We start from the raw sequence: 48725 nt of genomic DNA, 5'->3' as shown, positions 1-48725 counted from the left end.
AATTGTTTCTGACCCACCAGTTGTTCCAATTCCCGGATCTTAGCCTTCAAGTCCTGAATTTTACGGGTATCACTCATAAGTTCTACAACTTGTTTTACACCTCTTTTGCGATTACGGGAGTATTTGTCCAGCCATTTATAAACTGCCGTTGTAGACACTTCATACTCTTTGCTAACCTCTGAAACTGTGGTGAGGTTCCTTTCAATTTCCCGAACTTTTTTACGCTTAAAGCTATCACTAAAATAACGATTTACTCGTTGTGACGCTTCTTTAGAAAAATCTTGTGGTTTTGCCATAATACTGAGTTGTTTTAAACTCCGTAAAACGGTCAACCTATTTCAGTACCCGACAATCTCGACAGAGCTGCTTTGATCGAAAGGGAAAAGCAGGGACGAGAGATCTCCGGTTATTGCACAGGAATGTCAGACTGAGCTCCGACTGAGGGAGGATGGTCGGAGTCTTTTCGGAGGTCACGAAATTCCAAATTCCAATATTTCCCGCAGATTCCGCAGATCTTCGCTGAGCTAATATTACTTCGATCTGAATTTCTGCTCCAAAGCGACTTCGACCGTGTCCTTCGGGCAGCTCAGTCTGACAATCCCGTCAAACAGCATATGAAAACAATTCCCATCTCAAATTAACCAATCCCCAATTAACCGATCCCCAGTCTTAATTCCCCTTCCGTTTAAAAAAAAATCTGTTTCTTTACTACAATGAAGCAGTTCTTCTTAGTAATATTTTTGCTCTTTTTCAGCATTTCTTCTGCCCAGTTCTCTGATCGCAAGGAGATAGAAGGCAATATTAAGGTTCCCGCAGGTGCTGAGCCGGAAGGGATCACCGTTTACAATAAGAATTCCGGACACGGTACAGTTTCTTCTCAAAAAGGCGATTTCAAACTAAAAATAAAAGCAGGGGATTCCATCTATTTTTCCGCGGTACAATATGGCGAACTTCTGGTAGTGATCGATGAGGAGATAGTAAAAGCGGGGCAGCTTAATGTAGAGATCAGCGAAGGAGTGAATGAACTGCCCGAAGTGGTGGTAAGGCCGCACGATCTTACCGGGAACCTGGAAACCGATGCCGAAAACATCGAGGTGGTGGAAATTGAGCTCCCGCCCATGAACTTTAACTTTAACGACTATGAAATGCGGCCCGATATGCAAACGGGGGTGGAAAATGCAGCCGTGGGAGGGAAAAAAATGCGGTATGGAGTGAACATTTTCGGGCTCCTGGAAAAGGTGGTGAACCTGGTTGTACCCAGAAAGAAGGAAAAACCTCGTGAGCCACCTGTATTAACCAGGATAGAACTGGCAAGAAGCCTGAGAGCTTCCTACGATAATGCCTTTTTTGAAGAATCTTTTGGTTTACCTGCCGAGCAGATCAGCAATTTCATGGATTTCCTGTATGAAAAGGATTTTCCGCAGGAACTGCTTCAAAAGGGACAAGAAATGGACAGACTGCAGTATTTGATGGAGGAAAGTGAGGAATTCAGAAAAATGTAAGTTTTTTATAGTTTGTGGTTTGGTGATGTTGTCATCCCGACAGAGTTGCTTCAACCGAAAGGGAGAACAGGGACGAGGGATCTCTTTATTCTTTTTCGTTTTACCCCAACCCTAAAGGGAGCCGAAAAAGCAGACGGACAAGGAGTTAAGTTTCCGTCCGTGGAATAATAACCCGCAACTCGAGAGATTTTAAATTCAGTATGACGAACGTACGGAACCTATTCTTCAGGAGGAGGTGAAAAATTGTGCAGGAATAAACAACCAAAAGCTAGCGAATAGCTAATGTTTTTTAAACCCGCAACTCGCAGCTAGTCACCTTAAATCATTCTCCTATGGACTAATGCATTTTCCCGGAAACAGGTAACCGGCAACCTGCAACAAAAATCAATCCCCAATCCCCGATCCTCAATCCCTAATCCCCATCCTCAAAATATCCCGTTTCATTAAACTTTTCTCCCGTTTCAGCGTCTTATGCTTGAAGTTATCTCAAAATTACCCGCATTTTAGTGGAACAGTATTTGATTTACAGGTGATGACTTCCATAAATACAATATGAGAAAGAGATTATTACTATTTCTGGCCTTGCTGCCACTCCTGGCTTTTACCGCAGCCCATAAGTTTTACGTAAGCGCCACCGATATCGAATACAACGAAGAAAATCGTTCCCTGCAGATCATTTCTTATGTATTTGTAGATGACCTGGAAAAGTTGCTGCAAACCCGCTACAGTGAAGAGCTTTTCCTGCTGAAGGAGGGCGAGCATGAGAGTGCGGACCAATACGTGGAAAAATACTTCCGGGATAAGCTGATGATCAGTGTGGACGGGAAGCCGCAAACCTTCAGCTACATAGGAAAGGAATATGATAAAGACCAGCTGCTGGTGTACCTGGAAGTGGAACAGGTGAAGCCTTTTAAAAATATTTCCGTGGAAAACGGGATTTTGACCGACCTTTTTCCGGAGCAAAAGAACGTGGTGAAAGTAGAACGCGACGGTAAGATCAAAAGCCTATTGCTTTCCCGCAACGAACTTCGCGGCACCTTAAATTTCGGGAAATAGATTGTGAAACTTCAGAATTCAATTATTTTTAGCAACCTAAACTTAAATTTTAAACATGAGATCATTTAGAACCGCACTTGCTGCTTTTTTCTTTTTGTTTTCGGCCGGACTCCTGGCTCAGGAGACCGAACAACAAACAGAAGTAAGGGAACAAGGACACATCAATCAGAACAAGTTCAGGCAGCTCTACCAGGAGTTTGCCACCCCAAACCAGTACCGCACAGGTAGCGGTGCGCCCGGCCCTGCATACTACCAGAACGAGGCCGACTATAAGATGGACATCGAGCTGGACGATAAGACGCAGAAGCTTACCGGCCGTGAGACCATTACTTACCACAACAATTCTCCTAATGATCTTGAATATCTTTGGGTGCAGCTGGACCAGAACATCCGTTCAAAAGACGCTGTTGCTAAGCTGAAAGACGGGAATGGCATCGCGCCGGTTTCACAGCCCGGAAGCTTCGTTTCGGAATATATGGAAGAACCTTTCGATGGCGGATTCAACATCACTGAAGTTAGCGCCAACGGAAAGCCGCTTAAGACATTCATCAACAACACCATGATGAGGGTGGACCTTCCGCAGCCATTGAAGGCAGGAGAGAGCTACACCTTTGACATAGCCTGGTGGTACAACGTGAACAACCACGTGACCAACCGCGCCCGTTCAGGTTTTGAGCATTTCCCAAAAGACGGGAACAACGCATACGTGATCGCTCAGTTCTTCCCAAGAATGGCCGTTTACAATGACGTGGAAGGCTGGCAGAACTACCAGTTCTGGGGGAATGGCGAGTTCGCGCTTCCTTTCGGGGATTATGAGGTGAACATCACCGTGCCTGCAGACCATGTGCTTGACGGAACGGGAGAACTTCAGAACAGAAAAGAGGTTTTCAGCAAAGAGATGATGCGCCGCTATGAAAAGGCTAAAAAGACCTATGATAAACCGGTGATGATCGTGACCCAGGAAGAGGCAGAAGCAGCCGAAAAAGGCTTTTCAGACAAGAAAAAGACCTGGAAACTGAAGGCTGAAATGGTACGTGATTTCGCCTTTGCCACTTCACGAAAGTTCATCTGGGATATGATGGCCGTTAAGGTGGGCGACAAGGATGTGATGGCAGTTTCCATGTACCCTAAAGAAGGGAATCCGCTGTGGGAAGAATACTCTACCAAAGTAGTAGCGCATACCCTGCAGTCCTATTCAGACCATACCTTTGAATACCCATACCACAAGGCTATTTCTGTACACGCCAAGAACCAGGGAATGGAGTACCCAATGATCTGCTGGAACTACGGGCGTCCGGATGAAGACGGAAACTACAGCGACCGTGTTAAATACGGAATGATGAGTGTGATCATCCACGAGGTGGGGCACAACTTCTTCCCTATGATCGTGAATTCTGACGAGCGCCAGTGGGGATGGATGGATGAAGGTCTGGATACCTTTATGCAGTACATTGCAGAGCAGGAATATGGGGAAAGGTACCCTGAAGATATCGCGCCAAATACCAAATATCCTTCAAGAAGGGGAGAGCCAAGTAAGATCGTGAACTACATGAAAGGAGATCAGAAATACATCGCGCCTATCATGTCCAATCCGGAGAATGTTTATCAGCTGGGTAACAACGCATACGGAAAGCCTGCGACAGCACTTAATATCCTTAGAGAAACAGTAATGGGAAAAGAGCTTTTTGACCATGCGTTCAAAACGTACTCTCAGCGCTGGATGTTCAAACACCCAACTCCTGAAGATTTCTTCAGAACAATGGAAGATGCTTCGGCCGTTGACCTTGACTGGTTCTGGAGAGGCTGGTTCTACACCACTGACTATGTAGATATTGGCGTGGAAGGTGTGAAAAAATATTACGTGACCGATAAGCCTACCAAAGAAGGTAAGGAAATGTTGCAGCGCTATGGCGTGCAGGATCCTTCTGCAGTTGAAGCTTTGTATGTAGTGGCTGAAGACAGCGAGGAGATGGAAGCCAGCCTTAAAGGCGGTACGCCGGTAGAGAATGCGCCTACCCTAAAGGAATATCTTATGGATAACTTCACACCGCAGCAGCGTGAAAGACTAAAGATGCCCAAGTATTTCTACGAGGTGACATTTAACAAACCCGGAGGCCTCGTAATGCCAATTATTGTAGAATACACTTATGCTGACGGTACTACCGAGAAAGTGACCTACCCGGCACAGATCTGGAGAAAGAATGATCAGCAGGTAAGTAGATCTATGGCTACAGATAAGGAGATCACCAAGATCGTGGTTGACCCCGATCTTGAAACTGCAGATGTGAACCTGGAGAACAACTCGTGGCCACAGGCTACGGAAGTGGACAAGTTCCAGGAGTTCAAAGCGAAGAACCAGGGGTAAACCACCCCTGTCCGCCTTGCGGCAGACTTTCCCCTCCTTGGGAAGGAGGGGAGCTTCAAATAACAAATTAAACCCTCCATTCGGAGGGTTTTTTATGTCCTGCTTTTTTGAAGATGGTACTCCTTTAGTGACGAAGATTAGCAGTATTTGCACCCCGTTATAGCCCCCTCCTTTTAAGGAAGGGTGCCCGGAGGACGGGGTGGTTTTTTAACAAGTCGGCTTTTTTAATGACTGGAAATGTGAGTATATTTGCAGCCTATGATCACACTGCCTCTTTTTATTAGTGGAGCCGAGATCGCCTTCATCATTTTCATACTGGTGATGGTATTCGGAGCCGATAAGATCCCCGAAATCGCCAAGGGATTGGGGCAGGGTATGCGCCATATTAAGAACGCTACCAACGACATCAAAGGGGAAGTGATGCGCAGCGCTGAAAAGCACGGCATGGACACCCAGGGCATGACCGACGATGTGAAGAAAGAGATCGACCAGGTAAAGGAAGATATCGAGGAGATCACGGGGTCGGTGAAACGTCGTTTTTAGAGTTGGCCTTTAGCTGTTAGCTATTAGCTCTTAGCTTTTTTCCACCTTCTTTAGTTCGTTTTCTCACTAGACAAATGAATTATTTCTCTATCTTTCTTAATTATCGTAAAATTAGAAGTAATGAGAAACTTTAGAGAGTATGATGTATGGAAAAGAGGAATTGCCTTCACAGGTGGCATTTATATTTTAACACAGCATTTGCCTGATTACGAAAAATTCGGGATCATCAGTCAGATCAGGCGGGCAAGTGTTTCAATTCCTTCCAATATTTCAGAAGGATGCTCCAGACATTCAGAAAAAGATTTTGCCCGATTTGTGGAAATAGCTTTGGGTTCTGCATTTGAAACTGAAACGCTGCTCATTATTTGTCAAGAGGTTGGTTATTTAAAGCAAGAAGAACTAAACAAGGTGGTGGACGAGTTGCAGGTGATACAGAGAAGCCTCAATAGCTTGTATGGCAAATTGCAAGGCAGGTAATAAACACGGCTAGAGAAATTGGCTAATAGCCAATGGCCAACAGCCAAGAGCTATAAAAATAGTATTTTAGCCCTCAAAAATCTAAAGTCTCACGTCTAAAGTCTCACGTCTAAAAAATGCATTTCCTCCCTCAAAACATCGATGATTACGTAGTGGCTCATTCCGCGAAAGAACCCGAACTGCTTCAACAACTGAACCGGGAGACAAATCAGAAGGTTTTGCAGCCACGAATGCTTAGCGGGCATTACCAGGGAAGGCTACTGAGTCTGTTGTCGAAAATGGTGAACCCGAAGCATATTTTGGAGATCGGTACCTATACCGGCTATTCGGCTTTGTGTCTGGCGGAAGGAATGAAATCGGACGGAGTGCTGCACACCATTGACATCAACGAGGAGCTGTTCGATCTTCAGAAGAAGTATTTTGATGCTTCCGAATACAGGGAGCAGATAAAACAGCATCTGGGCGATGCCACAGAGATCATCCCTTCGCTAAAGGAGAAGTTCGATCTCGTGTTCATCGACGCCGATAAACCTAATTATCCGAAATATTTCGAATTGATAATGGAAAAGCTGAATCCCGGCGGGATCATTATTTCTGATAATGTCCTGTGGAGTGGCAAAGTGGTGGAGCAGGTGAAGGATGATGATGAATCCACCAAAGCGCTTTTGGAGTACAATAAACTATTGGCAGAAGATGACCGGCTGGAAACGGTAATGCTGCCGGTTAGAGACGGATTAACTATTTCCAGGAGGAAATAGTTAACTATTAAATTACAAGCACCAAATTCCAAACTCTTTTTTCGAATTTGTCCTTCTCGGTATCTGTCTGTCATCCCGACAGAGCTGGTTTGACCGGTAGGGAGAAGCAGCGACGAGGGATCTCACAGTCATTTACTCTTTTTTCGTTTTGCACTGCCCTATCCCGACGTTTCGGGAGGAGCCGGAAAAGGTATTCAAAAAAAAATCCAATCCCCAATCCCCGATCCACTGTCCTCCGTCCTCTGTCCACTCATAAAAGCCAACAGCCAATGGCTCTTTCAACCGACTTTCTTATTTTTGAGCCAAACTTCACAGCATGAACTTCCAAAACACCCTCCAATACGCACAAGAACTAGACAAAGAAGACCCGTTAAGATCCTACCGAAAGGAATTTCTGTTCCCAAAGGTTAACGGCAAAAAAGTGATCTACTTCACCGGGAATTCCCTGGGGCTGCAGCCTAAAAAAGCTAAGGAATATGTGGATGAGGTGATGACCGACTGGGCAGAGCTTGCGGTGGAAGGACATTTCCAGGGGAAGAAAGCCTGGTGGGATTACCATGAGAGGTTCTCGGCTAAGCTGGCGCCTATCGTGGGTGCGAAACCGGAGGAAGTAACGGTGATGAACACCCTGACGGTGAATTTACATTTACTCATGGTTTCTTTTTACAGACCGACTTCAAAGCGTTTCAAGATCATCATGGAAGAAAAAGCATTTCCCAGTGACCAGTACATGATAGCGAGCCAGGTGAGGTTTCATGGGTTGGATCCCAAAGAGGTCATTGTGGAGGTGAAAAAAAGGGAAGGGGAGCATCATTTCAGGACAGAAGATATCCTGCAGATGATTGAAGAAGTAGGAGAGGAGTGCGCCCTGGTTTTAATGGGCGGCGTAAACTACTACAACGGACAGGTGCTCGATATGAAGACCATCACAAAAGCCGGTAAAGAAATCGGTGCTTTTGTGGGTTGGGACCTGGCACACGCTGCGGGAAATATTGAGTTAAAACTACACGACTGGGGCGTGGATTTCGCCGCCTGGTGCAGTTACAAATACATGAACTCCGGGCCGGGGAATGCCTCCGGCTGCTTTATCCACGAGCAATACCACAACAGAAAAGACATCCCTCGGCTTGAAGGCTGGTGGGGACATAATAAAGAGAGAAGGTTCTTGATGGAACCCGAATTCCAACCGGAGCCCACCGCACATGCCTGGCAAATAAGTAACGCTCCTATTCTGGCCCTGGCGCCTTACCTGGCATCTTTGGAGCTTTTTGAGGAAGTGGAAATGCCCGCCTTGATCCAAAAGCGTGATAAGATCGTGGCTTACCTCGAGTTCATCTTGCAGGAAGTAGCGAAAGAAGTAGGAGGGGACTTCGAGATCATAACCCCAAAAGAAAGGGGAACTCAACTTTCCGTTTTCCTGCACGGACAGGGAAAAGATCTATTCAACTATCTCATGAAAAACGGCGTAATTACCGACTGGCGGGAACCTAATGTGATAAGGTTAGCGCCGGCACCTTTTTATTGTTCGTTTGAAGATATTTATGAGTTTGGGCAGGTGTTGAAGGGGTATTTTGGGAAGGAGTGACGGAGTGATGGAGTGATGGAGTAACGCTGTGATCCTATTGTTCGTTGTTTGCCGTTTGCGGTTTACCGTTCAATGTTTAGATGGACGCAAGGTCCAAGTTGCAACAACGAGAGATTTTTCCGGTTCTTACTCTTTTTCGATTTGCCCCGGCCCTAAAGGGAGCCGAAAAAGTGTTTCAGGTAAAAAAAAAATCCAATCCCTAATTAACCGATCTCCAATTAACCAATTTTGAACAGCCAACAGCCCACAGCCAACAACCAACAGCCAACAGCGAAATAATCCAATCCCTAATCACCATTCCCCGATTAACCCGTCCACAGTCCTCTGCCCTCTGTTCAACAATGACGTTTGTCATCTCGACAGAGCTGCATAGAACGAGAGCGAAATGCAGCGACGAGAGATCTATAAAGGTTTAATGTTCCAAGTTTAAAGTTCTAATTTTGGCGTTTTCTGTTTACCGTTTTGTGTTGTGAAGCTACTTCACATTAAAGACCGTCAACCGTATTCAGGACTCCACAGATGACAATTCAAGAACAACAAACCATGAACCACAAACAAGAAACTAACAACTACTCCCCCGCCTTCATCTGGTTGAATTCCACGCTGCGGGCCACAAGGAATTCGATCAACTGCATTTCGTTTTTCGGCTTCAGCATGTCTTTTGTGAGGCCATTATCGGCTGCAAAGTAGATAAATTCTTTCAGCTGGTCGTCATCTATATTCAGCTGCTCTTCATAGAAATCGTCGCTGCGAAGCTCCAGTAGTTTTTCCTCAAGCCTCTCATCCCGGTCCACATTGGTGATCACGCCGCGAGGAGAAACGATATGTCTGAAAATATTGGCGAAATTCGCTCCGTTGTAGATCATGCTGCTGCGCATGGCAGCGTTGGGCGGAGAAACCAGAGAATCCGGACGAAATTCATATTCATACGGATTCACTTCCGCAGCCGACTTCGTGGGCAGGTCAAGCTCTTCGGTGGGAATGATCTGCACGTCCACGCGCACATTTCCGGAGAGGTCATATGGGGTAACCACCACTTCGGGCAGCTCGGTCACCGCTTCAGAGACAAAGACATTCAGCCGCCGGGTATTGATCACCCCTTCATCTACGATCACCGAGAAATCCTGGAACTGCAAGGCAGAAAACTGCAGCGTATCCCCTTCCGCAGCAGTGATCTGGAACAATCCCGCTTCATTGGAAATAGTCGCGCGCATGGCGGTGGTGTTTACCACAGAGATCCCCTGCGGGTCCTCTCCCACCGGCACTTTTATTTCCCCGTTGATCACTACCCGCTGGGAAAATCCAAGACAGGTAAACAGCAAAAGGCTTATAGTTGCTAAGGTTTTCATAGCTCGGCTTTTCTTAAATAAACAAAATCTAATGTTTATAAAAATGTAAATGCCGACTAAACTTTAGTTAAAGTAGTGATGGAGTGACGGAGTGATGGAGTGACGCAGTGATGGAGTGACGCAGTGATGGAGTGACGCATTGATGGAGTGACGCATTGATGGAGTGACGCAGTGATGGAGAAACGGAGTGATGGAGTGATGGAATGATGGGGAAACGAAGTGATGGAGTGATCAAGGATCACATGATCACTTGGTCACCAATAATCACGTGAAAAAATATTTCCGTATTTTAATGTAAACAACTAAAAACCAACCAAAATGAAAAGTCATCAAGATCTAACCGTTTATCAGAAATCCCTCGACCTTGTAGAAGAAATTTACAAATTAACCCAAACCTTCCCATCCGAAGAGAAATTTGGAGTCACCAGTCAGCTCAGACGAGCAGCAGTATCTGTCCCTTCAAATATTGCTGAGGGTGCCGCAAGAAAAGGCAGTAAAGAGTTCAGTCGCTTTTTATACATCTCACTCGGTTCACTGGCAGAGATCGAAACCCTTCTCACGATCTCAACCCGACTGCAATTTCTAAAGGAATCCCCCACCTTAAAGGAAGAAGTCATATACATCAGAAGAATGTTGCTAAAGTTGATCAAAACCTTAGATTAATTATAAGTCAGTAATGAGATGACGAATTGAAGGGGTGATGAATATTGTACTACTGGATCACCACATCACATGATCACAACATCACTCCGTCACAACTTTACTTCTTCACTTCAAATGCCTACTTTTACAAAAAACCTCCGACTATGAAAAACCTCATCCTGGCGAGCACCTCAACCCTACACGGACAGGATTACCTTGAATATATATTGCCGACCCTAAAAGAGCATTTTAAAGGCTGTACCGAGATCCTGTTCATTCCCTACGCACGGCCCGGCGGGATCTCTCATGACGAATACACCCAACTGGCAAAAAAAGCCTTTGAAAAAATTGGGCTTAACGTAAAAGGCATCCATGAATTTGATAATGCGGCAGATGCTGTCGCCGGCGCAGAAGGCATCTTTACCGGCGGCGGGAATACCTTTTTACTGGTGGAACAATTGTATTACCACAACCTGCTCACCCCGCTCAAAGACGCGATAGAAAAAGGAACTCCTTACCTGGGCACCAGCGCGGGCACGAATATTGGCGGCCTCACCATGAAGACCACCAACGATATGCCTATAGTCTACCCGCCAAGTTTTAAAACCCTTGGTTTCGTGCCTTTCAATATCAATCCGCATTACCTGGATCCCGACCCGAATTCCACCCACAAGGGCGAGACCCGGGAAACCCGCATCAAGGAATTCCACCAGTTCAATACTCCGCCGGTGGTAGGTTTAAGAGAAGGCAGCTGGCTGGAAGTGAAGGATCAAAACATCATTTTGAAAGGGGAACTTTCTGCTCGCATTTTCAAGGCCGGAAAAGAACCTTATGAGGTAGAACCTGAAACCCTGTTCAATGACCTCAGCTAACATAGATTACCAGAAGGTTCTGAACCAGATACAGCAGGAATTCGCCGATATACATCCCTCCGGGAAGGTGGCCTCCTATATTCCCGAACTGGCCAAGGTGCCTTCTGATAAGTTCGGGATGCACCTGTACGACCTGGAAGGGAACAACTACAATTTCGGGGACAGCAACGAACGTTTTTCTATTCAGTCTATCTCCAAGGTATTTACTTTGGCCCTGGCTATGAAAGTAGTGGGCGATGACTTGTGGAACCGCGTGGGAGTAGAACCTTCAGGTGACCCTTTTAATTCACTTTCGCAGCTGGAAAATGATTCAGGTATTCCCCGGAATCCTTATATAAACGCCGGCGCCCTGGTCGTGGCCGATGTACTGGTCTCTTACTTCACCAATCCAAAAGCAGCATTGCTGGCTTTTCTGCACGAGATCACCGGCGACTCGAGCATTGATTTTGACACCACCGTTGCGGCTTCTGAACAGGCCGAAGGTTACCGCAATTATGCCATGGTCAACTACCTGAAGTCTTTCGGAAACATCGAGAACGATGTGGAGAAGGTGCTGGATTTTTATTTTCACCAGTGTTCCATCGCCATGTCCTGCCGCGAACTGGCACAGGCTTTCATCATTTTTGCCAACCACGGAACGGTGCTGGATTCAGACCGGGAGTTCCTCACGGGAAGGCAAGTGAAACGTATCAACGCCCTGATGCAGACCTGCGGGTTTTACGACGAGGCAGGGGAATTCAGTTTTGAGGTAGGCCTGCCCGGAAAAAGTGGCGTGGGCGGAGGCATTGTTGCTGTGAATCCCTACCACTACGCCGTTGCGGTTTGGAGTCCGCCGCTGAACCCTAAAGGAAATTCGGCTTTGGGAATGGCCGCTTTGGAAAGGCTTACCACCCTTACCGGCTTTTCTATTTTTTAGTCTTTACGATCTTTCTGAAGGTAAGATTGATGCGAGGCTCTTTTACCTTTTTTGTCTTCGGAAGGCTGTGCAGCCAGAATTTCTGGGTTTGCCCTTTCATGAGCAGCAGACTGCCGTTTTCCAGTTCCAGGGAAATTTTCTCTCCTGAAGCTTTATTTTTCAGTACGAATTTGCGTTCGGCTCCCAGGCTGAGCGAGGCGATGGCAGGATCCTTTCCCAGTTCGGCCTCGGCATCACTGTGCCAGGACATACCTTCCTCCCCGCTGTGATACAGGTTGAGCAGGCAGGAATTGAACTCCAGCCCGGTTCTTTTTTCCACAAGCTTCATCAGTGCGACCAGTTCAGGCGTCCAGATCTTCGCTTTGCGGGTGATCTTAGAATAGGTGTACTCAAATTCTTTTTCGCCATACCAGCCCGTCTTCCTCTTTGTGACGATCCTTTTTCCGAATATGATCACCTCATCCTGCTGCCAGTCTATGGTTTTAAAAAGTCTTTCGAAATAATAATCGGCTTCTTTGGGAGTCAGAATACTTCCGAAGTAATAGGCTTCCCCCTCTTTTGGCAATATGTTATCTCGTTCCATTGCTTTTTTGTTCATGACTTAAAAATAGGAAAAGAAAGCAAGATTATTGAAACCGAACAACTGCTGCTGCTTCTCCTTGGACAATCTTCTGCCAATTCTTAACTTTAAGAAAATCAACCAATTTATGCCACAGGAAATTCCAGCCGTTCTCATCATGGGGGTACTCATCACCCTTGGCTCCCTCCTGGGACTGCTTTCAGAAAAAGTGAATTTCCCGCGCATCGTGATCTATATCCTGGTGGGAGTGCTGTTTTCTCCGGGCCTGTTGGGCGGAGTCTTAAATTTTTCTACGGAAGGCTGGTCGCCCGTCTTGACCGATATCGCCCTTGGAATTATAGCCTACATTATAGGTTCTGAGATCAATCCTGCAGATCTTAAAAAAGAAGAAGGCGTGGTGACCGCCACCGTGATAGGTCAATCCATTGGCGTGCTTATCTTTGTAGGACTGGGATTGTGGGGTCTCAGCATGATGATAGGCAGCTTACAGGAGATCACTTTTTACCACGCGCTGGTCTATGGCGCGGTAGCAACGGCAACAGCCCCGGCTGCCACTTTGGGCATCATCGAGGAATACAAGGCTAAAGGAAAGCTCACGAATTCCCTGTTGGGTGTCATCGCCATTGATGATGCGGTGGGGATCATTTTCTTTACACTGATTTTAGGATTAGGCGCTGAAGGCAATTTCTCCGGAAGCATTCTGGAAGGGCTCAAAGAAGTAGGCGGTTCTCTCCTGCTGGGTGGAGTTTTTGGCGTTGCGCTGGGACATGTTGGGAAGCGCCTGGAAAAGGAGGAATTGCGACTGGCCACCATCATTGGCTTCATCTTCCTGGTTTTCGGGATCTCGGTGCTCCTGAAGTTTTCCCTGCTCTTGAGTTGTATGACCCTCGGGTTCGTTTCTGTGATGTTCTACCCCAAGAAACAGGCAGAATGGCTGTTGCCCCTGCAGCATATCGAAGAACTGGTTTTCCTGTTCTTTTTCACCCTTGCGGGAATACACTTTGAAATAAATGCATTTTTGAACTCCCTTTACCTGGTGCTGCTTTATGTAGTCCTGCGAACTCTGGGAAAATATTCCGGTGCCTATACAGGAATGCGCCTGATTGGAACAGAGAAAAAAACACGGCGGTTGCTGGGCCTCTGTCTTTTTCCGCAGGCCGGGGTGGCAATAGGCCTTGCCATAAGAGCTACCAATCAGCCGGGATTTGAAGAATCAGGTTCCCTGCTGCTCAACATCATTTTGGGGTCTACTATCCTGTTTGAATTGACCACTCCTTTCGTTACGCGTTTCGCACTAAAGAAGGCCGGAGAGATAAATGAAGATGACCAGTAATTAAAGCAGGTATTCCATTTCGTACTGGTTCACGGTATTCTCAAATCCCAGTTTTTGAAGACTGCCTATCAGCTTTTGTCTTTCCAGAGGGATATTTCCAAAACGCACTTCAGGAGATACTCCAGCAATACTCTTGACAACTTCGGAATGATGTTTTTTCTCAACCGCGAAAACCTGCGCTACCATCCCGTTGGCACCTATTGTAAAATAGCCTTTTAGTTCCCCGTTTTTATCTGAAACCAGGTAACTCTTTTTATTTGCTTCGGAAAGCAACACGGCTTCGGCCATATTGTCCCAGGAATACAATTCAGATCTATATAAACCCTTATCCAGGATCTCCTGAAAATTGACTTCTTTAAGATCATACCGAGAATTATCATTTTCAAGGCTGCCTTTCCAGGCGGTAAGGCTTCTGGAAATATCAAATCCTATTCTTTTGTACACTTTTAGCGCCCGCTCATTTTCCTGTATTACCTCCAGCATACATTTTTCAACCCCGCGCTCTTTGAACAAGGGAATGGCGTGTTCATATAGTTGGTCTACAACGGCTTTTCCGCGGTAGGCAGGAAGTACGCCCGTACCGGAGTTGAAAGCGGTGAGCTTGCCATTGTGGTGGTCAATACCATTGATGATGAACCCCACAAGTTTATCCTCATCGAACATTCCGAAGGAAAGAGTAAGATCTACACGGGCCGCTTTAAAGCGGTCTTCCCAATAATAAACCTCTGAAGGCAGCTGTACAAAATAATTGGAAAAAGCGGATAAAAGGCATTCTACAATGTCTGCCGTGCCGGTTGCAGCAAGGTTGCGTATGTTCATTTTCACCTCTAAGTTTAAGAGGCGGGAAATTACTAATTTATCTGATGCGATCTATGCTGGTGTCTTACCATATTTCCTGCTCCAACTAAAAGAAAAGCGATGAATACCGGATACAGGAGAGAAAATGAAGAGATAAGACTTCCTTCTGCCACTATGGTTTCCAACAGGATATTAAAGATAGAGGTCATTAACATACCGAGGGTACCGATCAAAAAATAAGGATTCTTCCTGGTCATATAATTAGGGTTTTAGTTGGTTGGTTAGTAGAAAACTACAAAAATTCCCAATCAAACAAATTTTTATACTAAAATTTAAAGAAAGTATTAACATTTTGGCAAAAATAAAAGCATAACAATTTGCTTCTAGCAATATATTGTTATGCAAAAGTAACAGCAACGGAAACCGCTTTGTAGAGAGAAAACACGAAGTCAGGAGGCTTCGAGGAGCGCGGCTTCGCAGAGCGCGGTTGAAAATACCTCGAAGTCAAGAGACTTCGAGGAGCGTGAATATAACTATAAAATAACTCGAAGTCAGGAGACTTCGCGGAGCGCGAGAAACCGCTTTGAAAAGAGAAAACACGAAGTCAGGAGACTTCGAGGAGCGCGGCTTCGCAGAGCGCGGTTGAAAATACCTCGAAGTCAAGAGACTTCGAGGAGCCCGAGCGTGACGTCATAAAAAAGCCTCGTCTTTCGACGAGGCTTTGAGCGGGAGACCGGGTTCGAACCGGCGACATTCAGCTTGGAAGGCTGACGCTCTACCAACTGAGCTACTCCCGCGTTGATAGATCTAATTGAGAAGCGGCGGCTGCCTTACCCAATTGCCCTGCAAATATAATCTGAAAGTTCTTATCTCTCAAAAAAAATCAAAGCTTTTTCAAAAAATGATAGCCCTTGATGACGTAGTCCTCATTGAGGTAGAATTTGTGACTGCGAAAGTTGTGGACGTAACTATTTAGTTCTGAGGTTTCACAACCCTTTTCACGCGCGTAGGCATAGATGAATTCGAACAACTTCTTTCCCATTCCTTTGCTTCGGTAAGCCTCATCTATATAGATATGGTCGGGTTCGCAAGACCTGCCCGCGTAGTGCCGGGTCATGAACCACATGCCGAAGACACCTACTAGCTTCTCTTCGAGATAAATTCCGAAGCATTCATAGTTTTGCGTGAACATTTCTTCAAAGCGTTCCTGCAGGATCTCATCTGAAAACTGGTTTTCCATCAACCGCTGCACCAGCGGGAGGATCTGTGGAATTTGCTCCTTTAAAATCTTGTTAAATGCCGGGTTCATTCGTGACTTTTCCGCAAAAATAGTCATATTTTTAGCTAAACGATCCAAGAAAATATTAGAAATGGGCAATACAGATAATCGCGGAAAACTGCAGGACGTCATAGACCGGTCACTCCTTAGTGAAAGAAAGATCTTCTTATGGGGAATGATCGATGACAAAGCAGCAAAGCACCTTATAGAAAGAATGTTGTACCTGGATGCTACCGGCAATGAAGAGATCCAATTCTATATCAGCAGCCCCGGAGGCTATGTTACGGCCGGCTTCGCCATCTATGACACCATGCTTTCGCTCAACAGTCCGGTCTCCACCATTTGCACCGGGATCGCGGCCTCCATGGCTTCTATCCTGCTTTCTGCAGGCAAGAAAGGCCACAGGTTCATACAGCCGCATGCCAAGGTGATGATCCACCAGCCCAGCGGAGGCGCACAGGGACAGGCTTCCAACATCGAGATCCAGGCGACCGAGATCCTTAAAATCAAAGACCTTAGCGCCAAGATCCTGGCAAAGAACTGTAATCAGGACTACGAAAGGATCATAAAGGATTTTAACCGCGATTACTGGATGGATGCCACAGAATCCATAGAATACGGAATTGTGGATGAAGTAATCAAAAAGCACAAGTAATGAAACACGATATCAAACAAAAGGAAACCGAAGGAAAAGGAATGTTCTATATTGAGAAGGACGAAACCATTATCGCCGAACTCACTTACACCCTCAACGACAATAATGTAATGACCCTGGACCATACCGAAACCGAACCGGAACATACGGGAGAAGGACTGGCCAGTTCCCTCATCAAACACAGTGTGCAATACGCGCGCGAAAAAGAGATCAAGATCGATCCGCTTTGCGAATATGCGGCCAAGCAATTTGAGCGCCACGAGGAATATCGCGAAGTGCAGGCTACTGAAATTTAAGCCTGGCTCCCAAGCCCCAATGAATGCGGAAAGGCTTTCTAATAAAATGCAACCCTGAAGATATTTCCCGGAAGCATCTGTATTGACCGATAATTAGCCGGGGTAAGATCTTTTCACATACCCATGGTCGATCCCGAAAAACCCTACTCATGAAAAAATGGTTCCCAAAAATATTATTCTTAACAGGTTCTTTCTGCCTGCTGGTTTCCTGCAACGATCTGCAGCAAAAACAACAGCCTGCAGGGGAGGATCCTGCCGTGAACATTTCTGAAAATATTCCGGAAGAGGCTTCAGAAAAGGAACTGGAAACCTCTCCGGAAGAGATCAGAGGCCAGTTGTCTAAAAAGAAAGGCGATTCAACAATCGCGAAATTCTATGAGATCCGAAGCTATGCTCCTGTCTGGACCAGTCCTAAAAAGAGATCGGCTTTTCTGGGAGAGCTTCAAAAAGCAGATTCTGAAGGCCTTTCCATCAAGGATTATTACCATGAAGAGCTCCGGCATTTGCTGGAAAACGCAGCAGAGCTCGGTCAAGAAGAAGCCGCTCAACTGGATATTCAGCTCACGGGGGCTTTCTTGTCTTACGCGCACGATCTTTACTACGGAAAACTCGATCCTAAGAAGCTGTACAAGAACTGGGGAGTTTCCCGGAAAAACAAAGATCTGCCAGCGATCCTGCAGCAAGGGCTGGAAAATGATAATATTGCCGAAGCTCTTGAAGATCTTAAACCTTCACACCAGATCTATCGTGATCTAAAAGTTTCCCTTCAGGAATACGCCGAGCTCCGGGAAAGCGAATCTTCTTTTGACAAGATCAGAGAAGGAGAGCTCATCAAACCCGGAGAAAAGGATCCGCGGCTTTCGGCTATAGCCAACCGGCTGACGCAACTGGGGCATCTTTCAGAAGAATTCACGGATTCGATTTATTCAACAAAACTTCAGGAGGCGGTCAGATCTTATCAAAAGGAAAAGGGTTTGCAGATGGATGGGCTTATAGGGAATTCCACCATTGCCGAGCTCAACATGACCGTCGGCGAGCGGTACAAACAGATCCTGGCCAACCTGGAGCGCTGGCGCTGGTATCCCCGGGACCTGGGAGAGCATTATATCCTCATCAACATTCCGCAGTTCAAATTATCGGTGGTCAAGGAAGGAGATACGGTAAGAACCCATAACGTCATCGCCGGGACAAGGGCGAGACAGACTCCCATCTTCAGCGATACCATAAGATATGTGGTTATCAATCCAACCTGGACCATTCCACCCACTATCAAGGTCCAGGATATTATTCCCAAAGTATCCAGGGACCCGTCTTACCTCACTAATAAAAACATGAAGGTCTACAGCAAAGACGGAACTTTGCTTGATCCTGAAAAAATTGACTGGAGCAGTCCGCAGGCCCGATCTTACACCATTATCCAAAGAGCAGGTCCAACAAATCCTTTAGGTCAGGTTAAGATCATATATCCCAACCAGTACCTTATTTATCTGCACGATACCCCAGCCCAAAATTTATTTAGCCAGAATCAGCGGGCAGAAAGCTCGGGTTGTGTAAGGGTTGAAAATGCGGTCGACCTGTCAGGTTACGTGCTGCGCGACCAGGAGGAATGGAATGAAGAAAAGATCAGGGAAACTATTGCCTCCGGGAAAACAATTCAGGTAAAAATAAACCAGCCCATCCAGGTCCATCATTTCTACTGGACTGCCTGGCGGGCCGGTGGTAAAACTATATTTACTGAAGATGTTTACAGGCTGGATAAGGAGATCTACACCCGTTTAAGTGCCGATTAAGCTGCTACACCTGAATTTAAGTACTTAGAGTTCTCCAGGTAATTCTTATTAGGGTGATAAATGAACAATACAGATTGTCCTTTTATCTTGTTGATGATCTCTTTAGAAACTTTGGTCGGCACGGCAGGACATCCGTAACTTCTCCCAAGCCTTCCGGCGCGGTCGATGAAATCCTGGGTAGCATAATCTGCCCCGTGTACTACAACATATCGTTCTCTCGCGTTGCTGTTGAATCCTTCTTCCATCCCGTCAATGAACAGGGAAAGACCGTTCTTTCCGTAGTAAGTTTCCGCGGTTACATAAAACCCAAGGGAACTCTGGAAGGAATTAGGAGTATTTGAGAAATTGGTCGCTTTATCTCCACCGGTGTTCTTTCCGTGGGAAACATAGGTGTTATAAAGCACTTTCTGAGACTTCATATCCAGGATCCACATTCTTTTTTCTGTGGAATTAAGCCCGAAATCAACTATGGTAAGCAATTCTTTTTTGATCTTGCCTTCCTCTTCCAGCTTCTGATAGCCCAAAATACCGTTGGTAAAAGCTGTACGCGATGGCAGTGAAGCATTTTCAGCTGAAAAAGCCTCATACAGCAGGTTGATCTCATCTTCGGCCGATAAAGCCGGGTCTGCCACAGCAGTTTTTGCTTCAGCAGGTTCCGAAGTCGTATTTTTTTCAGAAGTATTAGGGGTAAATGCAAAAGAAGCAGTTAGAAAAGTCGCAAGGATCAAGAATTTGTTTATCATATCGTTCTGTTAATTTTAGTTAAGGGCTAAATATTGTTCAAGAGTCATACCAAACCTGCCAAATTCATCATTAATATAGTATAAATCAGTATTTTAAGCGAGTGCGCAACATAGTCAATAACTCCTTAAACTTAAAATTATTGTGTAAAAATTATGCTTGTAATTGTTAATTTTTTTAGCAGCCCGAATAGGGATTTTCAGAAGCAGCAAACCTGCCCACCATCGTTAGATTTCCTATCTTTACGCAAATAAATTTTTAGCATGAACAAGAAAGTAATTCTCATGATCCTGGACGGGTGGGGAATTGGCCAGGACCCTGAAGTTTCAGCAGTGGCCAAGGCCAACACGCCCTTCATCGATTCCTTATATAACAAATATCCTAACAGCCGTCTGCGCACAGACGGTATGAACGTTGGACTGCCCGAGGGCCAAATGGGTAACAGCGAAGTGGGCCACATGAATTTGGGAGCGGGCCGCATCGTGTATCAGGACCTGGCCAAGATCAACATGGCCGTTGACAACAACAGCCTGGGCAGCGAACCGGTACTGGAACAGGCTTTTGACTATGCCAAAAAGAACAATAAACCCATACATTTCATGGGGCTGGTGAGCGATGGCGGGGTGCACTCCCACATCAAGCACCTAAAAGGCCTTTTAACGGCTGCGGAAGAATTCGGCATAAAAGATAAATACGTACATGCCTTTACAGACGGAAGAGATGTAGACCCTTATTCGGGAAAAGGTTTTATAGAAGACCTGCAGCAACACCTGAAGCAGACCAACGGTAAACTGGCTTCAATAATCGGCCGGTACTATTCCATGGACCGCGACAAACGTTGGGAAAGGACCAAACTGGCGTATGACCTTATCGTGAAAGGGAAAGGTGAAAAGGCTACCGATGCCCTGCAGGCCATTCAGCATAGCTATGACAATGAAATTACTGATGAGTTCATCAAACCCATAGTGATGACCGATGAAAGCGGAAATCCTGTGGCTACCCTGAAAAAAGAGGAAGTGGTGATCTTCTTCAACTTCAGGACAGACCGCGGCAGGCAACTTACCCAGGCCCTGTCCCAGGAAGATTTTCCTGACTACGAGATGGAGAAGTTACCTCTTTACTATGTTACCATGACCCGTTATGATGAAACCTTTAAGAACATCAACGTGGTCTACAGCAAGGAAGACATCAAAGCAACTTTGGGAGAAGTGCTGGAACGAGCCGGGAAGACGCAGATAAGGATAGCAGAGACCGAAAAATATCCGCACGTGACCTTTTTCTTTTCCGGCGGAAGGGAAAAACCTTTTAAAGGAGAAAGAAGGATCATGATCAATTCCCCAAAAGTGGCGACCTATGACCTGCAGCCGGAAATGAGCGCATATGAGGTGCGAGATGCCATAGTACCCGAGATCAATAAGAAGTCGGCTGATTTTATCTGCCTCAATTTTGCAAATCCCGATATGGTTGGCCATACCGGGGATTTTGAAGCGGCCGTGAAAGCCTGCGAAACCGTAGATCAGTGCGCCAAGGATGTGATCGAGGCCGCGGTTGAGAATGATTACTCGGTGCTGGTGATCGCAGATCACGGGAACAGTGAAACCATGATCAACCCTGATGGCAGCGCCAATACCGCCCACACTACCAATCCGGTGCCTTTCATTCTTGTTGACAATGATGTTAAGGCGATCCAGGACGGTACTTTAGGAGACATCGCTCCTACCATTCTTAAACTGATGGGTATAGAAAAGCCAGAATTAATGACCCAAAATCCACTTTTTTAATGAAAATATTCCTTTATACACTAGCAGTCTTAACCGCTGTCAACTGCGGAAGCTCAAACCAGAAAAACAAAGAAACCGAAGAAACAACGACCATCCCCGCCCCTCCCGTACAGGAAGAACAGAATGATATCCTGGTGGGGAGCATTCAAAAAAGCGATCTTACGCAGGCTCCTCATGATGCGTGGTTCGACCCGAATTATACCACCTATGAACCTTCACCCGAGGCACTGGAAACTATCAAGAACAACATCAACGACTATGAGATCAAACTTTTCATGGGCACCTGGTGTTCAGACAGTCAGTTGCAGGTACCGCGCTTCCTGAAGCTGCTTGGGGAAAGCGATTACGACATGGACAGACTCGAAATGAAGGCCGTGGAAGAGGATAAGACCCTGCCGAACGACCTTCATAAAGAGTACGACATCACTTATGTGCCTACCATAATTTTTTACAAAGACGGGAAGGAAGTAAATCGTTTTGTGGAGTATCCGCAGAAAAGTTTTGAAGAAGACATTGCAGCTATAGTTTCGGGAGAGGATTACAAGCATTCCTACGAATAGATCTGCACCCCTAAACTTCAAAAATGCTATAATTCTTCTTATTTTTGCGCCATGCCTAGATTACTGACCATAGCGGTAGATTTTGACGGAACCCTGGTGGAAAACCGGTATCCTGAAATAGGAAAACCGATCCTGTTCGCCTTTGAAACCCTGAAGAAACTTCAGCAGGAAGGCCACCAGCTAATTCTGTGGACCTACCGCAGCGGTGTAAAGCTGGAGGAAGCCGTGGAGTTCTGCGAAAGCAGGGGCATTGAGTTTTACGCGGTTAATCGCAGTTATCCAGAAGAGGAGTATGAAGACGGGATAAGCAGAAAGATCCTGGCCGATCTTTTTATAGATGACCGCAACATCAACGGCCTTCCCCCATGGGGTGAGATGTACCATCAACTCACCAACACCAAACCTGTTGCCCCCGTTCTTCCGAAGAAAAAAAAGCGGCTGATAAACATTTTTAAGAAATTCTGATGATCATACCTAAAACAAGAGAAGAAATTGAATTAATGAGGGAAAGCGCGCTGATCGTTTCCAAAACCCTGGGAATGTTGGCCGCAGAGGTAAAACCCGGAGTGACCACACTTCACCTGGACAAGTTGGCCGAAGAGTTCATCCGCGATCACGGAGCCGAACCGGGATTTTTAGGAATGTACGATTTCCCGAACACGCTTTGCATGAGCCCGAACGCCCAGGTGGTACACGGGATACCCAACGATAAGCCTCTTGAGGAAGGAGATATTATCTCTATTGACTGTGGCGCCAAAAAACACGGCTTTTACGGAGATCACGCCTACACCTTTCCGGTTGGAAAGATCGACCCGGAAACTGAAAAGTTACTGAAGGTCACCAAAGAATCCCTTTACGTGGGGATCAGAGAATTCAAGGCCGGCAACCGGGTTGGAGACGTGGGTTTTGCCATTCAGCAATACGCGGAAAAACACGGCTTTGGAGTGGTGAGGGAGCTGGTAGGACATGGCCTGGGAGAGAAAATGCACGAAGATCCCGAAATGCCCAACTACGGAAAAAGGGGCCGCGGAAAGAAATTCGTGGAAGGCATGGTGGTGGCCATTGAGCCGATGATCAATGCCGGAACTCACCGCATCAAGCAGCTCAGGGACGGGTGGACCATACTTACTGCCGATAATAAGCCCAGCGCGCATTTTGAGCATGATGTTGCATTGGTAGACGGAAAACCCGAACTATTATCAACTTTTCATTACATTTATGAGGCTCTAGGCATCAGCAGTGACGAGGAGGACGAATTCAGAGCGACAAGCATCAACTTCAATGATTAAGAATTTTCGACAGGAAAGATGGAAACCTTACCACAAGGAGACCTGGCAGGACAGGTTCCGCTATGAGATCTCCAACTATGGGAGGGTCATCAGCTATGTAAAGAATCCTAAAGGCGTACTGCTGAAAGGCGGAAAATCGCAGGGTTTCCTCACCTTTGTCGCGAATTTGAAGAACGGAAAGAAACAGGCCTGCTACATACACCGCGTGGTTGCCGAACTTTTCCTGAAGAAAAAGGAGGATGACGAGTACGTTATTCACCTTAACTACAACAAAACCGAAAATCGGGCAGACAACCTCGCCTGGGCCAACAAAGACGAGTGGGTGGCCCACCAGCAGGAAAATCCGCAGGTGAAGGAGAACAAAGTGAAGCGCCGCAGGGGTACTTTAAAATGCTATTCCAAGCTCACCTATGCGCAGGCAGTGATCCTGAAGAAAAAACTGCTGGACCCCAAACGCAAGACAAGAATTAAAGTTCTGGCTAAACAATTCGGGGTTTCAGAAATGCAGCTTTACAGAATCAAATCGGGAGAAAACTGGGGCGACATCAAGGTATGATCAAGAAAGCCTTTAAATTCCTGCTTAACCGTATTCCCCGGCCCATCCTCATCAGACTGAGTTATTTTGCCAGGCCTTTTTTACTGTTAAGCCTCAAAGGAAACCGATATACTGATCCCATTGACGGAAAAAGCTTCAGGAAATTCCTGCCTTACGGATACGAGCATCAGCGGGAGAACGTGCTCTCCCCCTCTACCCTTTCGCTGGAAAGGCATCGGCTGCTTTGGCTTTACCTGCAGGAAAATACCAGTTTCTTTACCAAACCACATAAAGTTCTGCATTTTGCCCCTGAACAGGCTTTTTACAAGCGCTTTAGAAAGCTGGAGAACCTGGATTACACCACCACCGACCTTGAGAGTCCGTTAGCTGATGTAAAAGCTGATATCTGTAATTTACCTTTTAAAGACAATTCCTTCGACTTCATTCTTTGCAATCATGTGCTGGAGCATATTCCCGATGATCAAAAGGCCATGCAGGAGCTGTACAGGATCCTGGCACCGGGAGGTACGGCCATCTTACAAATTCCGCAGGACCTGAACCGGGAAACCACTTTTGAAGATGATTCCATCACCGACTCTAAAGAGCGGGCAAGGATCTTTGGGCAGTACGATCACGTGCGGGTGTACGGCAGGGACTATTTTGACAAGCTAAGAAGTATCGGTTTCAAAGTGGAAGAAGTGGATATGACCTCCAAAATGTTACCTGCAATGGTGGACCGGTACAGGCTGGCCAAGGGAGAGATCATTCCGGTGGCGCGAAAAAAGTGATCAGTTAATAGGAGATTGGGGATTGGTCAACCGGTCAGTTCCTTTCAGGTTTGAATAAAAGAGAATCTTAAAATGTAAATATGAAAAGTCTTTTTTCTCTCCTCTTTATTCTCTTTTCTAATCCAGGTCTACAAGCACTTCCTCAAAACCGGCCGTAGCATATTTTCCCATACTACCGTCCTCTTTTGCGTAGATCAAATAAGCGTCCACCGTTTCCAGTTTTGACAGCATCTCATTAGAGCGTTCTAGCCCCATAGCCATGAAAGCAGTGGCATAGGCATCGGCCAGAGCACAATTTTCGGCCAGTACAGAAGCGCTCAGCACGTCACTTTTCTCGGCGTAACCGGTCAGCGGATTTATAGTGTGAACGTACATTTTTCCGGTAGCAGGATCGATCCGATTCTTGCGATAGTTTCCTGAAGTGGCCATGGCGCGATCCTTCAGCTTAACTGCAGCCGTAAGAGTGCGGTTTTCTGCCTGCTGTTCGGGATCATCAATACCCACAGTCCAGGGAGCAGCTTTCTCTAGATTTTCACCCTTTGCCAATAACTCCCCGCCCAACTCGACGAGGTAATTATCCACCTTTCGGGATTCCAGGTAATGCCCTATTAGATCTATGGTGTAACCTTTAGCTACGGCATTAAAATCAAGATAGACAGCAGAGGCTGTACTTTTTACTTCTCCTGCTTCGGTTAAACTGATCTTATCCAGCCCTACATATTGCATAAGCGAATCCACACTAGCGGTATCGAGGATCTTCTCGCTTCGCTCCGGGCCAAATCCGTAGAAATTCACAAGATTTCCCACCGTGGGATCAAAATATCCTTTGCTTTCCATATAAACCTTTTCAGAAAGCCTGAAAACATTTCTGAACAGCGTATCCACCTTCACCAGGGAATCACCGCTATTGAGACGGGAAATATCGGATCCTTCCCTGTAGGTGCTCATGGACTGGTTCACCCTTTCAAAAATGGAGTCGAGAGCTATGTCTAAAGCAAGGTCTTCTTCGGAATAATAGGTGATATTATAAGTTGTCCCTAAGGCTTCCCCGGCAGCAGTTTGTTTACTTGGTCCTGAGTTACAGGAAGTCAACAGGCCGATAAGAAAGAGGATAAGGATAGTTTGAAAAGAGGGAAATTTTTTCATTTTTTAGATCTCTTGAAGGCCGGCGTAGTTCACCACATAATCATCTGTGGTGGAAACGGGCAACTCGTAATCACGGGAGTTGGCGAGCCCTACCCCGGCATAATAGGTTTTGGCGTCAAACTTAAGCGCATGCTGCTTTACAGATTCCAGGAAAATGTACGGGATCTCTTTCGGGTCATGAGGGTATTCAATAGCCCTCACGATCACAAAGTGCAGTTTCTTATTCTTTAAAGCCACAAATTGCGGATCTTTTTTGAATTCACTGTTCACTCCCAGAAATTCGTAGCCCTGGTCTTCGAGGTCCTTGCCCACAATATTCATGGCAAGGTTATGCAGCTCCTGATCTGTTAATTTTGACATGACACAAATTTACGCTTTATTACCGACGTTAAAAAAGCCTTTTCATTTTCCCTTTTTATAGGGAGCAAAAAAAACAGCCGTCAAATGACGGCTGTTCCTATAATATATTTTGAAGGTCTTATCCTCCAAAGTCATCGAATCTCACATTCTCTGGCGGCACTCCAAAGTCTTCGGCCATTTTCTCAACAGCCTTGTTCATCAATGGAGGTCCACAGAAATAGAATTCTATTTCTTCGGGCTCATCATGATGGCTTAAGTAGTTATCGATCACCACCTGGTGGATGAATCCTACGAATCCGTCACCTTCCCCGTCAATTCCTTTTTTCTCTTTCCAGTTATCTTCCTCTAAAGGCTCAGACAAGGCGATGTAGAACTTGAAGTTAGGGAAGTCTCTTTCCAAAGCTCTGAAGTGTTCTGTGTAGAACAATTCTCGCTTAGAACGACCACCGTACCAGTAAGTCACTTTCCTGTCGGTCTTAAGGGTTCTGAAAAGGTGATACAGGTGCGAACGCATTGGAGCCATTCCGGCACCACCACCCACGTAAAGCATCTCGGCATCTGAGTGGTTGATGAAGAACTCACCAAACGGTCCTGAGATAGTTACCGTATCTCCTTCCTTACAGTTAAAGATATAAGAAGAGGCAACTCCGGGGTTTACAGACATCCAGTCGTTCTTAGCTCTATCCCATGGCGGAGTAGCAACACGAACGTTAAGCATGATCCTTCTACCTTCGGCAGGGTAAGAAGCCATAGAGTAGGCTCTTTCCACCACTTCTGGGTTCTTCATCACCAGCGGCCAAAGGTTGAACTTGTCCCACTCCATTTTGAACTTATCAGGTTCTCCGGGATGCTCCTCTGGGTGCGCGGTGATGTCCATATCCTCATACTTCACCTCACACTTAGGGATCTCGATCTGGATATATCCTCCTGCTTTGTAGTCCATATCTTCAGGGATCTCCACAACGAACTCCTTGATGAAAGAGGCCACGTTATAGTTACTAACCACTTTAGCTTCCCATTTCTTGATCCCAAAGATCTCTTCAGGGATCTGGATCTTCATGTCCTGCTTCACTTTCACCTGGCAACCAAGACGCCATCCATCGGCGATCTCTTTACGGGTGAAGTGAGGTTCTTCAGTTGGAAGGATAGTACCTCCACCTTCAGAAACTATACATTTACACTGGATACAGGTACCTCCACCCCCACAGGCAGAAGGCAGGAACAATTTGTTCTCACCCAGCGTAGAAAGCAGGGTTCCGCCGGAACCTACTTCCAAATCTTTTTCTCCGTTAATATTGATCGTAACCGGCCCTGAAGGGATCAGTTTTGCCTTAGCTCCCAATAAGATGGAAACCAGGATAAGGATCAATACTAAAAATACGATTACACTTGCTATAATTACTTCCATTACTTCTCTCTATAATTTGATTCCCATAAAACTCATGAACCCTAAGGCCATTAATCCGGTAATGATAAAGGTAATACCCAATCCTTTCAAAGGAGCCGGTACGTTGGAGTATGCTATCTTCTCACGGATAGCAGCAATTCCAAGAATGGCAAGGAACCAGCCTATACCACTTCCGAAGCCATAAGTAGCCGCTTCTCCAATTCCGCCGAAATCTTTTTGCTGCATGAACAACGATCCTCCAAGGATGGCACAGTTCACCGCGATCAACGGAAGGAAGATACCTAATGCCCCATAAAGGGCCGGCGCGAATTTCTCCACGACCATTTCCACAAGCTGCACCATGGCCGCGATAACCGCGATGAACATGATAAAGCTCAAAAAGCTAAGGTCAATAGTTGCATATTCTGCTCCTAACCAGGATAAGGCTCCCGGTCTCAACAGATACTGGTCTAACAAAAAGTTGATAGGCACAGTGATAGAAAGTACGAATACCACAGCCAGTCCTAATCCAACCCCTGTTTTCACCGTTTTAGATACTGCTAAGTACGAACACATTCCAAGGAAGTAAGCAAAGATCATGTTTTCAATGAAAATGCTTCGTACGAATAAATTTATATAATCCATATTCGATTTTTTAGAGGTTACAGACTAGCTTTCAATTAATTTTCTATTTCTGGCACGCTGCACCCAAATGATAATTCCTACCACGATAAGGGCCATTGGCGACAACAGCATCAATCCGTTGTTCTCATATCCAAGAGCATAAAGTCCGGTAGACTCCGCCAGGGTTACTCCTTTGTGCCCAAGCACTTCGTACCCGAACAGTTTTCCGGCACCAAGCAACTCCCTGAAGAAGGCCACAATGATAAGGATAAGTCCATATCCTGCCGCGTTTCCAATTCCGTCAAGGAAAGACTTGTAGATCCCGTTTCCAAGCGCAAATGCTTCCAGACGCCCCATTACGATACAGTTTGTAATGATAAGACCAATGAAAACCGAAAGCTGCTTACTTACATCATAAGCATATGCCCTTAACACCTGGTCAACCAGTGCCACAAGAGAAGCCACAACCACTAACTGCACGATAATTCGAATCCGGTTAGGGATCATATTTCTCATGGCCGAAATGATCATGTTACTGAAAGCCATTACCGCCATTACCGCGATAGCCATAACGATCGCTGGTTCAAGCTGCACGGTAATCGCCAGTGCTGAACAGATACCCAGTACCTGAACGGTAATAGGGTTGTCGTCATCAAGCGGATCTGTAAGAAGCTTTCTGTTCGCCTTTGACAGAAAATGCTCTTTTTCCTCTGAATCTGAAAGGAAAAGGATCATTTCTGATTTCTTTTCTTCTTGATTCACCTCAGCGTTCTGCTCAGGCTTATTTTTTATTTCCTGTGCCATAATTCTTAATTATTTGCAACTTTAATATCTGTTTTACTCTTGAAATAAGGCAGGTAATGACGCAGTCTTTCAGAGATCATATCTGAAACCCCATCTCCTGTAATGGTCGCACCAGAGATGGCGTCCACCTTATTATCATCCTTAGAGGTGCTTCCTCCTTTCACTACAGACACACCAATTAGTTCTCCGTTGTCGTTAAAGATCTTTTCATCGGTAAAACGCTCTCTGAACCATTCCTGGGTGATCTCTGCACCAAGTCCCGGAGTTTCCCCAAGGTGGTCAAATACCACTCCTTTTACGGTGTTCACATCGTCTTTCAAAGCGATATATCCAAAAATAGCATTCCAAAGCCCCGCACCTCGCAGGGGAACGATATAATAAGTATCTCCTTCCACCTCGGCTATGTATAACGGGAAGTTCTGCTCTTCTGGTGATCTCTTCAATTCTTTGGCAAGATCCACATCAAAGGCGTTCACCCCTTCTTTGACTTTTCCTGTATTATCCAGAACGATCTGCTCTTTGATATTCTCATTAAAAAGAGCCTCTGCTCCTGCCCTGTCAGTCTCTACCCCAACCGTGGCAAGGATATTCTGCATTTTCTCCTGACGCATATTCTCATACTGTCTTGGCTGCAAAGACGTAGCCGCGAAAGCAAGCACTACTCCCACTACGATCACCATTACAATGGCGAAAATAAAGGTATACGAGTTGGAGTTTGTTTTATTTACTGTTTTCTCTTCCATAACTAAACTACAGTTTCAACTTGTTGGTTAATACCCGCTTTTTTTCTTTTCAACCTGCGCTTAATGTTACCCTGGATCACATAATGATCAATGGTTGGTGCGAAAACGTTCATAAGAAGAATAGCTAACATCACACCTTCAGGGTAAGCCGGGTTGAACACCCTGATCATTACCGAGAAGAACCCGATAAGGAATCCGTAGATCCATTTTCCTCTATAGGTTTGTGCAGCCGACACAGGGTCGGTAGCCATATACACTATACCGAACATCAATCCACCTATCAACAGGTGCTGATACCATGGGAAATTTGTAAGCGCGTTACCTGCAATTCCCAGTGAAGGAAGTGCATTAAAGATCAAGCCCATTACAGCAGCACCAATTACGGCACTTACCATGATCCTCCAGCTTCCAACTTTTGTGAAGATCAGGAACAGGGCCCCTAAAATGATCAAAGCAGCAGAAGTTTCAGAAACAGACCCGGGGATAATTCCAAGGAACATATCCATTGCGCTATACTGTACATCCTGCCCGGCAGCAAGGCTTCCCAAAATGGTTTCTCCTGAAACCCCATCAACTTTAGCGGCATTCATTACCCACACACTGTTTCCAGACATATAGGTAGGATAAGCGAAGAAGGCGAAAGCTCTGGCTGTCAAAGCCGGGTTCAGGATATTCATCCCTGTTCCCCCAAAAGCTTCTTTTCCAATGATCACAGCAAATACAACAGAAACAGCAAGCATCCATAATGGAAGGCCAACCGGCATGATCATAGGGATCAATAGTCCCGTAACCAAATATCCCTCGTTGACTTCGTGCCCTCTGAAAATCGCGAAAGCGAATTCAATTCCAAGACCTACAGCATAAGACACCACGATCATTGGAAGGATCTTAAGAGCACCTTCTCCAAAGGCCTCCCAAAAACCAACTTCTGCCTGTACCTGGCTCAAATACTGGTAACCCGTGTTCCACATACTGAACAATAATACAGGAACAAGTGCCAGCACCACTGTGATCATCACTCTTTTCAAATCTACCGCATCCCGAACATGGGCTCCTTTCTGAGTAGTGTGATTAGGTGTGAACAGAAAAGTATCCAAAGCGTTAATAGCCGGAGAATACTTCTCAAGTTTTTCCCCTTTAGCAAAGGGTTCTTTAAATTTATCTAATTTTTGTCTAATCCATTCCATAGTAAACAGTTTATCCAACTTCGGTTATCATTAGATCCAAACCTAGTCTTATTATTTCTTGCGCCTCAATCTTTGAAGTGTTCACGTAATCAATCAACGCGAAATCTTCAGGAGCTACTTCGTAAATTCCAAGGTTCTCCATTTTTTCAATATCGGCAGCCATACATGCCTTCAGCAACTGCATTGGGTAGATATCCATAGGCATCACCTCTTCCATCTCTCCTGTTACTACAAGCGCCCTTTCTTCACCGTGAAGGTTAGTGTTGACCTCATATTTTTTCTTTGGAAATAACCAGGTCAAAGAAGTGCGGGAGTTAGAAGGAATGTTATTATAAGTGAAAGGCAACCACCCGAACATCCTGTACTTGTTCCCTTCAGGAATAAGAGTAAGTTCATTAGGAAGGAACCCAAGGTGACCGGTGTCACTCACTTTTTGACCGGTGAGCACATCTCCGGAAATGGTCCTTACATTATCTTCATCTATTTTCCCGACCAGAGAACCAACGTTAGCACCGATTTTTGTGCGGAAATATTTTCTATCCTTAGCTTCGGTTCCTGCAACCGCAATTGTTCTGGTTGCGGTGAACTTCCCGGTAAGGAAAAGATCCCCCATATTAGCAACATCTTCAGGATTGACAGTCCATACCCGCTCCCCAATATTGATAGGATCGATGTTATGGATCTGCACGCCCACGTTTGCCGCCGGGTGCGGACCGGAAACGTTGTGCAATTCTACATTTTTAAGCCCTGAGAAAAGGGAGCTTCCTTTTTGAACGGAAACATGCACCTTCCCCGGAGTAAGTTTAGCCAGCGCGTTTAGGCCGGTCTGGAAAGCATTCATTCTGTCTTTCAGTATGAACTCAACATCTGCCGATAAAGGCGCGGTGTTCATTGCCGAAATAAAAATGGCTTTGGGAGTATCTTTAGGGTCCGCAATAATATCATACGGCCTCTGATTAATAAATGCCCAGCAACCGCTTTCAAGGATCCTGTTCTTCACTGCTTCTGCATCGGCAGAAACGGGATCAATGACACCAAATTCGCGGTAAGAATCAGCACTGTCAGCCTCAATGATAACTTCCATGATGCGACGCTTTTCCCCACGCTTAATTTCTTTAAGCGTACCACTAACCGGCGAAGTAAAGCGCACCTCAGGAGTATATTTGGAGAAGAAAAGTTCATCTCCTGCCTGTACGGTAGCCCCTTCCTTTACAACCATTTTTGGAACAACTGAATGAAAATCTGGCGGTTTAATTGCGAAAGTCTTAGAGCGGGGAGCGTCAACCAAGGTTTTCTCCGCTTCCCCCTTTAATCGTAGAGTAAGCCCTCTTTTAATTCTAATGTCGTTTGACATAGGATGGAGTGTTAAAATTCGTTTAAAATCGTGCAAATTTATGCATTTTCGACCCACACTTCCCAATTAAAAATCAATTAATTTGCCTCGCTTTCCTGTTAAAAAGGTCAAATCCTGATGGTAATCAGTTTTTCAGTATCTTTAGATTTTATTTGGCCCGAATGAAGACACTTTTTACTTTCTTGCTCTGTTTACTCCCACTTCTCTCTTCCCTGCAGGCACAGGTAGCCGTGGAGGTTACGCCGCCAAATTACATACGCACGGTGATCTTTAACAGCGGTAGCGGATATAGCGGCACGCCCATCATCAGGATCGGAGAAAGGCTTAATCTTGAATTTGATGACATTATAGGAGATGAAGCCAATTACTATTATACCATACAACACTACAACTATGACTGGACCCCGTCCCAGCTTGTAAAGTCTGAATATCTCGAAGGCCTGGACAATGTGCTAATTAATAATTATGAGAATTCTTATAACACTCTGCAGCTGTACTCGCATTACAGTCTCCAAATTCCCAACGAAGACACCAGGGGCCTGAAGGTTTCCGGAAATTATATGCTGAAGATCTTCAATGATGCCCGCGAGCTCATCTTCTCACGGAAGTTCATGGTCTACGAACCGCTTACGAGTGTCGTGGTAGAGATCAAAAAGTCGCGGGAAGTGAAATTGATCCACACAAAACAGGTAGTGAACTTCAGTGTCGACTCCCCCGATTTTATCATCAGGAATCCCGAAGAATCCGTTTACGCGGTGATCCTTCAGAACAACAATTTGAAAACGGGGATCTATAACATCAAGCCCCAGTACAATATTGGCAGTGAGCTAATCTATAAACATGACCAGCTCACCTCTTTTTGGGCGGGTAACGAGTACCTGAACTTTGACAGCAAAGACCTGCGCGCGGCCACAGTGAAGATCCAAGCCATTGAGGTAAGGGACCTTTACCACCACTTTTTGTTCACTGACAGGATTCGCGCCTTTGAGCCTTATACTTATAATCCCGATATCAACGGAAAGTTCGTGGTGCGAACCATGCAGGGCCGCGACCCCGACATTGAAGCGGGATATGTGTGGACGCATTTTGCCCTGAGAACCCCTGAACCTTTGGAAGGCGGGGAAGTGCATCTCTATGGAGAATTCAACCACTTCAACCTGGATGACAGCACCAGGCTCACTTATAATTTTGAGACGGGAAGATATGAAACAGCCCGCCTGTTCAAACAGGGCTACTACGACTACAAATATGTTTTTCTACGCGATGACGGGGTTCTGGATGAAGGCTTTATAAGCGGAAATTTTATTAGCACCGAAAACGAGTATACGGTTCTCATTTATTATCTTCCCCCCGGAGCACGATATGCGCGGATCATTGGAGTAGGAAGCGCCAATTCTATAGATATCTCGAATTAACCTTTTTGGGACAACCAAAAAATGAATACCGAAAACAAACCTTCCACAATCCTCTTTCCGAAGATCAACAAGGAAAGACACAAGCTAAAGTACCGGAGCACAGAATGTTTAAACTGTTACCATCCGCTGGATATCAGTGATCAATACTGTCCTAATTGCGGACAACTCAACAGCACAAAAAAGCTTGCTTTTGATGACTTCTTCAATGAATTCTTCGCGGGGATTTTCGCCTACGATTCCCGGCTGCACCGGACTTTGGGAGCGCTTTTGTTCAAACCCGGAAAGATCTCCAAAGATTATATCGAGGGAAAAAGGGTTCGGTATGCCAATCCCTATCGGTTTTATTTAAGCGCCTCTATCATCTTTTTCCTGGTTTGGAGCATTCCGCAGGATTTTGAAAATATAGAATCTAACGGCACCCTAAATCCCAACCGGGAGCAGGTAGCCGAACTGGATTCAGCTTTAACTGCAGAAAGAGCAACAAACCCTACCCTGGATTCGCTGTTGGGAGACAGGATCACCATCACTCCCGATACTACAACAAAGGAAAAAGAAGTGGTCTATTTCCCGGAAAGTGAGGTGGACACTATGTCCTTTTTCAAAAGGACGGGTAAAAAACTTGAAGTTTTCTCCAATTACTATGAAAGAACAGAAGAGAAGGATATAGATGAAGCCCTGGACAGCCTCAACTACACCAATACCCGATTTAACCACTGGTTGTTCAAAAAAACGATAGACACCCATGCTTTTATTAAAGAACCGGGAGTTTTCATCAGTTATTTTGTGAGCAAACTGCCTTTCATTATCTTTTTCTACCTGCCGGTATTTGCTCTTTTCATCTGGCTGCTTTACCTGCGCAGGCCGTTCACTTACATGGAACACCTGGTTTTCACCTTTCATAATCAAACCACCTGGTTCGTCCTGTTTGGCCTGGCAGTCATTCTCGATTACATTTTCAATACCGACTGGGTAATAGCCATTACAGTTTTCGTTTTCGTCTTCTATCTCTATAAAGCCTTTAGAAGATTCTATGGCCAGGGGAGAGTTAAAACCGTTTTAAAGTTTATTATTATCAATATAATATTCTTTACCTTAGCCGTAATTGCGTTAGCATTTTCATTTATTGCATCTTTTGCATTTTACTAGGTATGATTCAACAAGTAACCAGAGGGATAAAAATATCCATTGAAACCAATTTTGAAGGGACCTTCCACAAGAACTACAGGGTCCACTTCGCCTTTGGCTACAAGATCACCATTGAAAATCAAAGCAAGGATTCCGTTCAGCTCACTTCCCGTTTCTGGAAGATCAAAGACGCACTAAACCGCACCGAAATTGTTGAGGGAGAAGGCGTGATAGGAAAAAAACCTGTTTTGAAGCCTGGAGAATCCCATACCTATAAAAGCGGATGCCTCCTCACTTCCCCTTTTGGAGCCATGAGCGGCTTTTACAGCATGATCAATTTCACTTCTACAAGAAAATTCAGGGTAGCCATTCCTTCCTTTAAATTAAGTGCTCCGTTCGCGCTTAATTGATACTGAAAGATCATTTATATCTGAAGCAATATCTTCGGCGAAATTCATTTAAAAAAATTATCTCAAAATTCATTTCTTGAGACCTCTCCAGTAGACAGGTCTTTATAGGAGAACAGGATCTTTTCTTCGGAAAGCTCCACCTGCGAAATGCTCTGGGTTCTGACAAAGCCGCGGTTCATCCTTACATCGATTTCAGGATCTCCCACGCCTGCGGAATGATGGAATTCCAACAGGTTTTCTGAAGTCAGCGGATTGGAGTCGTGAAATTTCTGAAACCACTCGCGACGCAGCTCTTTCATCTCTTCAGAATAAAGCGGAGAGGACGACCAAATGTGTGATCCCATAGCCAGATTTCTGAAATGCTTCTTCAGGCCATCCCATACGAACTCGAAAAATTTCAGGCTCTCCTGCCATTCCACAGCGATGATGGTGAAAGGTTCCACCTGCAAGAGATCATAATCGGCGATAGCTTTTTCAAATCCATCAGAAGCAAGTAAATGTTTCACCACCACACCCCTACTTAAACGATAAGGTGGATTGCGATCGTGTTTTTCGAATTCTCCATTCAGCAGACAAATGAGCCGCTTTTTCTCACTCACTCCCAGCCAGGTACCGCCGGCCATAACATCCTTCGGAAACAACATTTTCACCCCCTCTTCCAAATAGATCTGTGGAGCGATGGTTTCCCTTTGCGGAGCTTCATCCCGACTCGAGGTTAAGATAAAGCCTTTTTCCGAAGCAATATTTGTTAAAGTGACCGTGCACATATTATGAAAATTCTAAGAATCGTCTTTAAAAAGGCGAAATATTATTTAAAGTTCATCAAATTTATGGAGATCCAAAATTCTTTTAATTTATTTACCTTTACAGACACTATAAATAATAACTCCAAAATTAAACAGAAACTATGGGAAAAGGTGTATTCCAGGTTCCTCAAGCAGTGAATGAGCCTGTAAAATCATATGCTCCCGGAACTCCCGAAAGAGAGGCAGTCCTTAAGGCATACAAAGAACTATATAATTCAAAAGTCGAAGTTCCTTTATATATTGGTGGGGAAGAGATCAAGACAGGAGATACAGCTCCCATGAACCCTCCGCATGACCACCAGCATCATCTTGGGGATTACCACAAGGCCTCAAAAGAGCATGTGGAAAAAGCGATCAAAACAGCTTTGGAAGCCCGGGAAAAATGGGCTAATCTTGAGTGGGAACAAAGAGCTGCGGTTTTCTTAAAAGCAGCCGAACTCATTGCCGGGCCGTACCGCTACAAGATCAATGCTGCCACTATGATTGGGCAGTCAAAAAATATTTTCCAGGCCGAGATCGATTCAGCCTGTGAGCTGATAGATTTCCTGCGCTTCAATGTGGAGTACATGACCCGCATCTACGAAGAGCAGCCAGAATCTAATTCCGACGCATGGAACAGGCTGGAATACCGTCCGCTGGAAGGATTTGTCTACGCAGTGACTCCGTTCAACTTTACCGCTATTGCCGGTAACCTGCCATCGGCCCCGGCGTTAATGGGTAACGTGGCCATTTGGAAACCGAGTGACTCACAGGTATATTCTGCCCAGGTGATCATGGAAGTTTTCAAAGAAGCCGGGATGCCAGACGGGGTGATCAACATGGTAATGGGTGATCCTAAAATGATCAGCGATGTACTGATCGGTCACCGTGATTTCGCCGGACTTCATTTCACGGGAAGCACCACGGTCTTCAAGAACCTTTGGAAGCAGATTGGAGAGAACATTCACAACTACAGGTCTTACCCAAGAATTGTAGGCGAAACAGGAGGTAAAGATTTCATTATTGCCCATCCAAGTGCCCGACCTAAACAAGTAGCTACAGCCATTTCACGTGGAGCTTTTGAATTCCAGGGGCAAAAATGTAGCGCGGCTTCCCGAGTTTACCTTCCAAAGAGCATGTGGGAAGAGGTCAAGAATTACGTAGTGGAAGACGTGAAATCTTTCAAAATGGGATCTCCCGAGGACATGAGCAACTTCATTACCGCGGTCATTCACGAGGCTTCTTTTGACAAGCTGGCAAAATTCATTGATGCCGCCAAGAACGACAGTGATGCCGAGATCGTCGTTGGTGGAAATTACGACAAGTCTAAGGGCTGGTTTATTGAACCTACAGTAATCCTTACTGACAATCCTAAATACAGTACCATGTGCACCGAACTATTCGGACCTGTGGTGACCGTATTCCTATACGAAGACGACCAGTGGGAAGAAACCTTAAAATTGGTGGATGATTCTGAATACGCGCTTACAGGAGCGATCTTGTCTCAAGATCGTTATGCCGCGGCTGAGGCGACCAAAGCCCTTCAAAATGCTGCCGGGAACTTCTACATCAACGACAAACCTACGGGAGCGGTGGTTGGTCAGCAACCGTTTGGTGGTGCAAGAGGAAGTGGAACCAACGACAAGGCAGGATCTATTTTGAACCTGTACCGCTGGATCTCGCCAAGAACGATCAAGGAAACCTTTGTAACTCCAACAGATTACAGGTATCCTTTCTTAGGAGAATAGTACCTTTTATAAATAAAAGAAGAACCGCCGGAAATTTTTCGGCGGTTTTTTTATGTCCATGCGTTAAAATTCTTAACAAATAGAATCCTGTTTTTGGTCGTCTTTTTCGGACTACAAAAAGGTTAAAACTGATTGATTATCAACATAATATCATGTTAAACGTTTTTTAACCCCCTTCACCGATTTACTTATATATTTTGGCAAATAAGCTGTAAATTAGGTTGTTAAACACTCGATCGAGAACGTTTTTACCTCCCCCAGAATTTACAAAAACTGTTTGCTATGGCGAAAAAATTACTCTTTTTTCCTTTTCTGTTCCTATTCTTGGTTGTCCACCAGCAGGCTGCAGCTCAGGATTGTACAGACTTTACAGAAAACACTTCGGTCAGTATCTCCACTGAACAAAGCAGAACTATATGTGATGGAGATGACCTCTCCTTTAATTCCTCCATCTCAAATTATTCTGGAGAAGACCTTACATACCAGTGGACCCTGGGGGGTAATCCAATTTCTAATGCAGATCAACCCACCCTTACGCACCAGTTCTCTAGTACCGATAACGGAAAAAAAATAAGACTGACTATTACCTCTACCTGCGATTCCACAGTCAAAAGGTATAGTAATGAACTAACTATTACTGTCAACACCAATAGAACACCCACGGTTTCAATTTCTGCAGATAAAACTTCAATTTGCCCAGAAGAAACGGTAACATTCACAGCTTCACAAACCTATGGTGGCGACAATCCGACGTTTGCCTGGTATATTAATTCAGAAACCACTCCGACCCAGGAAGGCACTTCCAACACTTTCAGCACTACGGGACTTGATCAAAGTTCTAATACGGTTAAGGTGGTGATGACCAGCAGCCTTGCCTGCGTGATCTCTTCAACCGCACAAGCTACTTCCAACAGCATTAGCTTAAAACCGGGCACCCCGGTACAGCCGGGAAATATTTCCCTACCCACGCTTATATGTCCCGGAGTGAATTACACTTATAGCGTTGCAGCCGTAACTGACGCCACCTCTTACCTCTGGACTTTGCCAGATAATTCGACCCGGACTACTTCTGGTCCCGATCTTGACCTGGCCATTGCTACTGCCGGCGACCATTCCCTGTCTGTGCAGGCGGTCAATGAATGCGGTACCAGTACCAAACAGACCACCAATCTAACGGTCAATGCGGGAGCACCAGCTCAACCCGGGACCATTTCCATTCCAGAACTGGTATGTCCGGGGGTAGAGAATTCCTATTCATTTTCAGCAATCGCTGATGCCGATGAGTACATCTGGACCCTTCATGACAATAGTACTGTAACTACGACTGATCCTTCCCTGCCAATAACCTTTGATAGCCAGGGAAGTTTTTCTCTTTCTGTACGGGCGTCAAATGAATGTGGGGATAGCGCAGAGAAGACCTTTAGTATTACGGTCAATGCCGGTGCGCCAGATACACCTGGTAGTATTACTGGAGAAAATATTCTCTGTCCTAATACCTCTAACAATACATATGGCATTGCCGATGTTGATTTTGCCGATAGTTACGAATGGGTCACCTCAGGAAATCTGAGTATTGATGGCGCAGCTACCGGTACGAGTGTAAATGTTTCCGGAGGAAGCACGGGTAGCGGTACTCTTCAGGTGCGGGCCATCAATGAATGCGGCGAAAGTCAATATACCGAAGAATTCCAGGTTGAGATCTATACCGGGGCGCCTGATGCTGTTTCGATAAGCACATCTCATGTTGACGCCCCAAATTTCTGTCCGGGAGAGGAAATAGTATTCAGTGTTCCTGCAGATGCCAAGGCAGATACCTATACCTGGACAGTACCACAAGGATGGTCATATACAGTAAATACGAACCCAAACGAAATAACAGCTACAGCTGGAAATCTGAATGATGATGGGGATATTACCGTTACGATCAATAATGATCACTGCGGAAGCGTTTCCGATTCTTTTGCCGTCAGCATCCAGAATCCTGCACCACAAATGGGGGACATCTCCATTGATGGTCCTACTTCAGTTTGTCATGAGGACACGGGCCTGGTATACTCCATTCCTGCTGTTGAGTATGCTACAGAATACATTTGGAGCGTACCGGGAGATTGGACTATTACAAGTGCAGATCCTTTGGCAAACCAGATCACAGTAAATGCAGGCACAGATGATGGTGCAATTACAGTTTATGCTAAAAATCATTGCGGGCCAAGTGCTGAAACCATTAGCTTACCGGTATCCAGCGTGGATGCTGTTCCTTCCACCCCAGGAGAAATCTCCTCAAGTTTGTGGGATACAGGAACTGAGTCAAACGATCCTATTTGCCCACCGGCCACAGGTATCACCTTTTCGGTTACAGATGCAGGTGATGCAGACAGCTACAACTGGATACTTCCTAATGGCTGGGAAATAACTGAAGGAAAAGACACCGAGAATATTACCGTAAAAGTCACTGCCAGTGCAAAGTATAACACAAATGAAACAATTTATGTGGAAGCGGTAAATATTTGCGGTCCCAGTTCGCGACAAACCTATGACAACATAGTCCTTTCAGACTATGTCCAGGTAGATGCCGGAGAGGATAAAACCGTATGTCGAACCACGGCCGATATTACTATTGAAGGCTTTGTGAATTTTAATGGCAGTAAAATGAAAATTAATGCTTCCTCCTCCGGGACAGGAAGTTTTATCGGAATACCAAATGGAAAAGTAGATACTTACAGTATAAAATATAAACCAAGTCAACAGGACATTGACAACCTTGAGCAGGTTGTGATCACGGTAACTACAGATGCTCCGGTGGGGGCCTGTGGGCCCGGCGAGGACGAAATGATCATCTTTTTCAGGGACAATCCAGCTGTTTCCCTTTCAGGTGATGCCACCATCTGCTCTGGAACCACCTCACCTCTTACTTTTACCGGCAGTCCCAATACCCAGGTCACCTATACCGTCAATGGTGGAACCAGTCAAAAAATCACTATCGGACCTTCAGGTGAAGTCATTCTCGATAGCGGCGTGCTGACCCAAAACACCACGTATGATTTAGTGAGTGCCGTATATACCGATGCTCCTGCATGCTCTGGAAATATCTCAGGCTCTGCAACCATTACGGTTACCCAAATTCCAACCGCCGAGATTTCCTATTCCAATGCCTGTACCTCTGGAACCTCCCTCCCCGTCACACTGACTGGTACGGATAATTATACAGGTGGCACATTCACTGCGCCTGCAGAAGTCAGGATAAATTCAACCACAGGAGAAATCAATCCTTCGTTAAGTACGTCGGGAACCTATACCGTCACTTACACCATTCCCGCAAGCGGAGGCTGTCAGGAGATTCCAGTGACCACCGAGGTGACCATCCGGGAAAAAGTAGTCATCACCACAGAACCCGTGGCAGTCAGGGCCTGTGAAGGAGGTAGCGCACAATTCGAAGTACAGGCTTCAGGTGAAGGCCTGACCTACCAATGGTATAAAGGAGCCGTTACGGCAGGAAATGAGGTTGCCGGAGGTACTTCTAATATCTTATCCCTTAGTGGACTGAGCGTTTCTGACGCAGGGGATTACCTGGTAGTTGTAAGCGGCACGGATCCTTGTGCTCCGGAAACTTCGGCTGCAGCTAGCCTGGTTGTAGATGAAAACATTGTAATACAGAGCCAGCCGATCGCCCAGATCGCCTGTGAAGCTGGTACAGCTGAATTTACCGTAGAGGCTACATCAGGAGGAAGTCCTCTTGGAACCGGTTTCACCTACCAGTGGTTTAAAGGCACACCGGGATCAGGTACTGCAATCGGTGGTGCAACTTCTGCAAGTCTTCAGTTTACAAGTGCTGCATTAACGGATAGTGGTGATTATTACGTGGAAATTAGCGGTCCTTCAGACTACACCTGTGATCAGGTAACCTCCTCTGCGGCTACCTTGACCGTACGAGAAACTCCCACGGTGACCATTTCCGGGGACGCTTCGATCTGTAGCGGAACTTCTGCCGATATCATTTTCCAGAACGGAATTCCTAACGGGGTTGTAACCTATACGATCAATAATGACAATACCGCTTCCCAAACCTTTAACCTGGATGCCAGCGGAGCAGGTGTATTGAACACCGGCGCCCTGGTAGCTACCTCAGGTGTGGATACCGACTATGTCTATACGCTTCAGTCAGTAACCTATCCTGATGATCCTATGTGTAGCACCTCTGTATCAGGATCAGCCACAATTACCGTTGCACCTGATCCAGATGTAACCATGTCCTTTACCGACGGGCAGACCGAATTTTGTACAGCTGATGCAACTTCCTATACTCCCACTCTGAACGGAACCGGAACTTTTAGTGGCGGAACTTTTTCTGCAACTGGTTTGACCATAAATTCCAGCACCGGGGCCTTCACTCCCCAGGGACAGACCCCAGGGGATTATGTGATCACTTATACCATTCCTGCCTACGGCGGATGCCCAGAAGAAACCATCAGTCTGCCAATAAGCATTTATGAGGAAGTGAAAATCACTGCCCAACCCTTTAACGTGGGAATCTGCTCCACCCAGGATGCACAGTTCTCCATAACTGCCACAGGAGATAACCTGACCTACCAGTGGTTTAAGGATGGAAGTCCAATTGCAGGGGCTGAAGGACCTGTCCTCGATCTTCCTGTTGCCACCTCCGAGGATGCCGGACAGTACTTTGTTAGGGTATCGGGTACTAACGCCTGTACTCCTACAGAGGAATCTAAAGTGGATTCGGACGTGGTCACCCTGAACGTGGATGAAGATATTGTGATCATTGAACCTGCGGAAGATGTCAGAGTTTGTGAGACTGGTATTGAGAGTGTGCAATTCCGCTTTGTGGCCCATGCCAATGGGGCGCCTTTAAGCTTTACATGGGTGTACGGAGATGGAAGTCCGGTGACGGTTGATGGCAACAAAATAGAAGAATCTTTAGACATTGATCCGAATTACAATGGCACAGGGACTGAAGTGTATATCGGAACCCTCACCATTAATAACATTGTCGAAGCCGACGAAAATAGGTATGCAGTTCATATTGATGGTTCTGACAATGGATTTTCCTGTCCGACGGCTACCTCCAATGCATTCCTACTGGAAGTAGAACCTATTCCCACGGGTCCGGGTGTAAAAGATGTGGTTTATTGTTTAAATGAAGAGGCCACTGCGCTCACTGCAGAGGGAACCAACCTTCTCTGGTACGACAGCCCTGAAGATGAAACGCCTTCAGAGATCGCGCCGGTTCCACCAACAGATGTGGCCGGGGAATTCTTCTATTATGTTTCTCAAACCCCGTTGTATTGTGAAAGTGAACTGTCTACCATTAAGGTGACGGTTAACACCAGGCCTTCAGCACCCGCCCTTACCGCGGATGAGAGTGCGATTTCTTATTGTATGGGAGAAACTGCCAGTGCCCTTACAGCTACTCCGGATACAGGTGCCAGCCTGAACTGGTATGACAGTGCGACTTCCACCACTCCGTTAGCTTCCGCACCGGTTCCTCCGACCACCGCTGCAGGAACACTCCAATACTGGGTCAGTCAGACCAGCGCAGAAGGTTGCGAAGGAGACCAGGCAGTCATTGACATAACCATCAATCAGCTTCCGAACATCACTCCTCCTGAAAATACGACTATATGCTCAGGAGATAGTATCGATGTGACGGCTTCCGATGCGAATGTCACTGATGGCTCAACCACCTTCAGTTGGGACTGGACTAGTAATTCGGGTGATCCGCTTACCGGGAGTACTGTCACTCTGACACCGGCAGAGACAACTACCTACACCATTACTGCTTCCAATTCGAATGGGTGTATCAATACAGAAGAATTCACCATATCAGTGGATGACCGTCCTGTAGGCGGAAGCATTGATGGCCCGGCAAGTGTATGTATTACAGATCCTTCAGGAACGCTTACCCTTATTGAGTCTGCAGGTTCAATCGATCGTTGGGAGTACCTTACCGGTTCAGCCACCGAATGGACTGCAATTGCGAATACCACCACAAGCCTGGACTTCTCCAGTATGGGCTTTTCCGAGAACACGCGTTTTAGGGCAGTACTTACTAATGGTGTTTGCGAGGAAGTTTATTCTGAAGAGCATTTATTGGTGATCGATCCGGAACCACTGGCCGGCGGACTTTTGTTCAAGGGTACCGACAGAGTATTTATGATGTGTGAATTCCCTACTTCAGATTACCTGGTACCCTTGCACACCTCAGGTGAATACGTTGGGCAAATTGTAGCCTGGCAGTATAGAAGAAATTCGGGTACTGAATGGGTCACTATTATGGAGGGGAGCGAACCCTATACCGGAACCACTCTTTCGGGCCAGCAAGTAATCGATGCCAGTGCTAATGAATCCACTATGTTCAGAGTAGAGGTTCAAAGTGGCGCTTGTGAACCAAATGTATATTCCGAAACCGCCACCTTAAGTATTATCCCTTCAGATATAGCTCCTAATCCGGTCACCGCTTCTCCCGGGGAAATTTGTCTTGGAGACATCGTGACACTAAATGCCGGTACCGGCTATGGTGGGTATGGTGTCTTCCAGGGCGGTGCTTTTGACAATTCTTCCATCGCCAATCATGGCTGGAGAGTGATGCGCTTCGACAACAACACCGAATATACCTTCGAATCTGCGGCGGACAATACCCGTCCCGATCGATGGATGAGGACGAATCCACATGAGTATATTATGGCTGATCCTGATAATCCGGGAAGCACAATGTACCAGTTATTTGATTCAAGTTCTGGAGACGAAGGAAATAAGGGATTTGCCATAGTTTCGGGTAATAACCCTTCAACTTTAGAAACACCTGTATTCAACCTCTATGCTACAGATGATCCTGTACTCACTTTTGATCAGGCATATAATTTGACCCCTGGGGATACCATAAAAGTCCAGATTTCATTAGATGGTGGAAACACTTACGTAGACGAACCACTTTTTGTGATGGGAGGTCCGAATGTAAGCGAAAATTATGCTTCTTTTGGAGACGGCGATCTTGAAAGCCGGCCCCTGAATAAGATGTCCATAGATATGAGCAAGTATGCAGGAATGGGCAATCTGAGAATCAGATGGCTTTATGACGGATCCACCGGTGGAATTTATACCATAGATGATATTGGAATTCCTCAGGATCCTGATAATGTACAATTGATCTGGTATTATGATGACGATCTTGATGATCCAAATAATGAATTGGACCAAATAGGAGATGTCAATCAAAATACGGTCACCTACACTCCTACTAAAATAGGCTGGAACTATTTTGAAGTGCAGACAGCCTTAGTATTTGACACCAATGGAGATCCTTGCCAAAGCGCGGAGAATATGGCCACAATTCAGGTTTATGTATTCGACACTTACACCACCTCCGCTACCGCCGAGATCGGCAGCTGCGGTACCAGTAGTGTACCGCTTACCGGAATAATGGAAGGGGCCGCTCAGGGGGTTATCACTGAATTCCCTGCGGAAGATGCATCAACAGTGGCCTGGGAAGTAATTAATAGCCCTGACGGATACACTTTTTCAGAAGAGCATTTTGATCCGTCAATCACAGACCCTAATGCAATTTTTGATCCCGGAATGGGCGGGGCATTCAGTCTTCAATGGACCATCACCCCGGATGAGGATTCTCCTTGTGAACCCACTCAAACACCCGTTAATTTTGAGATTCTGGATTGTACTACACTGGATTTTGACGGGGTTGACGATTATGTGGATCTAGGAAACAACTATACAGGAAATTATTTTATTGAAGCCTGGATAAGACCATTCGACCGACCTTTTGATGATAATTCGGGAAATACGGATGCATCTACTGGAACTGTTATTAGTGGACCGGGATTTGAAATAGCGATGGCGGATCTTTTAGTTGCCGGGATTCAAAAAAATAACAGATGGTACCACATTGCCGTAGCAAATAACGGAAACCTGTGGATTGATGGCATTGCTTCAGGAAACATTTCTGTTAATGGACATGGGGGAAATAAAACGATTATTGGCGCAAAATGGGATCCATCATCAAAATTGACCTCCAATCACTTCTCCGGTTGGATCGAGGAAGTACGTATTTGGAAATCCGATCTTACACAGGATCAAATTAGGTTCATGATGAACCAACGCCTTATAAACAACGGAGCGGAGATGGGAGAACAGATTCCCATGCCTGTGCCTGAAGGACTTACTTATTCAGATCTGGCAGGATACTACAGGCTGATCTCAGAAGATCCCGACCCCGCTAACCTTGTAAGCTTTGATCCTGCACTCATGCCGCAATTTGGCGAGACTCCAGACCTGGCTGTGAATTCAGTTCCGGGAAGACTGCACAACATGACCACAAATCAGCAGAACACCGCACCCCTGCCCTATATTTCTGCGATTGACGGGCAGATTTGGGAAACCGACGATACCTGGATAAGACCCGACGTTTGGGATCCGCCGAACAGTGCCGGAGTGACAGGCGATCCGATAGAATGGAACATTGCCATTACTAACCACAATATTGATTCTGGTAATAAAGATATCACGTTGCTCGGTCTTAAGTCCATGACTGTAAATAAACTCATTACCATGGCCAACCCTTCCTCAACTATGGATGAAACCAACAGCGGACAGATGATGCGGGTTACGCATTACCTCTTGCTGGACGGAAATATGGACCTGGTTGGTGAATCCCAACTCTTACAGGATGAAGGAAGTATTCTGGATGAAGCCAGTGCGGGATGGCTTGAACGCGACCAGCAGGGAAAAATGCTCAGCTTCAACTACAACTACTGGTCCAGTCCGGTAAGCGCCCAGGGAGCGGCCAACAATGCTGATTATTCTGTAGCCCAAGTGCTATTGGATGGTACAAATTCAGCATCTCCACAGCCAATTACCTTTGACGACCGGTATCACATTGCTGATAATGGCAGAACTAATCCAATAACGATCAGTAACTACTGGATCTGGAAATTCTTAGGAACAGCCGATATTTATGAGGAGTGGTTCCATATTGGTTCTACAGGAACCCTGGCCACGGGGGAAGGCTATACCATGAAAGGAACAGACGGTACAGTAGGCTTAAATGACCTCCAGAACTATGTCTTTAAAGGAAAACCTCACAATGGAAATTTTACCCGCGCCGTCAGCAAAAACCAAAATTATTTGGTAGGGAATCCTTATCCTTCTGCTATTAGTGCAAAAGAATTTATTCTAGATAATATGAAAGATGTGAGCGGAGGGCGAAACACGAGTAATATCTTTAACGGCGCTATTTATTATTGGGATCATTTTGCCGGACGTACACATTATTTAGAACAATACATTGGAGGATATGCCACGTGGACTTTAGCCGGAGGTGTGGTTGCCATTTCGAATGATGAACGAATACTTGCCAATGACCAGAAAGGAACAACTGAACCCGGTGAGTTTATTCCTGTCGCCCAGGGATTCTTCGTCAACACCGTACTGGATGCCGAAATTGAAGCAGCCACAGGAATTACTGTTTCAGGTGGGGATATAATCTTCCGAAACCGGCAACGGATTTATGAGAGAGAGAACGGAAGTAATCAATCAATTTTCCACTCCCAGGAAAAGAAAGGTCCGGAAACGGCTACTTCTCAATCCTCTGAAAAACAAGCTTCCGAAGACACCCGCCAGAAGATCTGGCTGAAATTTAAATCTCCTATGGGATATCACCGACAGCTACTGGTAACAGCCGATCCTAATACTTCAGATGGTTTCGATTTAGGTTATGATGCTCCACTTATAGAAGATAATGCGGAAGATATGTACTGGTATTTTAATAACTATGAATTTGTAATTCAGGCCGTGGAAGATTTTAATGCAGACCGCGAACTTGCTCTGGGCATGAAAGTCCATGAAGAAGGAAACATCGTTATCAGCATTGACAACTTGAAGAATATACCCGATGATCTCGAAATATTCCTCAAGGACAGTTTATTGGAGGTGAATCATGACCTAAGGAAAAATGCCTACCGGGCTACCTCAGACACAGGAACTTATCACAATAGGTTCAAAGTGATATTTAAAGATCCTAATGCCGTGGTTGTGGAAGAGCCTGAGGTACCGGAAGCAGGGGAATTTGAGATCCTTTATGTAAATGGCAGCAGGGAAATTCTTGTCAAGAATCCGGAACTGCTTAACATTGAAAGGATCTATTTGAACAACGTTCTGGGACAGCAACTTCATGTTTTCTACGATGTACCTGCAGAAAAAGAATTGAGGTTACCGGTTAAAAGGTTCAGTTCCGGGGTATATATTGTGAAAGTGCACTCCGAAAAAGGAATAAGGACGAAGAAGGTGATCCTTGAATGATGACTTAATTATACGACTACCAGATTTTTGGCCCCGGAAATTCCGGGGCTTCTTTTTATAATATTATTGATCAATTAACCTTTTTTTGTCAGATATATCCTCCTGATCTTTATTTATTTACCATTCACCTAATTTTTTCTTCCTTTCAACGAAAAGCAATATTAATTTGTAGTTAAAGACCTAATATTGAGGTTAAAAAGGTGTTAACTTACACGTAAAAGACCGCCTATGGGTAAAACTACTCAATTTGTAAAGGTTGGAAAATTATTTTCAGGCTTTGCATTTTTTTCTTTTATATTATTAACTGCCTCAAATACTGCCCCTACCGAACTTATAATATCAGAGAAAGATTCTGGAAAACTGGCTATTGCTACAGAAGTAGCAAAGAATATTTCGACCCCGGATATGAACTTATCCTCTCCTTCGCTCAATTCTACAATGAACAGTGAAGACAGTGCCTGCATCGTCACGGCACCAGCAGAAATAAAGAAAAATACAAGCTTTGATGGAACTGGAGACTGTTCTGCAGTTCTCAATGATATTGGCACGGCTACAGCTGTTGGGTGCACTGAAATAACAGCAACCCCCTATGTAAATGGAGTAGAAATTGATCCTGCAATTTATGCTTTCCAGTTAGGCATTACAGTGGTGGAATGGAGAGCTACAGATCCTATTACGGGAAATTTGATTACTGATGACCAACTAGTAATTATATCTGACGATGAAAAACCAATGGCAAGCAACCCTACACCAATCAATGTTCAGTGTGCAGCTGACGTACCTGCTCCTGACACTTCAGTTGTTACAGATGAAGCCGATAA

Annotated in this window: 42 protein-coding genes and 1 tRNA gene; 26 read left to right on the top strand and 17 right to left on the bottom strand. The window is 45.5% G+C overall.

Annotated elements, in window-relative coordinates; genetic code table 11:
• Positions 1-296: transposase (locus BLS64_RS14205; protein ID WP_143019336.1), on the bottom strand; the 296-nt coding region annotated here is incomplete at its 3' end.
• 417 nt (positions 297-713) lie between these two features.
• On the opposite strand from BLS64_RS14205, the gene BLS64_RS14200 reads away from it, so the two are divergent.
• From BLS64_RS14200 to kynU, 7 genes are all read left to right on the top strand, one after another.
• A complete protein-coding gene (locus BLS64_RS14200) occupies positions 714-1502 on the top strand; it encodes a peptidase associated/transthyretin-like domain-containing protein (protein ID WP_093114397.1) in 789 nt (262 codons plus the stop codon).
• Positions 1503-2054: 552 nt separating this feature from the next.
• Positions 2055-2558 carry a DUF6702 family protein gene (locus BLS64_RS14195; RefSeq protein ID WP_093114395.1) on the top strand — a complete coding sequence of 168 codons (504 nt, stop codon included), beginning with the start codon at positions 2055-2057 and terminating at the stop codon, positions 2556-2558.
• Positions 2559-2613: 55 nt separating this feature from the next.
• On the top strand, positions 2614-4923 hold the full coding sequence (locus tag BLS64_RS14190; protein ID WP_093114394.1) for a M1 family metallopeptidase: 2310 nt from the start codon (positions 2614-2616) through the stop codon (positions 4921-4923).
• Between the two features lie 258 nt (positions 4924-5181).
• Positions 5182-5466: a Sec-independent protein translocase subunit TatA/TatB gene (locus BLS64_RS14185; protein WP_093114392.1), complete on the top strand. Its 285-nt coding sequence runs from the start codon at positions 5182-5184 to the stop codon at positions 5464-5466.
• A gap of 120 nt (positions 5467-5586) precedes the next feature.
• On the top strand, positions 5587-5943 hold the full coding sequence (locus BLS64_RS14180) for a four helix bundle protein (RefSeq protein WP_093114391.1): 357 nt from the start codon (positions 5587-5589) through the stop codon (positions 5941-5943).
• A gap of 116 nt (positions 5944-6059) precedes the next feature.
• Complete coding sequence (locus tag BLS64_RS14175) at positions 6060-6701, top strand: O-methyltransferase (protein ID WP_093114389.1); 642 nt, start codon at positions 6060-6062, stop codon at positions 6699-6701.
• Between the two features lie 316 nt (positions 6702-7017).
• Entirely contained in the window at positions 7018-8286 is a 1269-nt protein-coding gene (gene kynU, locus BLS64_RS14170; protein ID WP_093114388.1) for a kynureninase, read from the top strand.
• 569 nt (positions 8287-8855) lie between these two features.
• Here the strand turns inward: kynU and BLS64_RS14165 are convergent.
• Positions 8856-9635, bottom strand: a complete 780-nt coding sequence (locus BLS64_RS14165) for a peptidase associated/transthyretin-like domain-containing protein (RefSeq protein WP_093114386.1) — start codon at positions 9633-9635, stop codon at positions 8856-8858.
• Positions 9636-9953: 318 nt separating this feature from the next.
• Between BLS64_RS14165 and BLS64_RS14160 the strand changes: the two genes are divergently transcribed.
• The 3 genes from BLS64_RS14160 (at position 9954) to BLS64_RS14150 (ending at position 12065) form a co-directional block, all read left to right on the top strand.
• Positions 9954-10298 (top strand): four helix bundle protein, encoded by a 345-nt coding sequence (locus BLS64_RS14160; protein ID WP_093114385.1) that lies wholly within the window; start codon positions 9954-9956, stop codon positions 10296-10298.
• A 143-nt stretch (positions 10299-10441) separates the two neighbouring features.
• Positions 10442-11149 (top strand): dipeptidase PepE, encoded by a 708-nt coding sequence (gene pepE, locus BLS64_RS14155; protein ID WP_093114383.1) that lies wholly within the window; start codon positions 10442-10444, stop codon positions 11147-11149.
• A 1-nt stretch (position 11150) separates the two neighbouring features.
• Entirely contained in the window at positions 11151-12065 is a 915-nt protein-coding gene (locus BLS64_RS14150; protein ID WP_093114400.1) for a glutaminase, read from the top strand.
• On the opposite strand, the gene BLS64_RS14145 is transcribed toward BLS64_RS14150, so the two are convergent.
• On the bottom strand, positions 12055-12648 hold the full coding sequence (locus BLS64_RS14145) for an alpha-ketoglutarate-dependent dioxygenase AlkB family protein (protein ID WP_245693488.1): 594 nt from the start codon (positions 12646-12648) through the stop codon (positions 12055-12057). The genes BLS64_RS14150 and BLS64_RS14145 overlap by 11 nt on opposite strands.
• 124 nt (positions 12649-12772) lie before the next feature.
• Here BLS64_RS14145 and BLS64_RS14140 point away from each other — a divergent pair, with 124 nt between their 5' ends.
• Positions 12773-13978: a cation:proton antiporter gene (locus BLS64_RS14140; RefSeq protein WP_093114380.1), complete on the top strand. Its 1206-nt coding sequence runs from the start codon at positions 12773-12775 to the stop codon at positions 13976-13978.
• Here BLS64_RS14140 and BLS64_RS14135 read toward each other — a convergent pair whose 3' ends face one another.
• The 4 genes from BLS64_RS14135 to BLS64_RS14120 form a co-directional block, all read right to left on the bottom strand.
• Positions 13979-14797, bottom strand: coding sequence for a GNAT family N-acetyltransferase (locus BLS64_RS14135; protein WP_093114378.1), 819 nt, complete (start codon positions 14795-14797; stop codon positions 13979-13981). It lies immediately after the preceding gene.
• A 32-nt stretch (positions 14798-14829) separates the two neighbouring features.
• Positions 14830-15033, bottom strand: a complete 204-nt coding sequence (locus tag BLS64_RS14130; protein WP_093114377.1) for a hypothetical protein — start codon at positions 15031-15033, stop codon at positions 14830-14832.
• Between the two features lie 467 nt (positions 15034-15500).
• Positions 15501-15573, bottom strand: a tRNA-Gly gene (locus tag BLS64_RS14125).
• Between the two features lie 86 nt (positions 15574-15659).
• A complete protein-coding gene (locus tag BLS64_RS14120; protein ID WP_093114375.1) occupies positions 15660-16112 on the bottom strand; it encodes a GNAT family N-acetyltransferase in 453 nt (150 codons plus the stop codon).
• A 34-nt stretch (positions 16113-16146) separates the two neighbouring features.
• Here BLS64_RS14120 and BLS64_RS14115 point away from each other — a divergent pair, with 34 nt between their 5' ends.
• The 3 genes from BLS64_RS14115 to BLS64_RS14105 all read left to right on the top strand — a co-directional run bounded on the left by BLS64_RS14115 (position 16147) and on the right by BLS64_RS14105 (position 18796).
• Complete coding sequence (locus tag BLS64_RS14115; protein WP_093114374.1) at positions 16147-16710, top strand: ClpP family protease; 564 nt, start codon at positions 16147-16149, stop codon at positions 16708-16710.
• Entirely contained in the window at positions 16710-17006 is a 297-nt protein-coding gene (locus BLS64_RS14110) for a GNAT family N-acetyltransferase (protein ID WP_093114372.1), read from the top strand. Before BLS64_RS14115 ends, BLS64_RS14110 begins: the two co-directional genes overlap by 1 nt.
• 149 nt (positions 17007-17155) lie before the next feature.
• A complete protein-coding gene (locus tag BLS64_RS14105) occupies positions 17156-18796 on the top strand; it encodes a L,D-transpeptidase family protein (protein WP_093114371.1) in 1641 nt (546 codons plus the stop codon).
• Here BLS64_RS14105 and BLS64_RS14100 read toward each other — a convergent pair.
• A complete protein-coding gene (locus BLS64_RS14100; protein WP_093114369.1) occupies positions 18793-19539 on the bottom strand; it encodes a murein L,D-transpeptidase catalytic domain family protein in 747 nt (248 codons plus the stop codon). The genes BLS64_RS14105 and BLS64_RS14100 overlap by 4 nt on opposite strands.
• A 261-nt stretch (positions 19540-19800) precedes the next feature.
• Here BLS64_RS14100 and gpmI point away from each other — a divergent pair, with 261 nt between their 5' ends.
• Genes gpmI through BLS64_RS14070 form a run of 6 tightly spaced genes read left to right on the top strand, consistent with a single transcriptional unit; the run spans position 19801 to position 24490 of the window.
• Complete coding sequence (gene gpmI / locus BLS64_RS14095; protein WP_093114368.1) at positions 19801-21318, top strand: 2,3-bisphosphoglycerate-independent phosphoglycerate mutase; 1518 nt, start codon at positions 19801-19803, stop codon at positions 21316-21318.
• Positions 21318-21878 carry a thioredoxin family protein gene (locus BLS64_RS14090; protein ID WP_093114366.1) on the top strand — a complete coding sequence of 187 codons (561 nt, stop codon included), beginning with the start codon at positions 21318-21320 and terminating at the stop codon, positions 21876-21878. Before gpmI ends, BLS64_RS14090 begins: the two co-directional genes overlap by 1 nt.
• A gap of 51 nt (positions 21879-21929) precedes the next feature.
• Entirely contained in the window at positions 21930-22343 is a 414-nt protein-coding gene (locus BLS64_RS14085; protein ID WP_093114365.1) for a BT0820 family HAD-type phosphatase, read from the top strand.
• On the top strand, positions 22343-23167 hold the full coding sequence (gene map / locus BLS64_RS14080; protein ID WP_093114364.1) for a type I methionyl aminopeptidase: 825 nt from the start codon (positions 22343-22345) through the stop codon (positions 23165-23167). Before BLS64_RS14085 ends, map begins: the two co-directional genes overlap by 1 nt.
• The gene (locus BLS64_RS14075) at positions 23160-23723 is read left to right on the top strand and encodes an NUMOD4 domain-containing protein (protein ID WP_093114362.1); all 564 of its coding nucleotides are present in this window, start codon (positions 23160-23162) and stop codon (positions 23721-23723) included. The genes map and BLS64_RS14075 overlap by 8 nt, the downstream gene beginning before the upstream one ends.
• Positions 23720-24490, top strand: coding sequence for a class I SAM-dependent methyltransferase (locus BLS64_RS14070; protein WP_407690099.1), 771 nt, complete (start codon positions 23720-23722; stop codon positions 24488-24490). The genes BLS64_RS14075 and BLS64_RS14070 overlap by 4 nt, the downstream gene beginning before the upstream one ends.
• Before the next feature lie 117 nt (positions 24491-24607).
• Here BLS64_RS14070 and BLS64_RS14065 read toward each other — a convergent pair whose 3' ends face one another.
• The 8 genes from BLS64_RS14065 to BLS64_RS14030 all read right to left on the bottom strand — a co-directional run bounded on the left by BLS64_RS14065 (position 24608) and on the right by BLS64_RS14030 (position 32095).
• Positions 24608-25636 carry an FAD:protein FMN transferase gene (locus BLS64_RS14065; RefSeq protein WP_093114360.1) on the bottom strand — a complete coding sequence of 343 codons (1029 nt, stop codon included), beginning with the start codon at positions 25634-25636 and terminating at the stop codon, positions 24608-24610.
• Between the two features lie 3 nt (positions 25637-25639).
• Positions 25640-25996 carry a Na(+)-translocating NADH-quinone reductase subunit F gene (locus tag BLS64_RS14060; RefSeq protein ID WP_093114359.1) on the bottom strand — a complete coding sequence of 119 codons (357 nt, stop codon included), beginning with the start codon at positions 25994-25996 and terminating at the stop codon, positions 25640-25642.
• 118 nt (positions 25997-26114) lie between these two features.
• On the bottom strand, positions 26115-27404 hold the full coding sequence (gene nqrF, locus BLS64_RS14055; protein WP_093114357.1) for an NADH:ubiquinone reductase (Na(+)-transporting) subunit F: 1290 nt from the start codon (positions 27402-27404) through the stop codon (positions 26115-26117).
• A 9-nt stretch (positions 27405-27413) separates the two neighbouring features.
• Positions 27414-28028 (bottom strand): NADH:ubiquinone reductase (Na(+)-transporting) subunit E, encoded by a 615-nt coding sequence (gene nqrE / locus BLS64_RS14050; protein ID WP_093114356.1) that lies wholly within the window; start codon positions 28026-28028, stop codon positions 27414-27416.
• A 24-nt stretch (positions 28029-28052) separates the two neighbouring features.
• Entirely contained in the window at positions 28053-28811 is a 759-nt protein-coding gene (locus BLS64_RS14045) for an NADH:ubiquinone reductase (Na(+)-transporting) subunit D (protein WP_093114354.1), read from the bottom strand.
• 5 nt (positions 28812-28816) lie between these two features.
• Positions 28817-29554 carry a Na(+)-translocating NADH-quinone reductase subunit C gene (locus BLS64_RS14040; protein ID WP_093114353.1) on the bottom strand — a complete coding sequence of 246 codons (738 nt, stop codon included), beginning with the start codon at positions 29552-29554 and terminating at the stop codon, positions 28817-28819.
• 2 nt (positions 29555-29556) lie between these two features.
• Positions 29557-30741, bottom strand: coding sequence for an NADH:ubiquinone reductase (Na(+)-transporting) subunit B (locus tag BLS64_RS14035; protein WP_093114352.1), 1185 nt, complete (start codon positions 30739-30741; stop codon positions 29557-29559).
• 10 nt (positions 30742-30751) lie between these two features.
• Complete coding sequence (locus tag BLS64_RS14030) at positions 30752-32095, bottom strand: Na(+)-translocating NADH-quinone reductase subunit A (RefSeq protein WP_093114350.1); 1344 nt, start codon at positions 32093-32095, stop codon at positions 30752-30754.
• Between the two features lie 161 nt (positions 32096-32256).
• Here BLS64_RS14030 and BLS64_RS14025 point away from each other — a divergent pair, with 161 nt between their 5' ends.
• From BLS64_RS14025 to apaG, 3 genes are read left to right on the top strand one after another with little or no spacing between them, the layout of a single operon-like run.
• Positions 32257-33510 carry a type IX secretion system plug protein gene (locus BLS64_RS14025; RefSeq protein WP_093114349.1) on the top strand — a complete coding sequence of 418 codons (1254 nt, stop codon included), beginning with the start codon at positions 32257-32259 and terminating at the stop codon, positions 33508-33510.
• A gap of 21 nt (positions 33511-33531) precedes the next feature.
• Positions 33532-34656 carry a DUF3667 domain-containing protein gene (locus BLS64_RS14020; RefSeq protein ID WP_093114347.1) on the top strand — a complete coding sequence of 375 codons (1125 nt, stop codon included), beginning with the start codon at positions 33532-33534 and terminating at the stop codon, positions 34654-34656.
• A gap of 2 nt (positions 34657-34658) precedes the next feature.
• Complete coding sequence (gene apaG, locus BLS64_RS14015; protein WP_093114345.1) at positions 34659-35045, top strand: Co2+/Mg2+ efflux protein ApaG; 387 nt, start codon at positions 34659-34661, stop codon at positions 35043-35045.
• Between the two features lie 62 nt (positions 35046-35107).
• Here the strand turns inward: apaG and BLS64_RS14010 are convergent, their stop codons facing one another.
• Complete coding sequence (locus BLS64_RS14010; RefSeq protein WP_093114344.1) at positions 35108-35812, bottom strand: NRDE family protein; 705 nt, start codon at positions 35810-35812, stop codon at positions 35108-35110.
• A gap of 140 nt (positions 35813-35952) precedes the next feature.
• On the opposite strand from BLS64_RS14010, the gene pruA reads away from it, so the two are divergent.
• The 3 genes from pruA to BLS64_RS15095 form a co-directional block, all read left to right on the top strand.
• Positions 35953-37578, top strand: a complete 1626-nt coding sequence (gene pruA, locus BLS64_RS14005; RefSeq protein ID WP_093114342.1) for an L-glutamate gamma-semialdehyde dehydrogenase — start codon at positions 35953-35955, stop codon at positions 37576-37578.
• Positions 37579-37860: 282 nt separating this feature from the next.
• A complete protein-coding gene (locus BLS64_RS14000; protein WP_093114341.1) occupies positions 37861-47904 on the top strand; it encodes an Ig-like domain-containing protein in 10044 nt (3347 codons plus the stop codon).
• 228 nt (positions 47905-48132) lie between these two features.
• Positions 48133-48725: hypothetical protein (locus BLS64_RS15095; protein ID WP_143019335.1), on the top strand; the 593-nt coding region annotated here is incomplete at its 3' end.

The sequence above is a fragment of the Salinimicrobium catena genome (genome assembly GCF_900102915.1).
Lineage (GTDB): Bacteria > Bacteroidota > Bacteroidia > Flavobacteriales > Flavobacteriaceae > Salinimicrobium > Salinimicrobium catena.
The sequence above is the reverse complement of the archived record's forward strand: the minus strand, read 5'-3'. Positions and strand labels throughout refer to the sequence as shown.

Bases quoted from the DNA above. Each gene is read 5' to 3' on its own strand.
- BLS64_RS14200 (WP_093114397.1), top strand. From the start codon at position 714: ATGAAGCAGTTCTTCTTAGTAATATTTTTGCTCTTTTTCAGCATTTCT.
- BLS64_RS14195 (WP_093114395.1), top strand. From the start codon at position 2,055: ATGAGAAAGAGATTATTACTATTTCTGGCCTTGCTGCCACTCCTGGCT.
- BLS64_RS14190 (WP_093114394.1), top strand. From the start codon at position 2,614: ATGAGATCATTTAGAACCGCACTTGCTGCTTTTTTCTTTTTGTTTTCG.
- BLS64_RS14185 (WP_093114392.1), top strand. From the start codon at position 5,182: ATGATCACACTGCCTCTTTTTATTAGTGGAGCCGAGATCGCCTTCATC.
- BLS64_RS14180 (WP_093114391.1), top strand. From the start codon at position 5,587: ATGAGAAACTTTAGAGAGTATGATGTATGGAAAAGAGGAATTGCCTTC.
- BLS64_RS14175 (WP_093114389.1), top strand. From the start codon at position 6,060: ATGCATTTCCTCCCTCAAAACATCGATGATTACGTAGTGGCTCATTCC.
- kynU (WP_093114388.1), top strand. From the start codon at position 7,018: ATGAACTTCCAAAACACCCTCCAATACGCACAAGAACTAGACAAAGAA.
- BLS64_RS14165 (WP_093114386.1), bottom strand. From the start codon at position 9,635: ATGAAAACCTTAGCAACTATAAGCCTTTTGCTGTTTACCTGTCTTGGA.
- BLS64_RS14160 (WP_093114385.1), top strand. From the start codon at position 9,954: ATGAAAAGTCATCAAGATCTAACCGTTTATCAGAAATCCCTCGACCTT.
- pepE (WP_093114383.1), top strand. From the start codon at position 10,442: ATGAAAAACCTCATCCTGGCGAGCACCTCAACCCTACACGGACAGGAT.
- BLS64_RS14145 (WP_245693488.1), bottom strand. From the start codon at position 12,648: ATGGAACGAGATAACATATTGCCAAAAGAGGGGGAAGCCTATTACTTC.
- BLS64_RS14140 (WP_093114380.1), top strand. From the start codon at position 12,773: ATGCCACAGGAAATTCCAGCCGTTCTCATCATGGGGGTACTCATCACC.
- BLS64_RS14135 (WP_093114378.1), bottom strand. From the start codon at position 14,797: ATGAACATACGCAACCTTGCTGCAACCGGCACGGCAGACATTGTAGAA.
- BLS64_RS14130 (WP_093114377.1), bottom strand. From the start codon at position 15,033: ATGACCAGGAAGAATCCTTATTTTTTGATCGGTACCCTCGGTATGTTA.
- BLS64_RS14120 (WP_093114375.1), bottom strand. From the start codon at position 16,112: ATGACTATTTTTGCGGAAAAGTCACGAATGAACCCGGCATTTAACAAG.
- BLS64_RS14115 (WP_093114374.1), top strand. From the start codon at position 16,147: ATGGGCAATACAGATAATCGCGGAAAACTGCAGGACGTCATAGACCGG.
- BLS64_RS14110 (WP_093114372.1), top strand. From the start codon at position 16,710: ATGAAACACGATATCAAACAAAAGGAAACCGAAGGAAAAGGAATGTTC.
- BLS64_RS14105 (WP_093114371.1), top strand. From the start codon at position 17,156: ATGAAAAAATGGTTCCCAAAAATATTATTCTTAACAGGTTCTTTCTGC.
- BLS64_RS14100 (WP_093114369.1), bottom strand. From the start codon at position 19,539: ATGATAAACAAATTCTTGATCCTTGCGACTTTTCTAACTGCTTCTTTT.
- gpmI (WP_093114368.1), top strand. From the start codon at position 19,801: ATGAACAAGAAAGTAATTCTCATGATCCTGGACGGGTGGGGAATTGGC.
- BLS64_RS14090 (WP_093114366.1), top strand. From the start codon at position 21,318: ATGAAAATATTCCTTTATACACTAGCAGTCTTAACCGCTGTCAACTGC.
- BLS64_RS14085 (WP_093114365.1), top strand. From the start codon at position 21,930: ATGCCTAGATTACTGACCATAGCGGTAGATTTTGACGGAACCCTGGTG.
- map (WP_093114364.1), top strand. From the start codon at position 22,343: ATGATCATACCTAAAACAAGAGAAGAAATTGAATTAATGAGGGAAAGC.
- BLS64_RS14075 (WP_093114362.1), top strand. From the start codon at position 23,160: ATGATTAAGAATTTTCGACAGGAAAGATGGAAACCTTACCACAAGGAG.
- BLS64_RS14070 (WP_407690099.1), top strand. From the start codon at position 23,720: ATGATCAAGAAAGCCTTTAAATTCCTGCTTAACCGTATTCCCCGGCCC.
- BLS64_RS14065 (WP_093114360.1), bottom strand. From the start codon at position 25,636: ATGAAAAAATTTCCCTCTTTTCAAACTATCCTTATCCTCTTTCTTATC.
- BLS64_RS14060 (WP_093114359.1), bottom strand. From the start codon at position 25,996: ATGTCAAAATTAACAGATCAGGAGCTGCATAACCTTGCCATGAATATT.
- nqrF (WP_093114357.1), bottom strand. From the start codon at position 27,404: ATGGAAGTAATTATAGCAAGTGTAATCGTATTTTTAGTATTGATCCTT.
- nqrE (WP_093114356.1), bottom strand. From the start codon at position 28,028: ATGGATTATATAAATTTATTCGTACGAAGCATTTTCATTGAAAACATG.
- BLS64_RS14045 (WP_093114354.1), bottom strand. From the start codon at position 28,811: ATGGCACAGGAAATAAAAAATAAGCCTGAGCAGAACGCTGAGGTGAAT.
- BLS64_RS14040 (WP_093114353.1), bottom strand. From the start codon at position 29,554: ATGGAAGAGAAAACAGTAAATAAAACAAACTCCAACTCGTATACCTTT.
- BLS64_RS14035 (WP_093114352.1), bottom strand. From the start codon at position 30,741: ATGGAATGGATTAGACAAAAATTAGATAAATTTAAAGAACCCTTTGCT.
- BLS64_RS14030 (WP_093114350.1), bottom strand. From the start codon at position 32,095: ATGTCAAACGACATTAGAATTAAAAGAGGGCTTACTCTACGATTAAAG.
- BLS64_RS14025 (WP_093114349.1), top strand. From the start codon at position 32,257: ATGAAGACACTTTTTACTTTCTTGCTCTGTTTACTCCCACTTCTCTCT.
- BLS64_RS14020 (WP_093114347.1), top strand. From the start codon at position 33,532: ATGAATACCGAAAACAAACCTTCCACAATCCTCTTTCCGAAGATCAAC.
- apaG (WP_093114345.1), top strand. From the start codon at position 34,659: ATGATTCAACAAGTAACCAGAGGGATAAAAATATCCATTGAAACCAAT.
- BLS64_RS14010 (WP_093114344.1), bottom strand. From the start codon at position 35,812: ATGTGCACGGTCACTTTAACAAATATTGCTTCGGAAAAAGGCTTTATC.
- pruA (WP_093114342.1), top strand. From the start codon at position 35,953: ATGGGAAAAGGTGTATTCCAGGTTCCTCAAGCAGTGAATGAGCCTGTA.
- BLS64_RS14000 (WP_093114341.1), top strand. From the start codon at position 37,861: ATGGCGAAAAAATTACTCTTTTTTCCTTTTCTGTTCCTATTCTTGGTT.